General features: G+C 46.1%; 44 protein-coding genes. 18 read left to right on the top strand and 26 right to left on the bottom strand.

Annotation, left to right across the window (positions count from 1 at the left end; all coding sequences use genetic code 11):
- Positions 1-391 precede the first annotated feature (391 nt).
- Positions 392-838 carry a hypothetical protein gene (locus H6F74_RS18800; RefSeq protein ID WP_190443729.1) on the top strand — a complete coding sequence of 149 codons (447 nt, stop codon included), beginning with the start codon at positions 392-394 and terminating at the stop codon, positions 836-838.
- Positions 839-941: 103 nt separating this feature from the next.
- On the opposite strand, the gene argB is transcribed toward H6F74_RS18800, so the two are convergent.
- The 3 genes from argB to H6F74_RS18815 all read right to left on the bottom strand — a co-directional run bounded on the left by argB (position 942) and on the right by H6F74_RS18815 (position 4,178).
- A complete protein-coding gene (argB, locus tag H6F74_RS18805) occupies positions 942-1,835 on the bottom strand; it encodes an acetylglutamate kinase (protein ID WP_190425558.1) in 894 nt (297 codons plus the stop codon).
- Positions 1,836-1,995: 160 nt separating this feature from the next.
- Positions 1,996-2,574 (bottom strand): shikimate kinase, encoded by a 579-nt coding sequence (locus tag H6F74_RS18810; protein WP_190443730.1) that lies wholly within the window; start codon positions 2,572-2,574, stop codon positions 1,996-1,998.
- A gap of 110 nt (positions 2,575-2,684) precedes the next feature.
- Positions 2,685-4,178 carry an NB-ARC domain-containing protein gene (locus H6F74_RS18815; protein WP_190443731.1) on the bottom strand — a complete coding sequence of 498 codons (1,494 nt, stop codon included), beginning with the start codon at positions 4,176-4,178 and terminating at the stop codon, positions 2,685-2,687.
- Between the two features lie 253 nt (positions 4,179-4,431).
- Here H6F74_RS18815 and H6F74_RS18820 point away from each other — a divergent pair, with 253 nt between their 5' ends.
- On the top strand, positions 4,432-4,656 hold the full coding sequence (locus H6F74_RS18820; protein WP_190443766.1) for a hypothetical protein: 225 nt from the start codon (positions 4,432-4,434) through the stop codon (positions 4,654-4,656).
- Positions 4,657-4,818: 162 nt separating this feature from the next.
- On the opposite strand, the gene H6F74_RS18825 is transcribed toward H6F74_RS18820, so the two are convergent.
- The gene (locus tag H6F74_RS18825) at positions 4,819-6,228 is read right to left on the bottom strand and encodes an NB-ARC domain-containing protein (RefSeq protein WP_190443732.1); all 1,410 of its coding nucleotides are present in this window, start codon (positions 6,226-6,228) and stop codon (positions 4,819-4,821) included.
- A gap of 381 nt (positions 6,229-6,609) precedes the next feature.
- On the opposite strand from H6F74_RS18825, the gene H6F74_RS18830 reads away from it, so the two are divergent.
- Positions 6,610-6,801, top strand: coding sequence for a hypothetical protein (locus H6F74_RS18830; protein WP_190443733.1), 192 nt, complete (start codon positions 6,610-6,612; stop codon positions 6,799-6,801).
- 73 nt (positions 6,802-6,874) lie between these two features.
- On the opposite strand, the gene H6F74_RS18835 is transcribed toward H6F74_RS18830, so the two are convergent.
- From H6F74_RS18835 to H6F74_RS18845, 3 genes are read right to left on the bottom strand one after another with little or no spacing between them, the layout of a single operon-like run.
- On the bottom strand, positions 6,875-7,588 hold the full coding sequence (locus H6F74_RS18835) for a LapA family protein (protein ID WP_190443734.1): 714 nt from the start codon (positions 7,586-7,588) through the stop codon (positions 6,875-6,877).
- A gap of 42 nt (positions 7,589-7,630) precedes the next feature.
- Positions 7,631-8,248 (bottom strand): flavin prenyltransferase UbiX, encoded by a 618-nt coding sequence (locus H6F74_RS18840; RefSeq protein WP_190443735.1) that lies wholly within the window; start codon positions 8,246-8,248, stop codon positions 7,631-7,633.
- Between the two features lie 60 nt (positions 8,249-8,308).
- The gene (locus H6F74_RS18845; protein WP_190443736.1) at positions 8,309-10,582 is read right to left on the bottom strand and encodes a ribonuclease R family protein; all 2,274 of its coding nucleotides are present in this window, start codon (positions 10,580-10,582) and stop codon (positions 8,309-8,311) included.
- Positions 10,583-10,702: 120 nt separating this feature from the next.
- Here H6F74_RS18845 and H6F74_RS18850 point away from each other — a divergent pair, with 120 nt between their 5' ends.
- On the top strand, positions 10,703-10,882 hold the full coding sequence (locus tag H6F74_RS18850; protein ID WP_190443737.1) for a hypothetical protein: 180 nt from the start codon (positions 10,703-10,705) through the stop codon (positions 10,880-10,882).
- Positions 10,883-11,097: 215 nt separating this feature from the next.
- On the opposite strand, the gene H6F74_RS18855 is transcribed toward H6F74_RS18850, so the two are convergent.
- The gene (locus H6F74_RS18855) at positions 11,098-11,292 is read right to left on the bottom strand and encodes a hypothetical protein (RefSeq protein ID WP_190443738.1); all 195 of its coding nucleotides are present in this window, start codon (positions 11,290-11,292) and stop codon (positions 11,098-11,100) included.
- 89 nt (positions 11,293-11,381) lie between these two features.
- Here H6F74_RS18855 and H6F74_RS18860 point away from each other — a divergent pair, with 89 nt between their 5' ends.
- Complete coding sequence (locus H6F74_RS18860) at positions 11,382-12,365, top strand: hypothetical protein (protein ID WP_190443739.1); 984 nt, start codon at positions 11,382-11,384, stop codon at positions 12,363-12,365.
- A 186-nt stretch (positions 12,366-12,551) separates the two neighbouring features.
- On the opposite strand, the gene clpP is transcribed toward H6F74_RS18860, so the two are convergent.
- On the bottom strand, positions 12,552-13,151 hold the full coding sequence (gene clpP / locus H6F74_RS18865; protein WP_190443740.1) for an ATP-dependent Clp endopeptidase proteolytic subunit ClpP: 600 nt from the start codon (positions 13,149-13,151) through the stop codon (positions 12,552-12,554).
- Between the two features lie 196 nt (positions 13,152-13,347).
- Between clpP and ccsB the strand changes: the two genes are divergently transcribed.
- The 3 genes from ccsB (at position 13,348) to H6F74_RS18880 (ending at position 15,989) form a co-directional block, all read left to right on the top strand.
- Positions 13,348-14,421 carry a c-type cytochrome biogenesis protein CcsB gene (gene ccsB / locus H6F74_RS18870; protein WP_190443741.1) on the top strand — a complete coding sequence of 358 codons (1,074 nt, stop codon included), beginning with the start codon at positions 13,348-13,350 and terminating at the stop codon, positions 14,419-14,421.
- Between the two features lie 146 nt (positions 14,422-14,567).
- Positions 14,568-15,344, top strand: a complete 777-nt coding sequence (locus H6F74_RS18875) for a KGK domain-containing protein (RefSeq protein WP_190443742.1) — start codon at positions 14,568-14,570, stop codon at positions 15,342-15,344.
- Between the two features lie 285 nt (positions 15,345-15,629).
- The gene (locus H6F74_RS18880; protein WP_190425518.1) at positions 15,630-15,989 is read left to right on the top strand and encodes a DUF6464 family protein; all 360 of its coding nucleotides are present in this window, start codon (positions 15,630-15,632) and stop codon (positions 15,987-15,989) included.
- A gap of 25 nt (positions 15,990-16,014) precedes the next feature.
- Here the strand turns inward: H6F74_RS18880 and fmt are convergent, their stop codons facing one another.
- Positions 16,015-17,016, bottom strand: coding sequence for a methionyl-tRNA formyltransferase (fmt, locus tag H6F74_RS18885; protein ID WP_190443743.1), 1,002 nt, complete (start codon positions 17,014-17,016; stop codon positions 16,015-16,017).
- A gap of 402 nt (positions 17,017-17,418) precedes the next feature.
- Entirely contained in the window at positions 17,419-18,240 is an 822-nt protein-coding gene (locus tag H6F74_RS18890; RefSeq protein WP_190443744.1) for an OmpA family protein, read from the bottom strand.
- Positions 18,241-18,509: 269 nt separating this feature from the next.
- On the opposite strand from H6F74_RS18890, the gene H6F74_RS18895 reads away from it, so the two are divergent.
- Together H6F74_RS18895 and H6F74_RS18900 are read left to right on the top strand one after the other, a co-directional pair.
- Positions 18,510-19,397: a hypothetical protein gene (locus H6F74_RS18895; protein ID WP_199298088.1), complete on the top strand. Its 888-nt coding sequence runs from the start codon at positions 18,510-18,512 to the stop codon at positions 19,395-19,397.
- Between the two features lie 328 nt (positions 19,398-19,725).
- Positions 19,726-21,399 (top strand): hypothetical protein, encoded by a 1,674-nt coding sequence (locus H6F74_RS18900; RefSeq protein ID WP_199301401.1) that lies wholly within the window; start codon positions 19,726-19,728, stop codon positions 21,397-21,399.
- 58 nt (positions 21,400-21,457) lie between these two features.
- Here the strand turns inward: H6F74_RS18900 and H6F74_RS18905 are convergent, their stop codons facing one another.
- From H6F74_RS18905 to H6F74_RS30605, 3 genes are all read right to left on the bottom strand, one after another.
- Positions 21,458-22,147 (bottom strand): TVP38/TMEM64 family protein, encoded by a 690-nt coding sequence (locus H6F74_RS18905; protein WP_190443746.1) that lies wholly within the window; start codon positions 22,145-22,147, stop codon positions 21,458-21,460.
- Between the two features lie 81 nt (positions 22,148-22,228).
- Entirely contained in the window at positions 22,229-23,209 is a 981-nt protein-coding gene (locus H6F74_RS18910) for a glycosyltransferase family 2 protein (protein WP_190443747.1), read from the bottom strand.
- An 87-nt stretch (positions 23,210-23,296) separates the two neighbouring features.
- The gene (locus tag H6F74_RS30605) at positions 23,297-23,428 is read right to left on the bottom strand and encodes a hypothetical protein (protein ID WP_277875815.1); all 132 of its coding nucleotides are present in this window, start codon (positions 23,426-23,428) and stop codon (positions 23,297-23,299) included.
- A 250-nt stretch (positions 23,429-23,678) separates the two neighbouring features.
- Between H6F74_RS30605 and H6F74_RS18915 the strand changes: the two genes are divergently transcribed.
- Both H6F74_RS18915 and H6F74_RS18920 read left to right on the top strand, forming a co-directional pair.
- Positions 23,679-24,893: a glycosyltransferase gene (locus tag H6F74_RS18915; RefSeq protein WP_190443748.1), complete on the top strand. Its 1,215-nt coding sequence runs from the start codon at positions 23,679-23,681 to the stop codon at positions 24,891-24,893.
- 51 nt (positions 24,894-24,944) lie between these two features.
- Positions 24,945-26,681 carry a glycosyltransferase gene (locus H6F74_RS18920; protein WP_190443749.1) on the top strand — a complete coding sequence of 579 codons (1,737 nt, stop codon included), beginning with the start codon at positions 24,945-24,947 and terminating at the stop codon, positions 26,679-26,681.
- 120 nt (positions 26,682-26,801) lie between these two features.
- Here the strand turns inward: H6F74_RS18920 and H6F74_RS18925 are convergent, their stop codons facing one another.
- The gene (locus tag H6F74_RS18925; RefSeq protein WP_190443750.1) at positions 26,802-27,410 is read right to left on the bottom strand and encodes a DUF3318 domain-containing protein; all 609 of its coding nucleotides are present in this window, start codon (positions 27,408-27,410) and stop codon (positions 26,802-26,804) included.
- 57 nt (positions 27,411-27,467) lie between these two features.
- Positions 27,468-29,138, bottom strand: a complete 1,671-nt coding sequence (locus tag H6F74_RS18930; protein ID WP_190443751.1) for a nucleoside transporter C-terminal domain-containing protein — start codon at positions 29,136-29,138, stop codon at positions 27,468-27,470.
- Between the two features lie 286 nt (positions 29,139-29,424).
- On the opposite strand from H6F74_RS18930, the gene H6F74_RS18935 reads away from it, so the two are divergent.
- Positions 29,425-29,688 (top strand): hypothetical protein, encoded by a 264-nt coding sequence (locus tag H6F74_RS18935; protein ID WP_190443752.1) that lies wholly within the window; start codon positions 29,425-29,427, stop codon positions 29,686-29,688.
- A gap of 95 nt (positions 29,689-29,783) precedes the next feature.
- Here the strand turns inward: H6F74_RS18935 and H6F74_RS18940 are convergent, their stop codons facing one another.
- Both H6F74_RS18940 and H6F74_RS18945 read right to left on the bottom strand, forming a co-directional pair.
- On the bottom strand, positions 29,784-32,027 hold the full coding sequence (locus H6F74_RS18940; RefSeq protein ID WP_190443753.1) for a PQQ-binding-like beta-propeller repeat protein: 2,244 nt from the start codon (positions 32,025-32,027) through the stop codon (positions 29,784-29,786).
- 16 nt (positions 32,028-32,043) lie between these two features.
- Positions 32,044-34,044: an ATP-binding protein gene (locus tag H6F74_RS18945; protein WP_190443754.1), complete on the bottom strand. Its 2,001-nt coding sequence runs from the start codon at positions 34,042-34,044 to the stop codon at positions 32,044-32,046.
- Between the two features lie 127 nt (positions 34,045-34,171).
- Here H6F74_RS18945 and H6F74_RS18950 point away from each other — a divergent pair, with 127 nt between their 5' ends.
- On the top strand, positions 34,172-34,948 hold the full coding sequence (locus tag H6F74_RS18950; RefSeq protein WP_190443755.1) for a DUF1350 family protein: 777 nt from the start codon (positions 34,172-34,174) through the stop codon (positions 34,946-34,948).
- A gap of 96 nt (positions 34,949-35,044) precedes the next feature.
- On the top strand, positions 35,045-35,200 hold the full coding sequence (locus tag H6F74_RS18955; RefSeq protein WP_190443756.1) for a hypothetical protein: 156 nt from the start codon (positions 35,045-35,047) through the stop codon (positions 35,198-35,200).
- Here the strand turns inward: H6F74_RS18955 and H6F74_RS18960 are convergent.
- The 6 genes from H6F74_RS18960 to H6F74_RS18985 all read right to left on the bottom strand — a co-directional run bounded on the left by H6F74_RS18960 (position 35,180) and on the right by H6F74_RS18985 (position 38,849).
- Positions 35,180-35,680, bottom strand: coding sequence for a hypothetical protein (locus H6F74_RS18960; RefSeq protein ID WP_190443757.1), 501 nt, complete (start codon positions 35,678-35,680; stop codon positions 35,180-35,182). The genes H6F74_RS18955 and H6F74_RS18960 overlap by 21 nt on opposite strands.
- Before the next feature lie 288 nt (positions 35,681-35,968).
- On the bottom strand, positions 35,969-36,436 hold the full coding sequence (locus tag H6F74_RS18965) for a hypothetical protein (RefSeq protein ID WP_190443758.1): 468 nt from the start codon (positions 36,434-36,436) through the stop codon (positions 35,969-35,971).
- A 58-nt stretch (positions 36,437-36,494) separates the two neighbouring features.
- Entirely contained in the window at positions 36,495-37,037 is a 543-nt protein-coding gene (locus H6F74_RS18970) for a Dps family protein (protein WP_190443759.1), read from the bottom strand.
- A gap of 131 nt (positions 37,038-37,168) precedes the next feature.
- Positions 37,169-37,843 carry a helix-turn-helix transcriptional regulator gene (locus tag H6F74_RS18975; protein WP_190443760.1) on the bottom strand — a complete coding sequence of 225 codons (675 nt, stop codon included), beginning with the start codon at positions 37,841-37,843 and terminating at the stop codon, positions 37,169-37,171.
- 66 nt (positions 37,844-37,909) lie between these two features.
- Positions 37,910-38,461, bottom strand: a complete 552-nt coding sequence (gene dps / locus H6F74_RS18980; protein ID WP_190443761.1) for a DNA starvation/stationary phase protection protein Dps — start codon at positions 38,459-38,461, stop codon at positions 37,910-37,912.
- Between the two features lie 124 nt (positions 38,462-38,585).
- Entirely contained in the window at positions 38,586-38,849 is a 264-nt protein-coding gene (locus tag H6F74_RS18985) for a sulfiredoxin (RefSeq protein WP_190443768.1), read from the bottom strand.
- Positions 38,850-39,069: 220 nt separating this feature from the next.
- Here H6F74_RS18985 and H6F74_RS18990 point away from each other — a divergent pair, with 220 nt between their 5' ends.
- A complete protein-coding gene (locus H6F74_RS18990; RefSeq protein WP_190443762.1) occupies positions 39,070-40,773 on the top strand; it encodes a SpoIID/LytB domain-containing protein in 1,704 nt (567 codons plus the stop codon).
- A 135-nt stretch (positions 40,774-40,908) separates the two neighbouring features.
- Here H6F74_RS18990 and H6F74_RS18995 read toward each other — a convergent pair whose 3' ends face one another.
- Complete coding sequence (locus tag H6F74_RS18995; RefSeq protein WP_190443763.1) at positions 40,909-41,208, bottom strand: ferredoxin; 300 nt, start codon at positions 41,206-41,208, stop codon at positions 40,909-40,911.
- 416 nt (positions 41,209-41,624) lie between these two features.
- Between H6F74_RS18995 and H6F74_RS19000 the strand changes: the two genes are divergently transcribed.
- A complete protein-coding gene (locus H6F74_RS19000) occupies positions 41,625-42,707 on the top strand; it encodes a Gfo/Idh/MocA family oxidoreductase (protein ID WP_190443764.1) in 1,083 nt (360 codons plus the stop codon).
- A gap of 339 nt (positions 42,708-43,046) precedes the next feature.
- Here the strand turns inward: H6F74_RS19000 and H6F74_RS19005 are convergent, their stop codons facing one another.
- Entirely contained in the window at positions 43,047-43,625 is a 579-nt protein-coding gene (locus H6F74_RS19005; RefSeq protein ID WP_190443765.1) for a Uma2 family endonuclease, read from the bottom strand.
- A gap of 174 nt (positions 43,626-43,799) precedes the next feature.
- Here H6F74_RS19005 and H6F74_RS30100 point away from each other — a divergent pair, with 174 nt between their 5' ends.
- Complete coding sequence (locus H6F74_RS30100) at positions 43,800-44,114, top strand: hypothetical protein (RefSeq protein WP_242022202.1); 315 nt, start codon at positions 43,800-43,802, stop codon at positions 44,112-44,114.
- Positions 44,115-44,523: the final 409 nt, after the last annotated feature.

The raw sequence follows: 44,523 nt of genomic DNA on the forward strand, positions 1-44,523 counted from the left end.
TTTCTGATTACTTTAGCCCGTCGTTTAGGCTGTCGCACTGTTCCCGATTGTATCCGCGATCTTGCCAATCAGGTTCACCAGGTTTTTCTCTGGCTAACATGAAACCACCCTGCCTTTAAATTTTAGCGAAGGGGTTGATCCTGAAATCAAAACTCCTGCCATAATTTGCCTTCACCAGGGTTTTATCACAGAGGGGCTGGGGACTGGGAAGAAGGGACTAGGTAAGACTTTTTCCTCTTCCCCAATCCCCAATCCCCAATCCCCAATCCCCAATATCACCCATTCAGGTGAATCAGCTAGGGGAATCTACTTAGCTTTGCCAGGGCGTACCTTAAGAAGTAATTCAAGCTTTCATATCAAGTTACTATCCAATAAATCGGGAGCTAAAACCATGCTCAAAGCAATAAATCTGTCTCAAGGTGGATTCAATCGGCTTTGTCTTGCTACCCTGTTAGCACCGTTAACGCTAGGATTCGCCATGTTAACAGGAGCGAATTCACCCGTTAACGCTAGACCCTCAGTAATTATACGGAATCGCCCTACTTACGTAATTCCACGGCCATCAACTGGCAACTGGATTTACGGCAGTCCCATCCCCAGTCCGATTCCTGTAAACCCAGTAACGGGTTTTTCTAACAATTACTATTCGGATTACTATCCGGGTTACTATCCGGTCAATCCAGGCTTTTCTGTCAGGGTGAATGGGGGAGTCTTCAACTCGCCACTCATCCGAGTGAATCCACGGTTTAATGATTTGCGCCCGATTAACCCAGGGATTATTAGACCACGGGTATATCAAAGACCTTTTGTTTCGCCAAGGCGGATTATTATTCGTTAGGGATTGGGGATTGGGGACTGGGGATTGGGAATTGGAAGGACTCTTACCTAGTACCTTCTTCCTAGTACCTAGTCCCCAGTCCCCAGCCCCTAGCCCCCAGTCCTCAAGCCATAAACTCGGAAGCGATAATCATCGACCCGATACCAGCGTCGGTGAAAATTTCTAATAGCAGTGCGTGGGGGATGCGACCATCAATGATGTGTGCAGCATGAACGCCTTGGGCAAGACTACGCACGCAACACTTCACCTTGGGAATCATTCCCCCGCCGACTACACCAGCCTCAATCAAACGCCGCGCTTCGCCGATATCTACCTTGGGAATGAGGGTGGATGGGTCTTTGTAATCCTGTAAGATTCCTGCTGTATCTGTGAGCAAAATCAACTTCTCTGCGCCCAAAGCCGCCGCAATTTCCCCAGCTACGGTGTCAGCGTTGATGTTATAAGCTTGCCCAGTTTCATCTGCCGCAACGCTGGACACTACGGGTATATAACCGCTATTAACCAGAGACTGCAAAAGCTTGGTATCTACACTGGTAACTTCCCCAACAAAGCCAATACCCTCGGCACCTTCTGGGCGGGCTTTGAATAAATTGCCGTCTTTGCCGCAAAGTCCTACAGCATTGCCTCCAGCCCGGTTAATCAGGGAGACGAGTTCTTTATTCACCCGACCGACTAAAACCATTTCCACAACATCCATTGTGGGAGCATCGGTGACGCGCAGACCATTTTTAAATTGTGGCTCGATTCCCAGCTTATCCAGCCAAGAGTTGATTTCCGGGCCACCGCCATGTACTACAACTGGGCGCAAACCGACGCAGGATAAGAATACGATGTCGCGGATTACTTTGTCTTTGAGCGAGCTGTCTTTCATGGCAGCGCCGCCGTATTTGACGACAACGGTGCGACCAGCAAATTGCTGGATGTAGGGTAGTGCTTCGCTTAGCACTCGCACCCGCGTGGCTTCAGCCTTCAGGATGTATTCGCTATCGTTGATCATTACTTGGCAGAATCAGGCTAGTTATTGTTTTTAGAAGTTTAGAACATAGGTGCCTCTGCGAGGCGTTTATTTGCAGGTGTTTGAAGATTCAATATTTCAATCTCTAATCATAATTTATACCTTTAGTCTAGGTAAATTCTACACCAAATTAGGGATAGGTTTAATGACCGTTATTGCTTGGAGGTCGCTTCTTGAGAACTGTGGGAATCGCTTCTATGATTTGCTTGGCGATTTGTTCGGGAGTTTGCTCTTGGCTAATGGATATTTGCAGGTCTGCTTGCGCGTAGAGTGACTGGCGTTGGTGGAAACGGTTTTCCAATTCGGTAGCTAGGTCAGCGTTTTTTAACAAAGGTCGGGTGGTATCGTTTTGCAGACGGGCGACTAAAAGTTCTATTGGTGCGTCTAGCCACACTACTAGACCGTATTGCAGATAGCCCCAATTTTCTAAGCGCAGGATAATGCCGCCGCCAGTCGCGATCGCTAACCTGGTAAAAGCTGACATTTCCTGTAGCACTTTGCTTTCCATCTGTCGAAAGCTGTCTTCACCGTCACTGACAAAAATATCGTTAATGGATTTACCAGCAGCTTTCTCAATTACGCTATCGGTGTCCACAAAACCATAACCCAGCTGCTGGGCAAGTAATTTTCCTACGCTGGTCTTCCCAGCACCCATCATCCCCACCAGATAGATATTGATGCCCTTGAGCGATTCCCTAACTTGACGATTATTGTTTTCCATATCTATAAATATTAAATTCTACAAGCGATGGCTTCGCCTCGGCTAAGAGCCTACGCTTTCAAACTTTCGCAATCAACTCCAGAAAATAGAATTGGTCTTTCGCTTTCCCATTACCTATTACCATATATATCAAAATTTTGTAAGACTACCTCTTTCAAATTTCGTAGTGGTTGCCACTTTTCCACAAATCCACCCCGCACACAGCTTTTCACCCAAGGATGCAAATTATATCGTGGATTGTCTATCTCCAAATCTTGTAAATCTTCAATTAAATACCATCGTCGCAGATCAGCGATCGCTATGTCCAAATCTTCTTCTAGCAACTTCCAATCTTTAGACAAATCTGCTCTGCTGACGCTTACATCACTCCCAGCTATACAACGCAGTACGCTCTGTGCTGGCACACCGATTCGCTGCCAAGTTGCCTCCAGACAGAAGCGATAGAATGTTTCAACTGGTCGGCTGGTCGCTGAAAGTTCCGACAATACTGGCTCAAGTGTCCGAACGTGAAAAATACGCCCAACCAAAAAATGTAGCGCTAGCGGTGCGCCGCAAGAAAACTCATGCAATTGATGTAACTGTTCATCACTTGCCTGTCTGAGTATCGCTAGATTATTGTATTTTGCCTCATCAGCTAACAAAATGTGTGACCATTTTTCTTCAAGCCTTGGAACTTCAATTAATCCTAAGTATGGAGGTTTGAACCTAAGTCTACTGGTTAACAGCGCTCGGCTGGGGTTAAGCATCTTGACAAGATTCCCCACAATATTCTCAATTTGTGCAGTTTCAGCGTTGTCTAATACGAGTAGCAGCTTTTCTTCTCTAAGACGCTGGGGAACTTGCTCTACAGGGCAAGCTAGCTGATATGCTATTTCCTTGATAAATTGCTGCCAACTAAAAGATTTAAAAGGCTTTTCAAAGCTAATATAACCATCAACTAATTCGCTTTGTCGAGCCGTAACCCATAGCACATCACTAAATAGATTTCTTTTAAGTGCTTCTTTGGCAACCAAACTCGCAGCTTCCGATTTTCCATACCCCGGACTGCCAGTAAGCGAGAGGATAGATACTTCATTCGGATCGCAAATCCGCTGTAATATTTCTTCAATTAAGTTATCTCTTCCCCACACACTCCGGCAGCGAGTATTTGGTATAAATACCCCTATTTGGCGTTTTGAGTTCTCATTTTGTGGCGTGGTGGCTGACGTTTTTAGCTCTGGCTGCGATGAAGAACATCCGACAACAGGAGTTGCAAACGAGCAGTTTTGAGTAACTACTAACTCCCTATCGGTTGTGTCTTGAACCTGCTGGTATAAGTCTATCGATTCATCGTATGAACAGTTGAGTAACAGTTGACATAAGCCGTTGGCAATCCGATACTCGCAGGTGTGGCGACTATCTGATTCCAAAATAGCTCGTAAAGCTTGGCGTGATGGTTCAGGTGTATCGAGTTGTTTCCGCCACGCGCTTAAAAAGTCTTGTATTAGGGCCCGGTTGCCATTTGGCTTATATCTTTTTTTGAACTCATCATGTAGCTTTTGCTTCAAACTCCCGGATAAATAAACGTTACTATTACCTCTTTTGATTTCAGATGCACCAGTCATAATAAATACAACTAAACCTTATTAAGACTCTGCCTTAAGAAATAAATTTGGATTTCTATAAATTAACCCAATGTTATTAATATATCTGCTTATGAAACCTTTATGTTAACTTTAAATTTCTTTTAAATTAACTTTAAATTACCGTAAGCTACATTCAGTGATGCTACTGTTGCTTAATAAGGCTAAATCGTAAAATCCCAGTGATTCCACTTAGGTTGATAAGTTTTTGGGGGTGCTACCCATGAAGAGTAAGGTGATTAATATCCGTGAAGTTGTCCAACAGGCTATGACGACGGGCTATCTTACCATCGCAGCCGAGGAGCAACTGCGGAGGCTTTTAACCACGAAATATGGCTTAGAAGATTTCAAAGCCTTTATGAAGTTGCAGCAAGCAGCAATGGAGGGTCGGGTTCGCCAAGAGTCTCGCGAATTAGCGCGACAAGAGCAGCTTTCCCGGCAGAGTTTAAGAGCTTCATAGCCAGACAAAAATCTGGATGGTTGAGGTTAATAGCTTTCAACAATCAAAAATTTACTATTGATGAGTCCTCCAAGAATTATTTTCCTATGCGTCGCTGGGAGGATTAATTAATACTAGGCTGATTAAGAAAGCAACAGATTTAGCAGTTATTTCTCCCTAAACTTACTCAACTAATTTTTCCGCTAGATACGCTCTGACTACTGGTACAAGCGTGAAGTTTGTTAAGTTTTTCTCCAAAAGCGATCGCCTCCGCAAAGATTCAATTGCTTCCATCTGTTCCCGTTTCGATATTCCTGGTGCAATCTCCTCTTGCAAGGCACCTACAGAAACAGACTTGTGACGAATTGCCAGCCAGTACATTACTTTTTTTTCTATATTCGATAAGCGCTCAAAATGTCTATCTAGTAAATCGCCGATATCCCCAAAAACCACAATTTCTTTTAATAAAAAGTCTGTAATATTACCGTTGAAAATATCCTTAATTGTCGTCGCCACAATTTTGAGAATTAACGGATTACCGCTATAACGGTTAATTAAAACTCGGCATTCTTCTGGATCGCCAATCAAACCTTTGAGTTGCAACAGTTCTTGTGCATTGGATACTGCTAACCCCCGCAATTCAAGACAGCGAACAGGTAGGTTTGCGCCTTCGAGTGCGGCAATTTCTTTGGGTTTTTCCCGACTGGTGAGAATACAACAACTGGGATGGCGTTCTTCTCCTAAGCGTCGAAATAGTTCTCCATACACCTGATATTCGTAGCTATAGTAACCAGCATTTTTGCCACTGCACAAAACCGCTTCAGCTTGATCCAGAATCAGCAAACAGCGGCGACTTCGGATATAAGTCATCAAGCGAGAAATTCTCTCTTCTGCTGATGCACTGTCTACTGTTTCTTGTCCTTGAGACAGAAATTGAATCAAAGAAGCCACCAGATCCTGAATCGGTGGCGCATGACGAAGCGATCGCCAGATGACAAACTCAAAATTTTCGCTTATTTGTTCTGCCAACTTTACAGCAAGAGCAGTTTTACCGATTCCCCCCATTCCTAGCAACGCCACCAAGCGGCAGCTGTCATTAACAATCCATTGTTCTAGAGTTGCTAGTTCTTCTTGAGAACCATAGAAGTCTTCTACATCTATAACTTCTTCCCAATCTTGGTGCTGATCAGCAACTACTGTAGACTGTAACGTCTCCTCTGTCTCGCTTTGATTTTGTTCTGGCAAATTAACAGATTCAGTTTTATATCCTGCTTTGGAGAGCAAGTTAGTAACGCGGCTCCAGTTCTTTATCTTTATTGTGTCGCCAGTCTGACGAATTAGAAGTTCCTGAATATATTTATATAAACCATTGGATAAATAGACTCTAACGGCACTCGAAGTGCGACTTTTGTAGACAGTATCTGCAATTTCGGCAGGAGAGTAACCACATAGTAAGCCTCTCAAGAATTTTTTTTCAACTGGTGTCAGGCTTCTACCTTTGGCAGAAGCTAAGTCTATGTATAGCTTTTCCAGATTCCAGTTATTTGCCGCCTCTTGAAAATCGGCTTCCTGTTCATTAACAGTTGATTCCATTCCCCTGCGTTGCCATCCCAATTCAAGATTGCCAACGCCTGATTTTAACTGATTAATTATGAAATACTAACGAACTAACGATAAAGTTATAACGAATTTAATAACGTCTGTTAGGTGTAGTTTACGTAATCTTTTAGTTATCCTTAATTTTATGGAGACTTCATCGAACTTTCATCTAAACTTTATTAAATATTTACAGGGTGTGGAGGGAAAAGGAGATGAGGCTACGGTTTTCCTTGAGTTTAGACAGTTGTGGCAGTTTCAGCTACGTAAGTGGTATCTTCCCCCGTTCTCAGATATGGCATCCGCAAATCTACTTAAGCGAGTTGAGCATTTAAAAAATCGGTGTTTGCTCTTGACGTTTTTCTAGGTAATAACCACATGATGCTAATCCGTGAACTTGTCCAACAGGCTCTAGCCATCGGCTACTTAACGATAGAAGCTGAAGAACAACTGCGACAGCTGCTCAAAAAAAAGTATGACAGAGAGGATCTGAACGCCTTTATGACCTTACAGCAAGCGGCTATGGCTGGACACGTAAAGCAGCAATCCCGCGAACTACTACGCTCATAAGCATTTGGGATCTTGAACAAATCAAGCATAGAACGGTGAAATTGTCAATTCCGATTAGGAGCGTGGCTAGGGGTCACGCTCTTGGCTTGTCGCTGCGCCAATCATCCTCAAAGTTGTCTTCTTCCTCATCTTCAAATCCCCAGTCATCCTCATCCTGATTGGTTTCCGGGGTGGGTGGTTGATAGGGCGGCGTAATCACGCGGTAATTGGCGTCATAAACCGCCTCAGTTTTTCCAACGCCGGAATTCTTTGGTTCCCGGTAGCTATAAGAATAGACTGAGCCAGCTCGTGAGGCGCTTTTTGGTTCTTGCCTAACTTCGTACCTCGTGCGGTCTTCTTCGGGAAAATTTTGAGGACTGGTGTCTGCGGCGGCTGGCTTCTCGTCAAAATCCCACTCATCGTCATCACTTGTACTGGTATCCTCTTCCCAGTCATCTTGATACGACTCGGTGTTTTTAGTTTCCGGCGGTGGTGGAGGGGGAGGGGTGTAAGGGGTTTGTTGAGTATAATCCCCAGTTTCGCGCCGTCGCGAGTTAGAACGAGTTGATTCGACTTCTAGTTTTTCCAGTTTGCGGATGCGCGATCGCAAAGGACGTTGTTGCAGATAGCTGAAAAATTGCAACAAACCGCTAACGATCACGCCAGATGCGATCGCTACCATTATCCACACCGCTAGCGGTAGCGCCTGCGTCCTCGCCCCGAAAAACACTATCGACAACGGCGACAAGTTTTGAATGGCAAATAAAGCCAGAGTTCCCAGCAGCAAAAATACCAGCAAAATCCGCATAATCTATTAAAAATGAGAAATTAAAAATTAAGACTATAATTTCTATTTTCCTTCCCAGCGGTTAATTGGGATGCAATCAATGTCCAGCTGGTCTAAAGCACGAGCTACAACAAAATCCACCAAGTCTTCAATACTTTGGGGATTGTGATACCAAGCTGGGATAGCTGGAACAATTCTAGCGCCTGCTTCTGCCAAAGTGGTCAGGTTACGCAGATGAATCAGGCTGAAGGGCGTTTCTCGTGGCACAATAACAAGTTTACGTCCTTCTTTAAGTTGTACATCGCTTGCCCTCTCCAGCAGGTCGGAACTCAAACCCGCCGCCAGCTTTGCCACGGTACTCATACTACACGGCATGATTACCATCCCCAGTGTGCGGAAGGAACCGCTAGCAATATTAGCTCCCACATCGCTCCAAGGGTGACAGCGTAGTTTACCTGCTAGTTCTACCCCCGCTTGCTGTCGCCAAAATTGTTCCTGTTCTTCAGGGTTAGGAGGCATTCGGATATTTTGTTCTGCCTGCCAAACTATATAAGTAGATTTAGAGGCAACCAGTTCAATGCTGTATTGTGCTTCTAGCAGAAATTTCAAAGCACGGACAGCATAAATTAAGCCAGAGGCACCAGTGATGCCTAAGATTAGAGGCAAAGTGTTTTTAGTCATTAGTTATTGGTCATTTCAAGTAGGGCTAATGGCAATTAGCCATTAGCCATTAGCTATTAGCTATTCATCCATTTCACCCGACTCGCCGTTTTCTCCCTCTATATCTTCATTGCTGGCTTCGCTACCGCCGCCGACGATTACAAGGTCAATTTGTTGACGGTAGTAATCAACGCTTTTAACTTGGACTTCCACGCGATCGCCTAATCGATAAGAAACGCGGCTCTTACGTCCTACAAGACAGGCGTGGCGGGAGCGGAACTCATACCAGTCATCTTTGAGCGAACTGACGTGTACCAGTCCCTCCACCAGCAAATCTTCGATTTCCACAAAGAAACCGTAAGATTGGACACCAGTAATTAACCCCTGGAAAACCTCCCCGGTGCGCTCCTTCATCAACTCAGCTTTTTTGAGTCCTTGGAGATCCGCTTGGGCATCTATGGTAAGCTTTTCTCGCTCGTTGAGATGCACAACCAAACCAGAAAGCTGCGCTTCCAACTCTTGCTGCGCGTCTGGCGGTAAGACATTCCAGTTGATATTACCGTGAGAGGAACTATGGCGGAGATTCACGCTATCTTTAGCACGGGTAGTACGGCGATCGCGTCCTTTCTCAAACATCTCCAGCAAGATCCGCGAAACCATTAAATCTGCGTAGCGCCGCAAAGGTGATAAACAGTGAGTGTAAGGAACATCTTCCTGTTCCCCCGCACCCAAAGCTAAACCAAAGTGAGAGCCACCAGTCGTGCTGTAAGCACACGGTTTAAGCGTAGACTGTAATAGATATGTCAAAACGCGCTCCGACCCTGAAGCAGCGAACATCTGAGTAAAACGTTGATAATCCCGTGGTGTGACTACATCTTCCTGTTCCAGACGTAGATCCATCCTCAGATTGCTTGCTAACTTCATCAATTCTTGGACATCCTCTGTATCTGGGGGTGCCTGAACGCGATAAATTGCAGGTAGAAACAGCCCTTGCAGGTGAGAGGCTACTGCTTGATTGAACAGCAGCATCAACTCCATTACCAGAGAACGAACTCCTCCCGAAACTACGATCGCTCCGAGAGTTCCTTCATCGGTGTAGTGTAATTGAGTACCGGGCAGATTTAATTCAAATCCTCCCCTAGCAAATCGTTGCGCTTTCACAGCTGGACTCAGCTCAAAGAATAACTGACTGAGCATTTCCATCACTGGGGGGTCGGCATCCTGATGGCGATCCAAAATCGCCTCAGCTTGTTGGTAACTAAGCTGCGTGTCCACCTGGATGACGCTGGGGTGAATCTCATACTCCACCAACTGCCCAGAAGCTGAATCTATGGTAAATATGACTGAGAGGGCTAACCGATCTTGACCAGGCACCAAAGAGCAGCGACTTGCGATCGCATCCGGTAGCATTTGCACCACCATATCGCCCAGATACACCGTCATGCCTCGCTTGCGGGCTTCCCGATCCAGTGGCTCGTCCGGCTGGACGTAGTGGGCAACATCAGTGACGTGAATGCCTAAGTGCCACTGTTTATCCTCTGTTTTCTCCAAGGTGATTGCATTTTCTTGGTTGTAACCACCATCAGGTGCAAAGGCGAGGGTTAACAGAGAGCGTAAATCTTTACGCTGCTTTAAATCCTTTTTCTCTAGCTTTTGTGGCAACGCTTCGGCTTGTGACAGCACATCTGCGGGAAAACTCTGAGGTAAATCGTGCTTGCAACAGACGATATCGGTGTCAGCTGCTGCTTCCGCATTACTGCCAAGGATGCGAGCGACTTTGCCTACTGGCGGTTTTGTCGCCAAGGGGTAGCGCAGGACTTCTACGTGTACCAGGTAATCAATAGCATCCGCCAGGTTCTCGGCTGAAACCAGGTCAAGTTCAAATAGTAGCCGATCGTCTAGAGGAACAGCGCGAAAGCCGGTTTCGTTTTGCTTAACTCGTGCCAATACCGAGGGATTTGCCCGTTCTAGAATTAGCCGCACTTCCCCTTCTGGACTTCGCTTGCGGTTTCCTTCTTTGGTAACTTTTACCAGTACGCGATCGCCATTCCAAGCTGTCGAGAGATGGCTCTCCCGCACATAAATATCCTCAGAACCCTCTACCTCCTGAATCGCAAAACAAAAGCCCTTACTGGAACAGCGCAGTTTAGCTTCTACCACGTCTTCTTCATAGACGCGCCTATACTTACCACGCTCTTTGATTAGAATTCCGATTCTCTCCAAAGCATCCAGGGCAATCTGTAGTTGATTCAGACTCGCCTCATCGTGGCAACCCATTTTTTTTTCGAGTACCTTGGGAGCCACTAATTTGTCATCAGAAAAATTTGAAAGTAGTGTAGCGATTGAAAATTCCATGTACCTATTAGTTTGCCTCCGCCATAAAACAATTCTTTGTCCTTAGTTATTAGTCATTAGTTCTTAGTTTCTAGTCTTTAGTGCGCGCATTCCTTGTCCAAAGTCCATGACTAATGACTAATGACTCTTCGTCTTTGTGTTTTTACCCTGATGTGGCAGCTGCACATCCGTCGTGTTGTTATTGCTGCCTTGCTGTTAAGTTTGTTGTGGCGCGTTTTTCACCTTACAGTAAACAAACAACCGTCATCTCTAGAGAGTGCGATGCGATCGCATAAGAAGAACACAAGCAGAAGACTTTAGTCTTTCTCCAGACGTGCTTTGAAACACATTTAGACAGACTTTGGGCAACAGACAGCTTAGTTTCCTAGTCTTGTACCAGACGTGGATTTATCGCGTCTTTTAAGTCCGCACTTGGGCGCTTTTGGGGTACATCGCTCTCTTTACCATTCTGGAATCCCGCAAGCAGCTTCTGTAAAGCAGCTGTCCTGAATAATATCTCCGGTTCTAATCGGCGTTCAGAACCAACCAGTTTTTACGAGAGTCGGTGCTTGACGACGAGAACGACGAAAAGCACTTTGACCCACTGCTTTTTCCTCTGCCGCCAACCGCTGTGAAACGGACTCGGTGACGAAGCGAAGGTAGAGGGCAGTAGAGAATGGTTTTATACCTAGCGATGAACAGTCTCTAATTATTTTAGTTTCTTTAGGCACTAAAGAAAATCCGTTTTCTTAGCAGCGTACTATACTTAACAAAAGATGGGAGCTACAAAATCCCACTAGGTTTAGGGGTGGGAATGTTTATGTTTTCTCTATTCCGAGTTCGTTATCCCTTAGGTAGCCTGTCCACCGAGTTACTGACCATTCACGAAGGAAAGTATGTGGTTCGGGCAGTTGTTCAAGTCGAAGGTATTACCCTGGCAACAGGTTTGGCGGCGGCTCCAGAAGTTGAGCTGGCAGAAGATAAGGCAACAACTAGAGCGCTGAACCTGTTGGGAATGGCACCAGCAACAGCAACACAGTCTGCTGCGATTGAAGCGCCAATAGAAACCCCCAAACCCGAACCAGTCACGCAAGAGCGCGTGGTACAGCCGAACCCGATGGGAAGTCACTCTGAGACACTCAGCGTTAATGACACCCCTGAACTTGCTGCGTCACAACGACCCCGTGCTGTCCCTTCTCCGGCGGCGTCACTCCCGACTTATGATGTCGTCCCGTTTGCCGATGATGAGTTTTCTCCGGCTCAAACTGAGCTGTATGAGGAGGATGCTTTTGTCGAGACACCGGAAGAGGTTTCTGGAGGGTTGTTTGGCAGTCAGTTCAATTCTACGGGGACAAAGCCTGGTTATCACTCCAGTAATAACGTTAACAGCGCCAGAAAAGTAGACGATTTAGGCGCTCCCACGACGGCCGATGTGTCATGGGGTGGCACAACTCCGGCTGGCGAGGAAATTGACTTGCGGGATGCGATTGGCAAAATTACAATCAAGCTCAAGGAATTGCGCTGGAATAAAGATCAGGAACGCGATTATCTAGAGCGAAGTTTTGGCAAGCGCGATCGCAATCAACTAACAGAAAAAGAATGGCTGAAGTTCTTAGACTATCTAGAAACTTTATCCCAAACTACTCACGAAATTAAACGCTTAGGCTGGAATAAGGATCAAGGACGCCAAGGACGCGATTATTTGCAGCGTACCTACGGCAGACCAACTCGCGCCGAACTCAACGAGGAAGAATTGCTGGAATTCCTGCATTATCTTGAATCCCAGCCAACGCCTGAAAATTAACAAGGGTGAATTGGATTCGGTATTAGGTTCCTATTGTATCCCAAAGCACGCTTGGAGCCTGCTTTGAGCATTTCTAGCTTCTGGCTAGAAACGAGATAGGGGTGGGCTAAAGTAAACCATAGTTGAAGGGGGGAGCAAAACAAGAGCTGGGCTGTTCGTTCGCTCCCCCTAACAGAAGTATGATTTTTAATTGGTGGCGGTCATCGCCGAGGGAGTGCGGTTAATCACCTGGTCAATCAGTCCGTACTGCTTTGATTCCTCAGCCGACATGAAGAAGTCCCGCTCCGTATCTTCCTCGATCCGTTCAATAGCCTGACCTGTATGTTGAGCCAGATACTCATTTAAGCGACGCTTGTGGTAAAGGATTTCCTTAGCTTGGATCGCGATATCCGTGGCTTGACCTTGAGCGCCGCCTAGTGGCTGGTGGATCATAATCCGGGAATGGGGCAGACTCATCCGCTTACCTTTGGCACCAGCGCTGAGGAGAAAAGCGCCCATACTGGCAGCTAAACCGACGCAAATGGTGCTGACATCGGGGCGAATTTGATTCATCGTGTCAAAAATGCCCATGCCTGCGGTGACGGAACCGCCGGGAGAGTTGATGTAGAGGTAAACATCTTTTTCCGGATCTTCGGCATCTAGAAACAGCAGCTGAGCCACGATTAAGTTGGCGAGGTCGGAGTCAACTTGTTGTCCCAAGAAGATGATGCGTTCGCGCAGCAGCCGGGAGTAGATATCAAAGGCGCGTTCGCCGCGACCTGATTGTTCGATTACGGTAGGAATCATTACGCCAAGCCTGTTATCGTGATTTTTCTTAATTTTAGCGATTAGAATGCTGAAATCTCTTGGCGGGTTTCCGTATGCGTTGCGCGATCGCCTTAAAAAACACTGCCAACTCTAACCAGAGTCCCCAGAACCGATAGGATCAAAGTGGCGCTATGCCGACGCGATTGTTTTAAAACTGCACTTTCTAGTACACAACATGAACCTGGTTGCACTTCAGAATGGGTTGGATAATATCTCGTTTGCTGTCTTGTTTGTCACGATGCTGATTTACTGGGGAGGGGCGGCTTTTAATAACATTCCTTACCTACCAGTATTGGGAACATCGGGGATGGCGATCGCGAACCTCTGCATTGCTGCTTTACTGAGCGCACGTTGGCTGGAAGCTGGCTACTTCCCCTTAAGCAATCTCTATGAATCCTTATTTTTTCTGGCTTGGGGGATTACCACAATTCATCTAATTGCGGAAAATATGAGCAAGAGTCGCTTAGTGGGCGTTGTCACTGCACCAGTGGCAATGGGCATCACCGCTTTTGCCGCCTTGACTTTGCCATCAAGTATGCAGTCGGCAGAACCGTTAGTTCCGGCGCTAAAATCTAATTGGCTAATGATGCACGTCAGCGTCATGATGCTCTCTTATGCAGCGCTGATGGTGGGTTCGCTGTTAGCGATCGCTTTCCTTGTCGTTAGTGGCGGGAAAAACATCGAACTTCGCGGCAGTTCCGTCGGAACTGGTGGATTTCGCAGTAAGGACGAAAGCGATCGCCCCTACCGTCTACAAAAAGCAAGCGATTTGGTACTTCAACCACAAGGGGAAGCTAGCAACTCATCTTCTGTCAACAGTGTTTTTGAAAGCAATGGCAGCGCCAAAACCGCCGTTCTCGATTTAGCCAACCCACAAACCTCTCAAAAAGAGGTAATTAATGACGCTGCCATCCTGTCGCCGCAGCGCCTGAATCTCGCCGAAACCCTAGATAACATCAGTTACCGCATCATCGGCTTAGGATTTCCTCTGCTGACAATTGGGATTATCGCTGGTGGTGTTTGGGCAAATGAAGCTTGGGGGTCATACTGGAGTTGGGACCCCAAAGAAACCTGGGCGCTGATTACCTGGCTGGTATTTGCTGCCTACCTCCATGCCCGCATCACCAAAGGCTGGCAAGGGCGACGACCAGCAATTTTGGCAGCAACAGGATTTGTAGTAGTCTGGGTCTGCTATCTTGGGGTCAATCTGTTGGGCAAAGGACTCCACAGCTACGGTTGGTTCTTTTAAGCTTTTTGTTTGTTGGCGGAAAGAACGTTGGAAGGTTGGAAAGTTGTTAGAACCTGACAACGTTTCAAATTGACAACTTGACAATTGGGTGACACCTGACAACTGACTAATCACACTTTGAAAAAATTAAGCCGGGGGAGATAGTTGTGGATAATCAATTCGACTCATTATCAAAAGGCGAAGTTCTCTCTGTTGATGATTCTGCCCAAATTTTAATTGGACACCGCACCTTCAGAGTCGGAGAGTTCGCAGAAGCCATCAGAACCCAATTGGAATATGGGTTAGGTGGATGGACAGAAGAAAAAGATGGTTGGTTTAGCGAACAAGGCATCTCTTGTGAGGTGCTGAGATTTGGTTCTAACGGCTGGCAAAAAGGAAAAGTGAGATTTACTCTGGAATTTTCTCCTGAAGATTCAGATGCACCACAGCCACCAGCTACGAGAGCGAGCCAGCCAGTACAAGTACGACAGGCACCGCCATCAGCAGCCATCGAAGAGGATGAGCTAGTCGCAGCACCGACAGCCTTTATTTATGAAGAAGAGGTCATCTTGGTAGAGGGGCCATTCGCTGAAGATGAGCTGGATTTGTCAGGGACACCAGTTTTCGATGAGAATGAACTAGATTTGGCAGAGACACCAGTTTTCGATGAAAATGAGCTGGATATGACAATTTCACCAGTTTTCGATGAGGATGAACTGGATTTGTCAGGGACACCAGTTTTCGATGAAAATGAGCTGGATATGACAATTTCACCAGTTTTCGATGAGAATGAACTGGATTTGTCAGGGATGACAGGAATGCAGGACGATGAGCTGGACTTTGCAGAATTATCCCAAAACAATGACCCGGAAGACAACGCAGCCGACTCGCTGCTTGACGATGTGTGGCAAGACATGAACCAGGGTAATTGGCAAAATCAATAACATTGTTTATAGCAATTCATAGGGACATGACATTCCCATGTCCCTACCAAGGTGGCGATAACGCCAGAACCGCGATATATTCCACCAAATTGAGAAACGCTATAAGATGTCAAGCGATCGCATAAGCGAAAGTAGCCTTAGACTTCAGTCTGAGGCTACACAAATTTTTGAGAAGCGATCGCGAAATTTATCTCTTGTCTATTCTCGTTCCCAACGAGGATAAAGCAGGCTATAAGCTGCGAGTGCGATACTTTGAAGATATAGTTACCAACACATCTGTTGTTTATGGAGCCATACTCTTTACCCACAGAGCTGATTTTGACGCATCCACGTCAGTCTCTCGGCAACCTCGATCTAGATTGGACACCGCAACCGGGTAACTATCTAGATGTAGCAGGTAAAACTTACGCTGTTTTAGAACGTCGCCACCGCTACCAGTACAAGGCGGGACGCTATCGATTACATAAAATCGCGCTTTACGTGCAGTCAGCGCAACGTCCGACAGAGAAAAGCTTTGTAAAGGGGCGCTGGGTAATTGGGGATGCTAGATGCCGCTTTAATGCTCACTCAGAACTAATTCGCTGTGCAGTTAATCCAGAGGGGCCATGCGATCGCTGTCGTTCATTTGAAAGTGCTGAGTGCTAAGTGGGAAAGAGTAAGAGTTATTAACTCATAACTCAAAACTCTCCAAAACTTCCCCCACCGCCAAACGAGTGCCATTGGCAAAGTCCCAACCAGACTGAGCGCGTTTTCCAGATAGCTGCACTTCCCGCAGTAGCAACAGTCCATCCCCGGTTTGAACAATGGGCCCCATTCCCTTGACAATATTCACCACTTCACCGGGATGAACTGAAAGGGAAGATAAGGCTTGGCATTCCTGCTGTAATGCCTCTAATTCTGGTGGTAATGACCCATAAGCCGAGCCAAGGGGAGCAGTAGCGATGATTTTGAGAGGATTACCCCGAAATCTCGCCACACAGTCCGGGAAAAATCCTCTGATTTGGTTGTGTAATGCGATCGCTTCTTTCGACCAATCGAGAGAATAATCCGGCTTTTTAATCAGCGGCGCATATGTCGCCTCAGAAGCATCTTGGGGGATTGGTTCAATTTCTTGATTCAGCTTCCGGAGAGTTTCCACTAACAAATCTGCTCCCACACCAGCCAACCTTTCTTGCAAATCTTGGGCATTGTCCAAAAGCCCAATCGGAGTAGAAGCTTTCAAGAGCATAGCACCAGTATCCATCCCCGCATCCATCAGCATCGTCGTGATTCCGGTTTCTATCTCGCCATGATAGAGACACCACTGGATCGGCGCAGCACCCCGATACTTCGGTAAAATCGAGCCGTGTACGTTGATGCAACCCAATGAAGGCATATCCAGAATTTGTTGGGAGAGAATCTGTCCGTAAGCAACAACCACAAACACATCAGCCCCCGTCTCCTGTAGCTGGGTCAGAGTTTCCTCGTCTTTTTTTATCCGCTGGGGTTGCCAAACTCTTAGCTGATGTGATAAAGCTACACTTTTTACTGGTGAAGGCATCATTTGATTGCCGCGTCCCCGCCGCTTATCCGGTTGCGTGACAACGCCCAAAACCTCAAATTCTGGATTGCTTAATAGCCTTTCTAAAGTCGGTACAGCAAACTGTGGTGTGCCAAAAAATATTACTTTCATTTAATTGGGGGCTGGGGATTGGGGACTGGGGATTGGGGATTGGGAATCGTTATCTTAATCCTAAATCATTCGTTAAATGTTATGTTTCTCTTCTTCCGCGCTCTTTTTATATTCACGGTGTATTAATATTTATAACTCATTTATCATTGCTATAATTACTTACTTAATAACTAACTAATGATATCAAATTCGTGGAATTGCCCATAATAAAAACACCTCTATATCAATTATTGTAGAAGTTATAAACCTCTCTCTTTTATTTTTCTGCGCCTCTGCGGTTCGTTTTCTTACGAATGAAACAGGACTGCTATAGAGAGGTTTTGACGGAACCCAAATTCTCCCATCCCCTAATAGAACAGAAGTTCCCTAACAATGATGGACAATTGACCGGGCATGATATCACTAATGACTAATAACTATTAATTCAATTCGGCGGTTGCGCTGTCGGTTGGTATCGCTATCATTAATTACCAAGGGAAAACTTTCGCCATAGCCAATAACAACCATACGGTATTGCTTACCCAAAGCGGTAGATAAATACTGTTCAACTGTTCCAGCGAGTAAAAAGGATTTTTCGGTATTATCTTTGGCTTCCCCAGCGTCATCAGTGTGGGCAGCAATATGAATTGTCGCATCTTGGTAATTACGCAAATCAGCGATCGCTGCGTCCAAAATCACGGGGGCCTCTGGGAGCAAAACTTTCTCAGTGCCTTTAAATAAACTATCCGTGGGCAGTGTTACTTTCAAGGCATCCGATGGCGATCCAGATACAGAGGCGGTTGGTTGACTGGTATTAGGAAGGCTTTTGCCTTGAAGTTGCCCTTCGATTGCAGCTAATCGCGCTTCTAGGGGAACGTTAGCGCGATCGCTACCAAGTTGAGTTTCCAGGTTGCTAGCGCGATCGCGTATTCCCTGTAAATCAAGCTGCAACTTTTGTAACTCAGATTGTAGTTGTTGTCTTTGCTCTATGCTGAGCTGTGACGGTATCATCCTAACAGCAGTCGATGACTGCTTCTGTTTGAGGCGTAGCACTTTTACCACCAGAGGCACTTCTGCATTTAAGTCAGGAAATAACGTGGCAACAACGATGCCAAAAAGTCCAGCCAAACCACCCCCAACCAAAAGTAGCAGCAGTCGCCACCCTAAAGCCTGTATAAATCGACCCTTGCCCCTAGATTGGCGAGGGGAAGTATTAGCCTTAGCAAATGTTGCGTCTTCTGTCACCTGTTTTTCCCACTTTCCTCCACAACAGAGTAGCACTCGCTAATGTCAACGAGGTTATTCTTTTATGCTGATGTGTATCTTCTCCCCCTCCCTGTTTGTGGTGAATGACCCCTGAAGCGGGATTTAAGGTCAGATAATAAATTTTTTAAAATCTTTTGTCATTTATGCCAGGTTTTATGACATATACATATACGTATAGGGACGCTGCACTGTTCCTTAGGCGTTGCTCTTCACACAAGAAACGCTGTTTAGCAACAAACCCCTAATCGATGTTGAAACGCCTCTTCCGCTCAGTATGGTTTTGCCCCGAACCATACCTTCCTCTCTTAGCGGCTGCGCTGCTGATGGCTCCTAGCTCATTTGCCTTGGCTAGCACAGCTGCGTCTACAATCGCACGTCCCTCACCTATGCAATATCCCCAGTCGTCAAAGGAAGTTCGTGAAGCTGCCCCCGAAATGACTCCCCAAATAGCTCAACTTGGAGTGCAGATCGATCCCCTCGATAGTCCTCACCCCATCCCCTGGAATTGGGTATTGACAACCCATACGGAAGTCAGCACCAAGGCGGGTTCTGGTGTGCGCTACTATCGCAGTCCGTCCTTAGTTTCTCCGGATGGTCAGTACGCAGCCTACAGTCGGATTAAGATGGAGGTGCAGCCGGATTTATTCCGCTCCCGCGTTACGAGTGTGATGTTTTTGGAAAATTTGCGGACAGGGGACTTAAGGACGATCTCAGCATCTTCTCCCTTGGCTGACAATCCTTTTGTCAGTAACGAAGAAGCCGATATGCCAGGGATAATCGCCATTTTGATCCCCGTTTCTTGGTCTAAAGAAGGCGATCGCATCCTAGCACGGCAATTTGAAGGTCTGTTTAGCACCTCTGATGCCTCTGACTACGCCGTTGTGTGGGATCGTAAGCAAAATCGCACTACCACAATTGCGCCAAATAGGAATGATTACAGCAACGCTGTCTTGTTAGGTTGGAGTCGCACCAATCCCGACCAAGTTCTCTTTCGCGCTGGCGAATTGGGCGAGGAAAACTGGCCTTTATGGGCTGTTGATCTCGATGGTCAAACTTTAGCCGCCATCGAAGATCAACCTTTGGTGTTTGGTCAAACAATTACCCATTCCTGGGCAGGGCCGCAAGCTCATTACTAACGTTTGTAATTTTGAGTTTTGAATTAGCATTTAATTCAAAACTCAAAATTTTTATGTTTTTGGTTAGATATTTTTATTAATAGATAAATTGCGGAAAACCAAACGACCAAAAAAGGTATTATTAATTATTATTTTGCTTCTGAGTCTATTAATTGGGACTTCAGGAGGATATATTTATTATACTCTAAAAAGTAATTCTGCTAAAACTAATATATCTAATTATGAATTATATATAAAAAGTCCATTCAATCAACCAAATTATTATCCGGCAAATCAAAGGATTTCATCAATTTATCAACCTGTTAGTTTGTGGACGGGAAGACTTATATTGCCATCAAAAGAGCAGCGGCAAAAAGACGATTCGGTACTTTTTGAAGTACAAAATGCTGATTCCACTCATCAAAATCTAATTGGAAAAATTGTCAATTTAAAGTGGAGTAGCGACCCAGAGGTGCAACAATTTGTTAAAACTGTAACGCAAGATGTAAGTTTTAACCAGACAACTGAAGATAGTAAAAAATCAGGAAATTTGCATCCTGATAGATTGAACAATTGGCAAAGGGTTGGCCCTTTAGAGTCGCTGGCGGGGGCAAACCCTCAAGATAATATCATCGTGGAATTACAAAATCCTGTTCTTGTATCCAACGCCAACAGCAAACGCCCATCTTTGATTATTACCAAAGAACCCGTGCAAGTCGTGGGTCGAGTTTATGGTTTGGTTAGTATCATTAAAAGAGCAGAAAAGAACACAGATAAATTTGTTGTTCGTCACTTTAATAAAACATCAAAACAATTCGATGGCACTAGAGAAACTATCCGCATTCCTCAAGTGCCACCTGACCGCAATGGGATTACCAGATCGACGAGTCGGGGGCTGGAAAAATCTCCTTTTAATTCAACAGGTTGGTATATTTATGGTGCGAAAGATGCGGATGGTGTCTTTGTGACACAAGCAATTGAACCCCGCGCCCTGATGCGACTGCAAGCGGATGAAGTTTATGTAAATCAGAGGGCAATTGCCTATATTAATAAGATTTGGAAAGGTACGAAAAGGCAAAAGGGAACTGCAAAAATTATTTTGATAGAACCAAATAAGCAACCAATTACTTCCCAATCTTTAATAGATACTCCTTGGCGCGAGGGAGATAAGGCGATTGTGATTCATACTTATGGGGGAATAGGTGGGAAAAAAGCTGAACCAGCACCTTTGGGTTTGGTTACGGGACACTTCGCTTATGGTATTGCCAAAGTAGTGCGCGATCGCATAACTTCAGAATTACGCTTCGACATCGAATATCAGCAAATTTATGCCCATAATCCTGATGCCATCGTTGCTGGGGCAATTAAATGGTCTAGCTACATGGGAGATTTACAGCGGGGTTGGCTAGGGAATCGACCAGTTTCCGATATCATCGTTAAATTCGATGCTGTCACCCAAGATTATGATTTTGATGCTATCAAGCTGTCACCAATGGATGAATTTTTGCGGCAGCTAAACATCATGATGGCACGCTATCGGGTTGGTGATGGTACTGGCGGATCGGTAGTGACACCAGCAACTTCTTGCGTACAAGATGCAAATCAGGCGCTTTTTGTGACAATTAAGCAGGTAGAGGCAGAAGTTAAGTCTAATCCCCGCATTCAAGAATGGTTACGCCGTCATCCCCAAGACACCCAAACTCGGAGATTTAAGCAGTTAGTAAAATTGGGCCGCAGCCTTGAAAAACAATTAGCACCCTTGGGAATTATCCGATCAGACTGGGAGAAAAACGCCGAAAATTTAGCCGGAACTCGAACAACAGACGGCACCCTTACCACCATCTTCAAGGCGCTGACAACTTGGCGCACAATGTTACCACGACGAGCGCATGATGAAATTGCTACTATATTGTTAAAAAATGGTGCCACATTGTGGGTAATTCGGACTAATCAGGTGGGAGGATTTAATCCAGATATCGCGCCTGTTGCCCCAACAGCGATTTTAGGTCATCGCACGAATTGAAATAATTGTGATTTATGAATTGCAAAGCGTTAAGCAAACTGTATTGATTCCTAACTCCTCACTCCTTAGTTTTCCCACGCTCTTTTTCTAATAAAGCCTTGCGTGGATCGCTGCGGCGACGATAATACCATGTGGCACCCCCAACCAGCATCGCCGCTAACAGCAACGCCCCGATTAGAGGTAAAAAATCACCTGTTCTCAACGCCCGCAAACCATAACTGCCCAACATTACAAACGGCAGCACTCCCGGAACCGTTCCTAGAATTGTTCCCAGAAGGTAGTCCCGAAAGCGGACTGACGTTAAACCAGCGGCAAAATTGACTAAGCCATAGGGAATAATTGGCTGTAGCCGAACGGCAAACATATAGAACAATCCCCCCTGAATCATCTCCGCATCGATGGCAGCTAAACGCCCAGCCAGCTTTCGGGCAACAAATTCGCGTCCGACCGTGCGTGTAAAGGCAAAAGCCACTACAGCGGCAATCACAGCGGCAATAGTCGTCCAAAGCGTCCCCAGCCAAGGGCCAAAAATTGCGCCACTGGTGAGATTGAGTGCCGTTGAAGGCAATATTAATAGCGTTGCCACAGTATACAGGGCGATATAAATAATCGGCGCCCAGATGCCAGCTTTATTCAGGCTTGCCTGAAGTTGCGCGGGATCGATGCCTCCCAGCAGATATACTGCGATCGCAGTCACAATAATGCAGACGAAAGTAAGTAGGAAAATGCCGCTTTTAAAATTCAACATTTGGGGATTGGGGATTGGGGATTGGGCAAAACTTAGAAATTAGGATTTATTAATTCACAACTTTTACCTCTTAGCTATTCCCTATTCCCTATTACCAATTCCCTCTTCCCCATTATTTTTAAAGCCATAAGCGTCTCGCACTAAATAAAGCGGTCGTCCTTTGACTTCTTCGTAGACACGACTAAGATACTCGCCAATGATACCCAGCGTTACTAGCTGAATGCCTCCCAAAAACAGAATCGCTACCATTATTGAGGCATAACCAGGAAGATCGATCCCATAGAGCAAAGTCCGATAAATTAAAAAAGTGGCGTAGATAAATGACAATAGGGAAATGGTAACGCCTACATAACTCCAAACTTTCAAGGGGAGAAAGCTAAAAGAGGTAATGCCATCAATGGCAAAGTTCCACAAACGCCAATAGTTCCAGGTAGTAGTTCCTTTGTAACGTTGGGGACGGTCAAAAAGTACGGATGTTTGCTTAAAACCTACCCAGGCAAATAATCCTTTCATAAACCGGGTGCGTTCTGGCATTTGCTTGATGGCTTCAACCACACGCCGATCTAGCAAGCGGAAGTCTCCGGTATTGCGGGGGATGGGGACGCGACTCATTTTGCCAATTATTTTGTAGAAAGCGTTGGCTGTCGTTTGCTTTAGCCAGCTTTCTTCTCCACGCGATCGCCTGGTCGCATAAACTACATCATAGCCTTCGCGCCATTTTTCCACGAGTTCTTTAATTAACTCTGGCGGATCTTGCAGGTCGGCATCAATCGGCACCACGGCGGCACCAGTAGCATAGTCGAGTCCGGCGCTGAGGGCAACTTCTTTGCCGAAGTTGCGCGACAAGTTGACTACTTTAATAACTGGATTACGGTGATGATATTCAATTAGACACTTCAAGGTATTATCCTTACTGCCATCATTGACGCAAACTATCTCATAGCTAGTATTCAGGTTTTCCAGCACGGATAGCAGTCGTTCAAACAAATAGTCAATATTTAGCTCCTCGTTGTATACAGGAACTATCACAGAGAGTTCTACAGAGTTTATATCTGAGGACATATAAAAAAAACCACGAAAAGTTAAGATATGTTAATTTTCATCTGGCTTGGCTAAACTTTAACCTAAATTCTCCTTGTTCCAGTAAAATTATCGCCCTAGGGTTTCTAGTCCGCTGCGGCGCTGGTCGCTGTTCGATGTGGCTTTAATGATCGCGATCGCACTGTAGTTACGCATCCTATAGTCTGGAAGGCTCAAAATTCGGGTATACCGAAGTCTCATCGCCAATTGTGTCCACCAGGCAACGGGGAAATTACCAAAATCCAGACGATGTTAACTTTACTCTACGCGAATATACGGCATTGTAAAGCTTAGAGCCGAATGTTAATTTCCGTCTCGGCTAAAAAAACAAAAAATTATTTACCTTGGCGACACGACTAGGCTGAATAAAGATTATCATTTTGCTTTAAGCTTGCATGGAATCTCATGAATCGAGTTCGCTCCTCCCACACACTCGATTTGGTGGAGTTTCATGGCGAATTGGTCTGTTACACAACCTCACTTCCTTTTGCCCGTCCCCTTGGGTGCATTGCAAATTCCTGAAGCCCAAACAGCTTCTAAGAATACAAGCACTAGCCTGATTCGTTTATCTCTAGTGATTCCTACTTATAACGAAGGTGAAAACATTGAGTACATAATTCAGTTATTGAGCCTACTGCTGGATGCAGTTCTCCCTAATGCCTACGAACTGATCGTCGTCGATGATGATAGCCCAGACCTTACCTGGAAAGTTGCCCTGTCACTCGTCAGCAAATATCCCCAACTACGGGTGATGCGGCGAGTTGAGGAACGGGGACTTTCTACTGCCGTGATTCGCGGTTGGCAGGTAGCGAGGGGAGAAGTGTTAGGCGTGATTGATGGCGATCTCCAGCATCCTCCAGAGTTGTTATTGCAACTGTGGGGAAAAATGCAGCGGGGAGCAGATTTGGCAGTTGCCAGTCGTCATGTGGAAAACGGCGGCGTAAGCGATTGGAGTATTGTGCGGCGGTTTTTGTCCCGTGGGGCGCAGTTAATTGGGTTAATGGTGCTGCCTGGGGTGGTTGGTCGCGTTTCTGACCCGATGAGTGGATACTTTTTAGTGCGCCGCGACTGTCTTACTGGCAAAATGCTCAATCCGCTGGGTTACAAAATTTTGATTGAGGTGCTGGGTCGAGGAAATATCAGTTGGATTGCCGAGGTAGGCTACGTGTTTCAAGAGCGGCAGGAGGGGATGAGCAAGGTAACTTGGAAACAATACGTGGAGTATTTGCGACATCTGCTGAAGTTACGTCTTTCCCTCTGGCCTGTGGGTCGGTTTATTCGCTTTGGTGCGGTGGGTTTCAGCGGGGTTTTTGTCCATATGGCAGTGTTTTATCTGTTGCGTAGCGAGTTGGAATGGGGATTGACTCGCAGTGCAGTTATTGCTGCTGAAGTGGCAATTATCAATAATTTCTTGTTGAATGACCGCTGGACGTTTGGGGATATCAGCAGTCAGCAAAAGGGCTGGAGCAAGCGCTTTAAACGGCTGTTGAAATTTAATATTATCTGTTTGGCAGGGCTGGTGTTGAATGTGACGATTCTAAATTTGCTGTTTAATTTGTTGGGAATCAACGAATATATAGCAAATCTGATAGCGATCGCTACTGTCACATTCTGGAATTTCTGGATTAACCTCAAACTTAGCTGGCGGGTGACGGAAGTCAAGTAGTTAGGAGTTAGGAGTTGGGAGTTAGGAATTAAGAATTAGGAAATATAAACTATGAGTTCTAACTCAATCAAAATTCAAAACTCAAAATTCCCACTGCTGCTACTGCTGTGGATAGGAATTGGAACTGGCTTGCGCTTGATGAATCTGGCTCTTAAGTCGCCTTGGACTGATGAGTTTTCTACGCTCACTTTTAGTCTGGGCAATAGTTTTACGGTGGTTCCTCTAGATCAAGCGATCGCTCTCGATACTCTTGTGCAACCGCTTATCCCTAACCCAGCAGCTGGTATAGGTGATGTAATTCATCACTTACTTACTGAGAGTAACCATCCGCCACTCTACTTTGTCTTAACTCACCTGTGGCTGCAACTGTTTCCTGCTGCCGTCAACGGAGGGATGGAAGGATTGGTTTCTTTGTGGGGGGCGCGATCGCTTGCTGTGCTTCTGGGTGTAGCCTCCATTCCCGCTGTCTACGCACTGGCACGGTTTGCTTTTCGCTCCCAGTTAGTCGGGCAAATGGCGGCGGCAATGATGGCGGTTTCTCCCTACGGCATTTTCCTGGCGCAGGAAGCTCGTCATTACACTCTGGCAATGTTATGGGTAATTGCTTCTTTGGGGTGCTTGGTGGTCGCTGTAAGGCACATTCAGCGTCAGAAACCACTGCCAATCTGGTTGGTGCTGGTTTGGGTAGGGGTGAATACTTTAGGTATTGCTAGTCATTATTTCTTCGCTCTTACTTTGTGTGCGGAAGCTGTGGCGTTAATTGTGATGCTTTGGGGAGGAATGAACCGCAGAGGCACAGAGAACGCAGAGGAAAGAGAAAAAATTGAGGGAATGAAACAAGCTTCCGTTGAAAAAGGGGATCTTTTTACTCCTCGGTTTCTACTTCCAATTTTGGCGGTTGCTGCGGGTACGCTGGCGGGGGGATTAGTTTGGGTGCCAGTATTCTTGCAGAACAGTTATGGAGGTAAGCTTACTGAATGGATTCAAGGCGATCGCGTCGGTCTTGCTTGGCTGAGTCCCGTGTTTCAGGCGATCGCCGCTTGGATAACTATGATATCTCTGCTACCAGTGGAGGCAAGTCAGTTACCTTTAGTAATTGCTTCTGTGGTGGCGATGGTGATTTTCTTTTTCTGGGCGCTACCAATACTATATCGCGGTCTAAAAGTCCAGCGGCAGCGCCATCAAAATACTTGGTTATTTGAGGCTTTCGTCTGGAGTGCGATCGCGTTGTTTTTCATCTTTACCTATTTTCTCGGTATCGATCTCACGCGGGGCGCACGGTATAACTTTGTCTATTTTCCGGCTGTAATAGTGGTAGTGGGAGCCAGTCTTGCTGCTTGTTGGGAAGATAAAGGAAAAACAGCCGTTGTCCTAGTTTGGCTGATGGGACTTTTGAGCGGAATAACAGTAGTCAGTAATTTAGGCTATCAAAAATATTACCGTCCTGACCTTTTAGCGCCAATAATTCAACAAAATTCTCAAGCGCCCGTGCTAATTGCCACCACTCGCAAAACCCACGTACAAAATGGAGAAATGATGGGAATAGCTTGGGAATTTAAACGTCAAGGTTTGCCACAAAATCCCCAATTTCTCCTAGCCCATCAAGACAAAAATCCTAAAACCTCAACAATTGCCTTGCAAAAAACTTTAGCTACTTTGCCGCGACCCCTAGATTTGTGGCTAGTAAATTTCCACGCACCAATAGAATTAAACGGATGCGTTGAAAACCCTTTATCTTCTCCCGCAGTAGATGGCTACGACTATAAACTGTATCGCTGCCAAAAATAAAAAGAGTCTTGGGTTTCGTCCCTCAACCCAACCTACTCGCTATCGCGCATGGCTAAAGCGTTATCGCACATGGCTTCGCTAACGCTAACGCTAATGCTAACGCAGTTCATTTCTTAATCCTTATTCCTGCTTAATAGACTCAGGAACACCAACCGCTGATAAACCAGCGATCGCTCGCAAATTCTGACAACGAATCAACTCGGTAAAATTCAAACTAAGACGACCTTCGATGTTAGCCACAGCTTCAATAGCAGACAACATCTGTCGAGCAGCTTCAGCTTCAGTATAACCGCGCCTAATCGCCACCTTAATTGCCGCTTCATCCGCATCCAGTTGCGACTGAGAACTGCGAGAATTGCGAAAAATTTGGGAAAGCGCGATCGCGCTCATTCCTCCAGCCACCACCACACCCACAGCATCCCCCTGCACAAGTTCCACCATCGCCCCTAAAACCCCAGCCAGCGTCACACCTTGATAAATGTCGGGCTTGAACCACTTGATGCCTATTAACCAGGAGACTGTACGTAAAATTAGCAAATCTCGCTGCGGCTGAGACAAGCGCCGCCATAGATCGAAATTGATGTAAATTGTTCGATCCTGCGTCCAAGGTTGGGGAAAGGGGCTATCAATCACCTGCGGTTGCTGCGGTTTGCTGACAATTTTCGTCAACATCCGACCAGATGCAGGCATGACATCTAACAAGCGGCGAATTTCAGGCTCTGGATTCATCTTTTAGGAGCTAGTGAGAAACTAAAGTAGGCAATGCCCACCCTACTCAAAACTATTCTAATTTTGGGGTACAGGAGATGGAACTGGTGATGCGGTAGGTTTCGGTTGCGATCGCTGCTGATTTGGAGTAGTGGTGGGCGCAGCACCCGTAGGTTTAGGCGTTACTTGGGTAGCTGGCTTAGGAGCAGCACCAGTAGTAGGGCGGGGCTTTGCCGCTGGGGGTTTGGTGGCGGGTGGTGCCGTCGGTACGGGTGCCACTTTGGGGCTGGCTGCTGGCGCTACTAACGGGACGGGAGAAACCGTGACACTAGGCGAAGGCGAGGCGGCGGGGGTGATAGGAGCGATTTGGGCGGGGGAAGTTTTGTCACCGAGAATGGTGGGATCTCCGGTGTCAAACACACCAGCCAGACAAGCAATCATCATCGTTGCCAAGGTGCCGACAAACAAAGCTTTCCAACCAAGTTCGGAAATATCTTTGCGCCGCGAGGGAATAAGGGCAATTGTGCCGCCTACAAAAATTCCCACAGATGCTAGATGAGCAAATCCTGAAAGAGCGTAGCTGACAATTAACACAGTGCGATCGCTTATTGTTCCCGCCGCAGCTGCTTCTGCCAATGCTTGATAAGGAGGAATTGCAGTTTCTAATAGTCTGCGCCCAATAATTACCGAAGCTGTCCAAGATTCACTAAACGGAACACCTGTCAAGATAGTTAGGGGATAAAACAAGAAGCCTTGAATATTTGCCAAAGTGACAACTTTAAATACATCACCCACTGGGCCTGGTAATGCTCCTAACCATCCAAAGAATTGATTAACTAAAGAAACCAAACCCAAGATTAGAATTAACACGGCGGCAATGGATACTGCCATTTTTACCCCATCTAAAGCTCCCACAATTGCGGCATCTAGTGGGCTGATTCGTTCGATGGGTTCTCCCGCTACGGTTTCCTGTTTAAACTCCTCTTCATCTCCAAACGCCTCAAGCTCTCTAGCGCTTTTCTCGGTAGGAATGCCACCAAGAGTCAGAGGATTTTCTGTTTCTGGGACTAAAATTTTCGATAAAACAAAACAGGCGGGAATCGCGATAATCGATGCCGATACTAAGTGTCCCAGAATGTTCGGAAAAACAGGTCTTAAGAAACTAACGTAAATTGCCAAGGTCGATGAAGCAGCAGTTCCGAAACAACAGGACAGAATGGCGCATAGTTCTGAGCGAGTCATTTTTGCCAAAAATGGCTTGACAACAATAGCCGCTTCAATACCTACAAAAATATTAGCGGCACCGCTGAGGGCTTCGGCTCCACTCAAGCGCATTGTCCAATAGAATAATTTGGCAAAAATGTTTGTAATTACTTGGATGACACCAATGTTGTAAAGTAGTGCCATCAGTCCGGAGAAAAAGATTACTGTGGGTAAGGCGCGAAAGGCAAAAATATATCCCAGATTGATTGGTGGATCTTGACCGGGAACTGGGACAATATTTCTGCCAAAAACAAATCTTGCGCCAGCGTCAGCAGCAAGAAAAACGCCATCAAGTAAGCTAGTAAACCACTCCAGCGCTGTGCGAGTTGGTGGAAACTGAAACACTAAGAATGCTAAAACTAATTGCAAGCCGATGCCCCAGATGATGACGCGCCAAGGTATAACCCGTTTGTGTTCTGAAAACAACCACGCGATCGCGCACAATCCAAATATGCCCAGAAACGAGATAATGTTGAGATAAGACATGGGCGAGAGTCCTTACTTTTATACAAAGTGCTTCCCATTCCGCCTTTTGTTAAAACTTTGGCGTTTTTCAGCTTTATCCCAACCTTCCGGGGGATGACACAATACACCCAAGACAATAACTGAAAATGAGGTGCTTCGGTACTACTACAGCCTTAAAATAAGCGCAGAATACAAAAATTTATTCAAACTTAAGATATTTCTTAAAGTCAGGGAAGCAAGTTGACTAGGCCAGTCCCAGACTCGTTATCCTGAATCTTGGGCAGTTAACCACCAGCAAATTCAATAAATGGAAGCTTTTGACCCAGTTCCTCCTCAATGGATTGAAGCGGCGATTCACGCCCACGATTTCTGCTGTCCCAAATGTCGCGCTGACTCTAGGGAGCAATCGCGGGTTTGGATAAACAGGCGATCGCCTGTGATGACCCCAGAGTATCGCAGAAAATGGCAGGAGTTCTATCAGTGCCAGTGCGGTTCTGCGTGGTGGGCGTGGAGTAGCGATCGCCCTCCCTCAGACTTGGCAAAACGCGACCGTCCCCCAATAGACGAATAATGCTTTAGGAAGTAGAGGCGCCATCGCATTGTCTCTGGTTGTCAGCGCGATCGCATGATTGTGTAACTAGCAGGTGCTTATCCCCTCCCCACCTACTACATACCTTCCAACCGCAGAAAATGCACTCGTCCCGATGCTTCACCTGCAACAATCGTTACCCCATCCGGCGCGACAGCACAGCACCTTAACGGGCCATCACCACTGAAACTAGCAATAATCTCCCTACGCTCCAAATCCCAAACTTTGAGAGTGTTGTCCCATGAAACAGAAATTACTCTCTTGCCATCTGATGTCACTTTGGCAGCATATACCTGGTCGGTATGACCAATGAGGGGGAAAAGTTCCTCTCTTGTTTCCAGATTCCAGACCTTGAGAGTGTTGTCTAATGAAGCAGAAATTATTCGCTTGCCATCAGGTGTTACTGCTACAGCATTTACTGATTCGGTATGACCAGTGAGGGTAAAAAGTTCTTCTCCTGTTTTCAAATTCCACGCTTTGAGAGTTTTGTCAGATGAACCAGAAATTACCCATTTGCCATCAGGTGTTACTGCCACAGCATTTACTGATTCGGTATGACCTTTGAAGGTGATGATGTCCTTTCCTGTTTCTAGATTCCAAACTTTGAGAGTCTTGTCAGATGAACCAGAAATTACCCGTTTACCATCTGGTGTTACTGCCACAGCATTTACCGCCTGAGTATGACCTATGAGGAGAGAAACTTGTTTTTTCGTTTCCAAATTCCAGATTCTGATAACTTCGTAAAGTGAACCAGAAATCAATCGTTTACTATCGGGTGTCACTGCCACAGCGTTTATCCTGCTGATATGACTTTTGAACGTAAAAAGTTCCTTTGTCGTTTCTAAATCCCAAACTTTGAAAGTTTTGTCATATGAACCGGAAATTACCCTCTTGCCGTCTGTTGTCACTGCCACAGTAATTACCTCATTACTATGACCTGTGAAGGTGCAACTGTCTTTTTCCTTTCCCGTTTCCAGATTCCAAACCTTGAGAGTATTGTCTAATGAACCAGAAATCACCCTCTTGCCATCAGGTGTTACTGCCACAGCTTCTACTGAGAATGCATCACCTGTGAAGGTGAAAAGTTCCTCTCCTGTTTCCAGATTCCAGGCCTTGAGAGTGTTGTCAGATGAACCAGAAATCGCCAGTTTGCCATCAGGTGTCACTGCCACAGCATTAACCCTATCGCGATGACCATAGAGGGTGACAACTTCCTCTCCTGTCTCCAAATTCCAAATTTTGAGAGTTCTGTCAGATGAACCAGAAATTACCCGCCTGCCATCGGGTGTTACTACCACAGCATTTACCTCTCTGTGATGACCATAGAGGGTGACAACTTCCTCTCCTGTCTCCAAATTCCAAATTTTGAGAGTGTTGTCATCTAAATCAAAAAAACTACCTGAACCAGAAATCACCCGCTTGCCATCAGGTGTCACTGCCACAGCGTTTATCCTGTCGGTATGACCTTTTAGGGTGAAAAGTTCCTCTTTAGTTTCCAAATCCCAGACTTTGAGAATGGTGTCCCAAGAATCAGAAACACTACCTGAACCAGAAATCAGCCGTTTGCCATCAGGTGTCACTGCCAGAGCATTTACTGACCAGGTATGATCTTTTAGGGTGAAAAGTTCGTCTTTAGTTTCTAAATCCCAGATTTTGAGAGTACCGTCAACTAAACGAGCAATTGCCCATTTACCATCGGGTGTCACTGTCACCTCATATACCTCGTCAGTATGACCTGTGAAAGTTTTTAGTTCTTGTCCAGTCTCAAAATTCCAGACTTTGAGGGTTTTATCTGATGAAGCTGATACTACCTGTTTACCATTGGGAGTGATAGCGACTGCCGTAACCCTATCGGTGTGACCAATGAGGGTGCGTAGCAACCTGCCATCAGGTGAGATCAAGTTAGCTGTTAAGGGGCGCAGCCAGTTGGATTTCCTCTGCCTTGCCTGTTCCAGCATCGCCTGAATTTCTGGTGCTTTAAAGGACATCAAACGCCCCCAAAATTGCCCTGCCAGTTGGGTTGTATCTTTATCCAACATATGCGCCGACAACCGAAGCGCTCCTTGAATCAATCTCAGAGTCTCCCCCTTCTCCCCAGAAATCAGGACTTTAGGCTCGAAAGCTAGGTCGTAATCCTCAATTAGCTCCTGTAACTTGATATCAGGATGAGAAACCTTCGCTTCAATGAAATCAAAATCAGTCAGCAACTCAAACAAACGGTCAGCCTGACCAGACTGCGCCAGCAGTTGTGGCCTTGTCTGCAACCTGTACAGCCGACTTCCTGGAGGTAGGCGGTTTAACGATTCAGCGAACTTCCCCATTGCCAACCGCCCTTCGCTACATACTATTAGCCATCATCTCAATAATTCCCTGAAGCGTTATCCCCGATCGCTTCACCGTCCTCTCATTCCCCAAAAAGTCCCGGAAGCTACTGTGATACACGCTGTAGAACGTTTGCCCGTACTTCTCCTCTTCCCGTAAAAACTGCATCCATTCATCGAGTATCGCTTGCACCTTCACGGCTAATCCTCTCTCCTCCTCACCATCAGCGTCGAGAATTGCAACAATCTCCTCAAACGGGATAGGCACCGGGGATTCCGACAGGATATAGACAATCTTGATTTTAAAAAGCGGCTTGGCATTCATGCCCATGCGTTCCCAGTGCTTGTAATAGTAGTCTTGCAAGTCACTGGGCAAATCCCGAATCTCTAAATCTGGATATGCGCCTTTCTCAATGTCATCCAACACATAGCGCAGGTACATGAAGTTTCCTTCGCTCTTTTCAACCAGTGTCGAAACGAATTCCTCCTCATCAGCACCCCGACTTTTAACCCACTCCCGTAGGGGCACGAATGCCAAAGCCTCTACACCATTGATGCGTTGTCGAATATAAGCCTCTACGTCTTCTTGATTTCTCGCCGGATACTGCATCAAATCAAAAAGCCGCTTGTCTTTCACCTGCAACGGCAGTTGGTCAGGCGGTAGCGGTCGTTTTGTGACAATAAAATAGACCCCATCCGGCAAAACTCCAGGCAGGTAGAGGACGTTAGCACCCGCACTCTGGCTACTCAAGTCAACTTCATCCAAAGCATCAACCGCAATTATCAATCGTTCACCCGACTTCAGCGTCCCACTCACCTCATTGAGTAGCTGCGAGAGAAAATTGCTATTGCGCGTGTTTTCGGGTTGGATGTCTTTAGAGTGGGATAGCCTGTAACCTTCAATGAGCTGGATGCAGATACTCCTGAGGAATTGTTCAGTGCTGGTTATCCCTTCATTGCGCTGATTGAAATAGACAATGCAATCATTCCGCCGCACGAATTCTGCCAGGATGGAACTTTTGCCCATCCCCGGATCGCCTTCGATGATAAAGTAGCCTTTGCGCTGCTGCTGGAAGAACTCCTCAATTGCCTCAAAGACAAATTCCCGCCCGACAAATCCCTTCGTCTTATCCTCAATAATCCACCGGAAATCATCCGGAACTGGTAGCTGCCGGACTTGGGAGGCTGCAATTGTTTCCAACACCCCTTTAATCTCCGATAAGTCATCCCGAATTCCAGACTCTACCCTCGCCATCACCTGGCAAACCTGCTGGCTTGTTGCCACACCTTTCAATCGCTTGACAATTTCCTGCCCTTGTGTATTCAACGGCTTGAGAGCAGCGGTAATATTGCCCAGCAGTAACAACAGCATCCCAGAAAACGCTTGACCCCCTTTACTCGCGTCATGTTTCAACACTTCCCGCAATGCCTTGGGGAAGGTGGTGTGAAGTTTCTCAGCAACGTGCGCGATCGCATCCTCTGGTAATCGAACCCCAGCCGCACCACTCAACCACCCCAAAGCGTGTTTCCAGGTTGGGATATCTAAGGCTCTGACTTTGGAAAAATCGGTCGGGTTGGTGGAAAAAATCTCTGGCAACTGCGCTTCGTGAACCCCGGCATAGTCCTTATCGCCTTCCGTGGCTGCGGCAATGGTTTGCCAATAGCTAACGCTTTTCTTCGCCACTCGCTCTAGCACTGCTTTATGAGCTGAGTATTGCTCGTCTTTCGCTACATAAGAGATGACAAGTGCGATCGCCAACCCCACCGCCTGCGTCAATTCGCGATCGTTGAGAATCTCCTCATTCTCACCCAGCCCCTTTGCCAAATCACCCAAATCATTCGCAAAGATGCCACCCGCCACACTCCCCGCCATAGCGAGTGTGCCTGAAAGCAGCGCTGTACCTGTGATGGGGTTACTTGCGGCAAGCGCACCTGAAACCAACGTTCCACCCGCCATAATCGCCCCCATAGCAAGTAGTCGCGCTTTCATCTTTCTTAGAAAATCAATTGGCGGCATACAGAGAACTCAGTCATATTGACCGCTTTATAACATAGGCGCAATTTTTATCACCAGAGCGATCGCATCCCATCCCTGCCAAGCAAGCTTTAAGATGAAGATGTATTAACAACGCGCTTATCGCTTCATGGACTGGAAAGAAATATCCGGTAATTGGGTACTCATTCCCCCACATCCGGTGGGAATTGTACATTTTCTTGGGGGCGCTTTTGTCGCTGCTGCACCCCAAGTAACCTATCGTTGGCTACTCGAACAGTTAGCAAAAGAAGGCTATGTGGTAATTGCTACGCCGTTTGTGAATACGCTGGATCATAGCGCGATCGCAGGCAATGTCCGCCTCAGCTTCGATAGCGCCCTGGAACAAATGCGCTCAAAAGGTTTACTCCGACGGCGATATCTCCCAATTTACGGAGTCGGACACAGCATGGGCTGCAAACTGCATTTGCTCATGGGTAGCCTTTTCCCAGTTGAACGGGCTGGAAATATCCTAATTTCCTTCAATAACTACGCCGCACGGGATGCTATCCCATTTGTAGAGCAATTTAATTTTAATAATGCCTTTTCTGTCGAGTTTACGCCTTCGCCCGTCGAAACTAACAATCTCATCGCCCAAAAATACGGCATTCGCCGCAATTTATTGATTAAATTTACTAACGATAATATTGACCAAACAACTGTCCTAAGCGAGTTGCTGCAAACCCGCTTTCCGGGAATGGTGGCGATGCAGATGCTATCAGGAAGCCATCTAACACCTTTAGGTCAAGATGTTAACTGGAAATCGGGAAAAGAGTTTACAGCCTTTGATGCTGTTGGTCAGTGGGTGAAGCAAGAAATTGTCTACCGAGAGCTAAATCTGCTGAAAAAAGAAATTGGACGCTGGCTACAACCGTTCTCGCCAGCTTAACTATTTCTGCCAATTTACTTTATAGCGTTTCTCAGTTGGGCGGAATATATCGCGGTTCTAACGTCCGGTCTACCTTAGTAAGGACATGGGATTGCCATGTCCCTACAGATGTATCGTACCCAACCCTTGAATTGCTATATTGGCGGTACGCTTACAATTTTCTGCGATCGCTCCAACCCCAAGAGTAAATTGGCGCGATCGCATATGTTGCATCACAAAGAAAAATTAATATCACTGCACCATTGGGGGTAAGCCATCTCCCTTTTCACCCACAAATGTTACCCGGCGGTCTACACCTACATCAAACTGCCAACTGTTGTAACGGGAATTGGCTTCACCCCATCTAGATTCAAAAATCACAGTGTAGCCTCCTCTAGACTTACGGGGATTAACCACTGTCGTCAGCGTCATAGGTTGATTGCAATTCTTCATCAGTGCTGGGGGAGGGGGTGCGCCGCAGGTATTGTAACCAGTTTGCACTGAACCGGGTTTATCGGGCCATGCGCCAAGACTGCCGCCGACTGATAAGGGGCCATAATAAGCATAAATGCGGGGTGGAGATTTTTGCTTGTTTGCTGCTTCCTTGGCTAACGCGATCGCAACGCTTACAGTAACTTGTCTGTTGATGCGCTTCCAAGTTGGACGTTGCACAATTATCTGAGAATTTGGTTGCAGGGGTAAAACTGGTGTAACTGCGCTGTATAGGCTTAAGAGTAAAGCCGGGAGGATCATAACTTTTGGCACTCAGTGGCAGATTGTTCTTTTCTATACGAGTGCCAGATATCTACTAAAGTTCCACATCTCCAATGCTTGAATACTGCGTAGGGTGAGCATTGCCCACCCTACGCATACTTTTGATATTGGTAAATTTATTACCAATTACCACTAGCCAAATTACTTCATATTAACGGCATCTCACAACTCAAACAAGATTGCTATAGAAATGCACAATAATGAATTGTGCATTCTTTTCTTGAGCGCCAAATAGCCGCAAAAGTTCTACTAATTTTATCGTTTCTTTCAGCAATGCGGAGGCCCGTCATAGTAGGAAATTAAATTATCCCCTGACTCAAGAATAAACTGAACTTGACGGTCTGTAGCAACATGAAACCACCAACTATGTTTACCACCACACTGAGAAACAAAGACTACGTTTTGCCCTCCCACAGGTAAGTAAACTGAGGAATTATTTTTTCGGAAAAAGATCCTGTCCTTTAATTTTTGAATTAAAGTGACCGAATCATCTTGTTTTTTAGCAGCTTCGCCTTCAAAGGTAACTGTAAAAAGGGTTATCTTAGGGTAGCATTCAGGGGGAATTGGAGTGCCGCCTACATACTGTAAAGTTAAAATCTTTTCTAAACCAGGGGAATCAGGCCATTTTTCAACACGCCCCTTCGCATTCTGATAAATTCGTGGTGGAGATGGGAGCAAATTTGCTACTTGTTTAGCTAATTTAATTGCTTCAGTAGGACTCAGTTCTAGCTGCATAAAAAATTGAGGAGGTAGATTAAGTTCTACCTCCTCAGTGTCTACTTTTCCCGATGAATTACTTCATATTGACGGGAACTTTCAGACCTTCTGCCGAAAGTCTGCCGTCTGGCTGAATAGATTCCCCTTCGATGAAGGAACGCAACATCCAAGCCATTTGCTCATGTTGTTCCATCAAGCCGGTGAGGAAATCAGCTGTACCTTGATCGTGGAAGTTATCACCGCACTGATCGATGTGTTCGCGCAGATTGCGGATAACTTGCTCGTGATCTGACACGAGGTTTTCTACCATGTGAAATGCGTTGGGAAGAGTACCCGGATCTTCTTTGAGAGAAGCGTACTTCAGGAAGCCTTCCGCAGTTCCTACGGGATAACCACCCAAGGCGCGAACTCGCTCAGCGATCGCATCAATGCTTTCCGTCAACGCGGTATAGTGTTCTTCCCACAGTTGGTGTAGGGAGCGGAACTGAGGCCCGACGACATCCCAGTGGTATTTTTTGGTTTTGATCAATAGCAGGTAGGCATCCGACAGATCCTTATTTAATAAATCGGTCACGCCTTGACGCTGCTCTTCTGTTAAACCTATGTTTAAAGGACGCATAATTGTTATGTTCTCCAGAGATATTCACTCTTATCAGTGCAACAAATCTATACAGGAGATTCATCAGCCAAACGGGAGATTCGTAGAGTGCTTGGTGTTGCGTGGTTTTGAGTGTAGTCAGCTTAGTACGCTCATGCTTTAGAAATAGCACTGACTTTGGCACGGTGCAGAAGTTTCTCTCCTTGGCGGTAGCCGATGTTACGGACTTTCACCATTTCCCCTGGTTGAGCGGTGCCTTCGATGAGTTGATGTAGCTTTTGGTCGTAAGGTAATTCTGCACCGACAGATGCGATCGCTTCCACTCCCCACGCAGCCAGCAGCTTTTCCACCGGACGTACCAAAGGCAGCAATTGCACCGCCGCCATCTGAGGATTTTCCTGGGCTTTATTAGCAGCTGTAGGCCAATATACTAAAAAAGATTCCAAAATTTGCAGACTTGAGTGTTGAAATTCCAGCAGCAAAGTCTCCCGCTGCTGCTTCATCTGCGCCGAAAGAAGCTGGTACTCCTGCTTCAGCGCTTCCTCTACCTTTGGCGCATTCCCAGTCCCCAGCCCCCAGTCCCCAGTCCCCAGTTCCTCCATTTTCCCAAAAATTGTCAGTAACTCGCTCACCGACACTTGCAGCACTTGACTAATTTTGAAGAGTGTTTCTACCCGCATCTGGGACACTTCTCCCAACCGCAGATGCTTAACCTGTCGTTCAGAAACGCCAGCTTCTCGACTCAAAGCTTTAAAACTAGAAATACCCACCTGCTGCATTAAGTCCTGCAACAGCTGGGTGTAATTTTGCTGCGAAGATTGGCTCATCTGAGTCTAAGAATGAAGAATCCCCTGTGCTTTAGCCAGGGGAGTGTCAAAAAACTTAATTTGGCGTTAGTTGCTGGCTACTACTTCTTTTAAAGCAGCAGTAGAAGTTACTGCTGAAGCTTGTAGATGTGCTTCTAAGAACCACAACCGCTTATCAATTACGCGAGAAACTTCCGTGTAAAGGTCAGCAGTATCAGCATCACCCAACTCGGTTGAAGCATCAATGTTTTGGCGCAGCGATTTGGCGTATGGTGCAAAGCGGTCTGACAAAGCTGTGATATGATCTTTGCCGTCGAGAATATCAAAAGGATACTCTGGCAGCATGGACTCATTCGCCGCCGTGCGAGCTGTTCCCATTGCCAACCCTCCCAAGGCTGTCACCCTTTCGGCAAACAAATCGATGAATTCTTCTAACTCAGTGGCGAGTTCATCAAAAAGTAAGTGCAACTGGTAAAAATCCATACCTTTAACATTCCAGTGCGCTTGCTTCACCTGAGTTTTTAGGTCGAGGGTGGTTGCCAGGGTTTGGTTAAGAAGCTCAATCACTTTAGACCGAGTTTCTGGGACAATGTCAATGCTGGTCGGGTAGAGACGGGAAGAATTATTCTTGCTGGTCATTATGTCTCGATCCTTGTAGTGAAAGTATAAAAAAGCGCACCTGACGGCTTGTGTAGATTATATTCTCGGTTCATAATTCATGGAAGCTTGTAGTGCTACTCTTGAACAATGAACGTTTTCATGCTCAGGCTAGGTGCATACTCAGAACAGAACGCGGTGCGCGGCGGATGCGGCAACGAATGGTTTCTTGACCTAAACGCTGAATCGCCTCAAATCTATGACAACCTGAAAAACCATAGTATTCTCCATCCACTTCCAGCACGTCGATGGGTTCTTGCTGACCGATTAGTTCAATCGATTGCATCAAAGTTGCCACTTTAGCTGGGTCAGTTTGTCGGGGCAGAGGACGGTGAATTTTTCGCAGGGGTATCTCTTGAACCCTTACCATAGGACGAGTCGCTGTCTCCATCTATCTTCCTTCCTTCTAAATCATACTCGTTATGACTTCGTTTTGCAACCAGCCATTGTGAATCAAGCTGAAGATTCTCGCTCATCCCCTTCGCATTTGTGCCTTGCTTCTAGCACAATAGATGGAGCAACTAGCTACCTAGTTTGAGACTGAATATAGGGTTACATCTATCAAAAAGTCTTCTATCCTCAGATAGTTCATGCAAAAAAAGGGTTACACCTTGAGACAGATTTTGGTAAAGACCAAGCCGAACCGTCGGAAATTTATTCGTCCGGCTGGGGCGGAAAATCGGTTGAGCCACTGGTCTAGCACCGTCCTAACGGTGTTTTGTCTGGTGGGACTCACGGCGGCGTCAGGAGCGCCCCCAGCTAAATCGGATGTAGAACTGAAAGTAGGTGTAGTGCAGCGGTTTGGTGAGGAACCGACTGATGAAATGACGTTAGCTGCAACAACAGGCGATCGCTTAACTGTGCGTTTTGATGCAGGCGATCGCCAACAAACCCTGCGAGCAAGCAATGTCAAGCTGCAAGTGACAATGCAACCGTTACCTGATCCAGTGCTAGAGGAAAAGCTTGTTCTGGGAACCTACCGCAGTTTTGAGACAGCGGAATATAGTGCTAACCAGTGGAAAGCAAAGGGAATTCAAGTTGAAGTGGCGCAGCCGGAACGCTGGCAGGTTTGGGCAAAACGAGATGTTTACAAAACGCCTTTAGTGCGCCGCTGGCTGTTGCAGAGCCTCAAAACTCAAGGCAATCAAGCTGCCTTTCTGGATACGGAAATTGTGCAGCAGGTGCCAAAAACGTCTTTAGTCGTGAATGGCGTTAAGTACAGCCGCGATAAAATGGAGATTACGGCTGCCAAAAACCTGATCCAGGTTCAAAAAGGTAAAAACGCCAAAAATAGTTTTCTCTACGCCGGCCCCTTGCAGCTGCAACCAAATGCCTACGGCACCTACACCCTAGTAAATCAGGTGCCGCTAGAAACTTATCTGCGGGGTGTGGTACCGCACGAACTTGATGCTGGTGCGCCGTATGCGGCGGCTGAAGCGCAGGCAATTATAGCTCGAACTTACGCTTTACGGAACTTGCGCCGATTTACGGTGGATGGGTATGAATTGTGTGCCGATACTCACTGCCAAGTTTATAAAGGTCTAACTGGCACAGTGCCAACTACCGACAAAGCGATCGCAGCTACCAAAGGCAAAGTGCTAACTTACCAGAATGAACTGGTGGATGCCCTTTATTCGAGTACCACTGGCGGCGTTACAGCTCATTTTAGCGATGTTTGGAATGGCTCAGATCGCCCCTATCTCCAAGTTGTGGTAGATTCAGCGAACTCTGTTTGGAACTTGTCGCAGTTTCCTTTGGCTTCTGAGCAAAACATCCGGCGGTTCATTAACCTAAAACAAGGATTTAATGAAACTGGCGCGAATTGGTTTCGTTGGAGTCGGTCTAGCACTATTGTCCAGATTGCCCAAGATTTAAAGCGTTATCTCCAAAGAACAAAGACTCCTTTTGTCCCGTTTAACACAATTAAGCAGTTACGGGTGGTGGAGAGAAGTCCTTCAGGACGTATTCTCAGATTAGCGGTGCAAACTGACACAGGTGTAATTGAAATCCACAAAGATGATGTCCGCAGCGCCTTTATGGCACCCCGCAGCACTCTGTTCTACCTGCAACCTATTTATGGTGCCGACAAAAGCCTAAAAGGTTATGCCTTTGTTGGCGGTGGACTAGGACACGCCGTGGGGATGAGTCAAACAGGCGCATTCAATCTGGCTAAAGTAGGTTGGTCAAGTCAACAGATTCTCAACTTCTACTATCCAGGGGCGCAAATTGAACCTCTCAACGAGTCAATTACCTTTTGGCAGGATAGATCCCAACAAACCCAGCCCAATTCCTGAAAAAAATTTTAGGAGGGACACTCGTTATGGTGTCCCTCCTAAAACAATGAATTGTCAGTAGTCAGTTGTCAGTAGACATTTGAAGGTTCAAACCTTCCAACTTTCCAACTCTTAACAGACCATTGACTGATCTTATTAGTACAGTTCTTCTTCTTGATGGGTCATGATGGTGCAATCAGACTTGGGATAAGCCACACAAGTCAGGACGTAGCCAGCTTCAATCTGATCGTCATCCAAGAAAGATTGGTCAGACTGATCGACTTCACCCGCAGTTATCTTGCCAGCGCAGGTAGAGCAAGCACCAGCCCGACAGGAGTAAGGCAAGTCAATGCCTTGCTCTTCGGCAGCGTCGAGAATATAGGTATCGTCGTTTACATCAATTGTGGTATCCAGACCTTCAGCTTCGTTGATTAATGTAACCTTATAGGTTGCCATGCAGCGTTCCTCTCACTTAGTCGAAATGGCACTAGAAATTTGTAGAGCGACCCTTCCAGCTCACTTCGCTCATGCAAAGGTCTGCTTGCTGGGTTCACTTCCTTTCTGATACTACGGGAAAAATCCGAATCTTTTACACCAAATCAATAAATAGTGTGAATGGTATTCATAATAAACTTTTTCGGTTCCATCCTAATTACTTATATTTATCAGTGTTATGCTACACCAGTGATACTATGTTCAGTTAACACTTTATCCTGAACATCCAGATATATTTTTAGGGTGAATGGATTAGAGGGGATTATATATGGAATTAATAATAACAATTAATAGTTAGATAAAAGGCAGTTATGAAGAAGTCAAATAATAGTGATTTAGGAATATTTTACTGTGTTAGCGATCGCGCCTGATTGACAATGGCAACATCAGTCTCTCATCCTGTTTGGTCTGGTAAGCTCCCGATACGTGTGGCGCTGGTGGGAACCGGATTTGCTGCTAAACTACGGGCGCAAACGTTGCAATCTGAAGAACGCGCCCATCTGGTAGCAGTTGCTGGGCATAGGCCAGAACAAACAGAGGAATTCAGTCAAACTTACTCTTGCCTTGCCGTCTCATCTTGGGAAGAGTTGGTTTGTCGTGAAGATGTGGATATGGTGATCATCTGCACAGTGAATCAAAGTCATGGTGCGATCGCGCTTACCGCACTTAACGCCGGTAAACACGTAGTCGTCGAGTATCCCCTCGCCTTAGAAGTTAAGGTTGCAGAAGAAGCGATCGCCTCTTCAAAAGAAAAAAACCAACTGCTGCACATCGAACATATAGAACTACTCGGCGGATTGCATCAAGCACTGCGACAAACTTTACCTCAAATTGGAGAAATTTTTTACGCCCGCTACAGCACCATCAATCCCCAACGTCCAGCACCCGAACGCTGGACATATCACCCAGAACTATTTGGTTTTCCCTTTAGTGGCGCACTTTCCCGCATCCACCGTCTAACAGATTTGTTTGGCACCGTAGCCACCGTCAGCTGTCAAGCCAGATTTTGGGGCGAATTGGAAACTAAGGATGGGGGATTAGAAATTAGGAAATCCTTCCAATTCCCCAGTCCCCAGTCCCCAGTCCCCAGTTCCCAGTCCCCATTCTACAAATCCTGTCTTTGCACAGCCCAGCTAAAGTTTACCAACGGCGTTGTCGCAGAGGTGATTTATGGAAAAGGGGAACATCTCTGGCAACCATCACGAAGTTTTGAGGTTCACGGAGAACAGGGGGGATTAATTTTCGATGGAGATGAAGGCAAGCTGATAAAGGAGAATGAAACAACGCCAATTGAAGTGGGAGGACGACGGGGTTTATTTGCTAAAGATACTGGCATGGTTTTAGATCATCTAATTGAAGGCACTCCGCTATATGTAACCCCAGAAGCGAGTTTATACGCCCTCAAAGTTGCCGATGCTGCCCGTCGTTCAGCAGAAACTGGGCAGACAGTTTTAGTATAAACGCTTTCGTCGGTAGTTATAAACAAGTAAGAACGCGATCGCTTCCTTCCCTCTGAATCCTCTGATTGTTGGGAGACCAGATGAACGAGTTTTGCGGCGATGAGCCGCTCTACGAACAAATAAGGCGAGCAATGCCTACCCTACCACTGTTTTCTGTTAATTCGTCCTTTCCAAGTTGAAAATAATAGACCTTTTGCAAAAGTCAGCCCTGAAATAAATTTCGGGCTGAAAGCCAACGTTAGCTAAAGCTAACTGACAAACATTTTCAACCCGTTTTAACGGGTTTTAGCTTTAAGCCTGAACTTTAGTTCAAGGCATTTATGCAAGAGGTTTAATGATTTAATTCCCGATACCTTCTCGAAATTCTCGCAGTGCTTGAGTATGGTTTGCTATGTTGATACAGCGAATTAGTAGAGCTACATCTAGATTTGGTAAAAGTTGCGACTTAGAAACGGTTTCGTAACCCGTATTCCCTAGAGTATAAAACGACAGTTGATCGTTTACCCAAAACCAAACTTCAGGAATCTTCAGGCGTTTGTATGCTTCTAGTTTGTCAATACCTCCACTGGTGACAATAACTTCAATTACTAAATCAGGGCGTTCTCTATCTGACCCAAGTTCATAGGATTTGTCTGCTTCGCGTTTAACTCGTCCAGATTCGCTTTCTAGCGTCATTGAGCCAGTTGGAGTAAAATCAAAACCCAAGAATTCGAGATATATTTCTAATAAAGCCCCGATGCGTTCTTTGATGGTTTCGTGTTTTTTACCCGGCACTTTACGAATCTCCATGACTCCATCTAAAAAAGACAGCCTAACGCCCGGACGATCGATTAGCTGTTCGACTACTTTGAATTCTCGCCAGGTCAACTCGTCAATTAAAATTGGTTCTGCATCTCGTTCGAGGAGTGTTAATGTCATTAGCTAAACTCAAGTTTAGTTATTGAGTTAATTGTATATTAATATGATTTTAGCAACTTTAAAATGTTATCTGGTGAAAAGATGAATAGGTGAAAAGATGCGATCGACTCCCATGTGGTGAAGTAAGTAAGGGGCCGCATCTTTCACCCTCATCTCTAGTTATCTAGTGAGGAGATGGACAAGTTTGGAGGAGCGATCGCCCTGCAAATGTTGGCAATAATTGAGCTGTACTTGAGTTATAGAAAGCGCGATCGCCCTGAGATGGCAGAAGCGGTTAGGATCGCGAGCAGAGGATGTTGCGTTTCCTTGCGTCAACCCAACCTACAAGATCGGCGATCGCACTGCTTAACGTTACTGAATGCTCCACCTTTGGTCAGCGTTTCCGTTACATTCCCACAGAATAAGCGGCGTTCCACCTTCAGAATTACCATTCTGTACGCCGATACACTTACCTGCGAGTCCTTGCAAGGAACCCTGAGATGTCAATGACCACCTTTGGTCAGCGTTTCCGTTACATTCCCATAGAATAAGCGGCGTTCCACCTTCAGAATTACCATTCTGTACGCCGATACACTTACCTGCGAGTCCTTGCAAGGAACCCTGAGATGTCAATGACCACCTTTGGTCAGCGTTTCCGTTACATTCCCATAGAATAAGCGGTGTTCCACTTTCAGAATTACCATTCCGTACGCCAATACACTTGTTCGCCAGTCCAACTATCTGACTTTGACCAACACTAGAAACAGAAGGGGTCTTGCGGCATCATGGGGTAAAATGTAGCAATTGCTACATTTTACCCAAAAAGAACAATGGACTTTCATCTAGATACCTTATTAAACTTACCGAACGTTACGGTTTTCACCGCTTATCAAAAAGAAGGATTCTTCATTCTGAAATT

The organism is Trichocoleus sp. FACHB-90, from assembly GCF_014695505.1.
Taxonomy (GTDB): Bacteria; Cyanobacteriota; Cyanobacteriia; order Cyanobacteriales; family FACHB-T130; genus Funiculus; species Funiculus sociatus.

Excerpts from the sequence above, each read along its gene's own strand:
- H6F74_RS18800 (WP_190443729.1), top strand. The coding sequence starts at position 392 with ATGCTCAAAGCAATAAATCTGTCTCAAGGTGGATTCAATCGGCTTTGT.
- H6F74_RS18920 (WP_190443749.1), top strand. The coding sequence starts at position 24,945 with ATGAGTTCTAACTCAATCAAAATTCAAAACTCAAAATTCCCACTGCTG.
- dps (WP_190443761.1), bottom strand. The coding sequence starts at position 38,461 with ATGACCAGCAAGAATAATTCTTCCCGTCTCTACCCGACCAGCATTGAC.
- H6F74_RS18970 (WP_190443759.1), bottom strand. The coding sequence starts at position 37,037 with ATGCGTCCTTTAAACATAGGTTTAACAGAAGAGCAGCGTCAAGGCGTG.
- H6F74_RS18845 (WP_190443736.1), bottom strand. The coding sequence starts at position 10,582 with ATGGAATTTTCAATCGCTACACTACTTTCAAATTTTTCTGATGACAAA.
- H6F74_RS18925 (WP_190443750.1), bottom strand. The coding sequence starts at position 27,410 with ATGAATCCAGAGCCTGAAATTCGCCGCTTGTTAGATGTCATGCCTGCA.
- H6F74_RS30605 (WP_277875815.1), bottom strand. The coding sequence starts at position 23,428 with ATGAGACTTCGGTATACCCGAATTTTGAGCCTTCCAGACTATAGGATG.
- H6F74_RS18840 (WP_190443735.1), bottom strand. The coding sequence starts at position 8,248 with ATGACTAAAAACACTTTGCCTCTAATCTTAGGCATCACTGGTGCCTCT.
- clpP (WP_190443740.1), bottom strand. The coding sequence starts at position 13,151 with ATGATTCCTACCGTAATCGAACAATCAGGTCGCGGCGAACGCGCCTTT.
- H6F74_RS18915 (WP_190443748.1), top strand. The coding sequence starts at position 23,679 with ATGGCGAATTGGTCTGTTACACAACCTCACTTCCTTTTGCCCGTCCCC.
- argB (WP_190425558.1), bottom strand. The coding sequence starts at position 1,835 with ATGATCAACGATAGCGAATACATCCTGAAGGCTGAAGCCACGCGGGTG.
- H6F74_RS18825 (WP_190443732.1), bottom strand. The coding sequence starts at position 6,228 with ATGGAATCAACTGTTAATGAACAGGAAGCCGATTTTCAAGAGGCGGCA.
- H6F74_RS18940 (WP_190443753.1), bottom strand. The coding sequence starts at position 32,027 with ATGGGGAAGTTCGCTGAATCGTTAAACCGCCTACCTCCAGGAAGTCGG.
- H6F74_RS18880 (WP_190425518.1), top strand. The coding sequence starts at position 15,630 with ATGGAGCCATACTCTTTACCCACAGAGCTGATTTTGACGCATCCACGT.
- H6F74_RS18905 (WP_190443746.1), bottom strand. The coding sequence starts at position 22,147 with ATGTTGAATTTTAAAAGCGGCATTTTCCTACTTACTTTCGTCTGCATT.
- H6F74_RS18910 (WP_190443747.1), bottom strand. The coding sequence starts at position 23,209 with ATGTCCTCAGATATAAACTCTGTAGAACTCTCTGTGATAGTTCCTGTA.
- H6F74_RS18850 (WP_190443737.1), top strand. The coding sequence starts at position 10,703 with ATGACTCTTCGTCTTTGTGTTTTTACCCTGATGTGGCAGCTGCACATC.
- H6F74_RS18990 (WP_190443762.1), top strand. The coding sequence starts at position 39,070 with ATGCAAAAAAAGGGTTACACCTTGAGACAGATTTTGGTAAAGACCAAG.
- H6F74_RS18955 (WP_190443756.1), top strand. The coding sequence starts at position 35,045 with ATGTCCCTACAGATGTATCGTACCCAACCCTTGAATTGCTATATTGGC.
- H6F74_RS18860 (WP_190443739.1), top strand. The coding sequence starts at position 11,382 with ATGTTTTCTCTATTCCGAGTTCGTTATCCCTTAGGTAGCCTGTCCACC.
- H6F74_RS18960 (WP_190443757.1), bottom strand. The coding sequence starts at position 35,680 with ATGATCCTCCCGGCTTTACTCTTAAGCCTATACAGCGCAGTTACACCA.
- H6F74_RS19000 (WP_190443764.1), top strand. The coding sequence starts at position 41,625 with ATGGCAACATCAGTCTCTCATCCTGTTTGGTCTGGTAAGCTCCCGATA.
- H6F74_RS18895 (WP_199298088.1), top strand. The coding sequence starts at position 18,510 with ATGTTGAAACGCCTCTTCCGCTCAGTATGGTTTTGCCCCGAACCATAC.
- H6F74_RS18965 (WP_190443758.1), bottom strand. The coding sequence starts at position 36,436 with ATGCAGCTAGAACTGAGTCCTACTGAAGCAATTAAATTAGCTAAACAA.
- H6F74_RS18950 (WP_190443755.1), top strand. The coding sequence starts at position 34,172 with ATGGACTGGAAAGAAATATCCGGTAATTGGGTACTCATTCCCCCACAT.
- H6F74_RS18995 (WP_190443763.1), bottom strand. The coding sequence starts at position 41,208 with ATGGCAACCTATAAGGTTACATTAATCAACGAAGCTGAAGGTCTGGAT.
- H6F74_RS18975 (WP_190443760.1), bottom strand. The coding sequence starts at position 37,843 with ATGAGCCAATCTTCGCAGCAAAATTACACCCAGCTGTTGCAGGACTTA.
- H6F74_RS18835 (WP_190443734.1), bottom strand. The coding sequence starts at position 7,588 with ATGCGGATTTTGCTGGTATTTTTGCTGCTGGGAACTCTGGCTTTATTT.
- H6F74_RS18810 (WP_190443730.1), bottom strand. The coding sequence starts at position 2,574 with ATGGAAAACAATAATCGTCAAGTTAGGGAATCGCTCAAGGGCATCAAT.
- H6F74_RS19005 (WP_190443765.1), bottom strand. The coding sequence starts at position 43,625 with ATGACATTAACACTCCTCGAACGAGATGCAGAACCAATTTTAATTGAC.
- H6F74_RS18930 (WP_190443751.1), bottom strand. The coding sequence starts at position 29,138 with ATGTCTTATCTCAACATTATCTCGTTTCTGGGCATATTTGGATTGTGC.
- H6F74_RS18935 (WP_190443752.1), top strand. The coding sequence starts at position 29,425 with ATGGAAGCTTTTGACCCAGTTCCTCCTCAATGGATTGAAGCGGCGATT.
- fmt (WP_190443743.1), bottom strand. The coding sequence starts at position 17,016 with ATGAAAGTAATATTTTTTGGCACACCACAGTTTGCTGTACCGACTTTA.
- H6F74_RS18830 (WP_190443733.1), top strand. The coding sequence starts at position 6,610 with ATGATGCTAATCCGTGAACTTGTCCAACAGGCTCTAGCCATCGGCTAC.
- ccsB (WP_190443741.1), top strand. The coding sequence starts at position 13,348 with ATGAACCTGGTTGCACTTCAGAATGGGTTGGATAATATCTCGTTTGCT.
- H6F74_RS18985 (WP_190443768.1), bottom strand. The coding sequence starts at position 38,849 with ATGGTAAGGGTTCAAGAGATACCCCTGCGAAAAATTCACCGTCCTCTG.
- H6F74_RS18945 (WP_190443754.1), bottom strand. The coding sequence starts at position 34,044 with ATGCCGCCAATTGATTTTCTAAGAAAGATGAAAGCGCGACTACTTGCT.
- H6F74_RS18815 (WP_190443731.1), bottom strand. The coding sequence starts at position 4,178 with ATGACTGGTGCATCTGAAATCAAAAGAGGTAATAGTAACGTTTATTTA.
- H6F74_RS30100 (WP_242022202.1), top strand. The coding sequence starts at position 43,800 with ATGGACAAGTTTGGAGGAGCGATCGCCCTGCAAATGTTGGCAATAATT.